This is a genomic window from Chitinophaga oryziterrae, assembly GCF_009758125.1.
GTDB classification, from domain to species: domain Bacteria; phylum Bacteroidota; class Bacteroidia; order Chitinophagales; family Chitinophagaceae; genus Chitinophaga; species Chitinophaga oryziterrae.
Window position 1 is genome coordinate 1 of the sequence record NZ_WRXO01000014.1, and the last position, 57671, is coordinate 57671.

At 45.0% G+C, this 57671-nt stretch carries 42 protein-coding genes, 1 tRNA gene and 1 pseudogene (1 of these 44 running past the window's edge); 23 read left to right on the top strand and 21 right to left on the bottom strand.

The features are described from left to right. Positions 1–13 precede the first annotated feature (13 nt). A pseudogene (locus tag GO495_RS32790) lies at positions 14–721 on the top strand (recombinase family protein); the annotation flags it as partial. A gap of 736 nt (positions 722–1457) precedes the next feature. Here the strand turns inward: GO495_RS32790 and GO495_RS30305 are convergent. Continuing rightward, positions 1458–1546 (bottom strand) — tRNA-Ser (locus GO495_RS30305). A 289-nt stretch (positions 1547–1835) separates the two neighbouring features. On the opposite strand from GO495_RS30305, the gene fabF reads away from it, so the two are divergent. From fabF to GO495_RS30325, 4 genes are all read left to right on the top strand, one after another. Next, positions 1836–3098 carry a beta-ketoacyl-ACP synthase II gene (fabF, locus tag GO495_RS30310; protein WP_157303707.1) on the top strand — a complete coding sequence of 421 codons (1263 nt, stop codon included), beginning with the start codon at positions 1836–1838 and terminating at the stop codon, positions 3096–3098. A gap of 139 nt (positions 3099–3237) precedes the next feature. After that, positions 3238–6114: an excinuclease ABC subunit UvrA gene (gene uvrA, locus GO495_RS30315; protein WP_157303708.1), complete on the top strand. Its 2877-nt coding sequence runs from the start codon at positions 3238–3240 to the stop codon at positions 6112–6114. Between the two features lie 102 nt (positions 6115–6216). Then, positions 6217–6684 (top strand): DUF6452 family protein, encoded by a 468-nt coding sequence (locus GO495_RS30320; protein WP_157303709.1) that lies wholly within the window; start codon positions 6217–6219, stop codon positions 6682–6684. After that, the gene (locus tag GO495_RS30325; RefSeq protein WP_157303710.1) at positions 6650–7459 is read left to right on the top strand and encodes a DUF6048 family protein; all 810 of its coding nucleotides are present in this window, start codon (positions 6650–6652) and stop codon (positions 7457–7459) included. Before GO495_RS30320 ends, GO495_RS30325 begins: the two co-directional genes overlap by 35 nt. Positions 7460–7465: 6 nt before the next feature. Here the strand turns inward: GO495_RS30325 and GO495_RS30330 are convergent, their stop codons facing one another. After that, positions 7466–7906 carry a GNAT family N-acetyltransferase gene (locus tag GO495_RS30330; protein ID WP_157303711.1) on the bottom strand — a complete coding sequence of 147 codons (441 nt, stop codon included), beginning with the start codon at positions 7904–7906 and terminating at the stop codon, positions 7466–7468. 79 nt (positions 7907–7985) lie between these two features. Here GO495_RS30330 and GO495_RS30335 point away from each other — a divergent pair, with 79 nt between their 5' ends. Genes GO495_RS30335 through pbpC form a run of 3 tightly spaced genes read left to right on the top strand, consistent with a single transcriptional unit; the run spans position 7986 to position 17470 of the window. Continuing rightward, positions 7986–9470, top strand: a complete 1485-nt coding sequence (locus tag GO495_RS30335) for an ATP-binding cassette domain-containing protein (protein WP_157303712.1) — start codon at positions 7986–7988, stop codon at positions 9468–9470. 58 nt (positions 9471–9528) lie between these two features. Next, entirely contained in the window at positions 9529–15081 is a 5553-nt protein-coding gene (locus GO495_RS30340) for an alpha-2-macroglobulin family protein (RefSeq protein ID WP_157303713.1), read from the top strand. Position 15082: 1 nt separating this feature from the next. Beyond that, positions 15083–17470, top strand: coding sequence for a penicillin-binding protein 1C (gene pbpC / locus GO495_RS30345; RefSeq protein WP_157303714.1), 2388 nt, complete (start codon positions 15083–15085; stop codon positions 17468–17470). Positions 17471–17502: 32 nt separating this feature from the next. Here pbpC and GO495_RS30350 read toward each other — a convergent pair whose 3' ends face one another. Both GO495_RS30350 and GO495_RS30355 read right to left on the bottom strand, forming a co-directional pair. After that, positions 17503–18762 carry a replication-associated recombination protein A gene (locus tag GO495_RS30350; RefSeq protein WP_157303715.1) on the bottom strand — a complete coding sequence of 420 codons (1260 nt, stop codon included), beginning with the start codon at positions 18760–18762 and terminating at the stop codon, positions 17503–17505. 9 nt (positions 18763–18771) lie between these two features. Next, positions 18772–19299, bottom strand: coding sequence for a hypothetical protein (locus GO495_RS30355; RefSeq protein ID WP_157303716.1), 528 nt, complete (start codon positions 19297–19299; stop codon positions 18772–18774). Between the two features lie 153 nt (positions 19300–19452). Here GO495_RS30355 and GO495_RS30360 point away from each other — a divergent pair, with 153 nt between their 5' ends. Beyond that, positions 19453–21495 carry a M13 family metallopeptidase gene (locus tag GO495_RS30360; protein WP_157303717.1) on the top strand — a complete coding sequence of 681 codons (2043 nt, stop codon included), beginning with the start codon at positions 19453–19455 and terminating at the stop codon, positions 21493–21495. Between the two features lie 102 nt (positions 21496–21597). On the opposite strand, the gene GO495_RS30365 is transcribed toward GO495_RS30360, so the two are convergent. Continuing rightward, a complete protein-coding gene (locus GO495_RS30365; RefSeq protein WP_157303718.1) occupies positions 21598–23052 on the bottom strand; it encodes a glycoside hydrolase family 32 protein in 1455 nt (484 codons plus the stop codon). A 140-nt stretch (positions 23053–23192) separates the two neighbouring features. On the opposite strand from GO495_RS30365, the gene GO495_RS30370 reads away from it, so the two are divergent. From GO495_RS30370 to GO495_RS30380, 3 genes are all read left to right on the top strand, one after another. After that, a complete protein-coding gene (locus tag GO495_RS30370) occupies positions 23193–23423 on the top strand; it encodes a hypothetical protein (protein WP_157303719.1) in 231 nt (76 codons plus the stop codon). 11 nt (positions 23424–23434) lie between these two features. Further along, complete coding sequence (locus GO495_RS30375; protein WP_157303720.1) at positions 23435–23728, top strand: YHS domain-containing protein; 294 nt, start codon at positions 23435–23437, stop codon at positions 23726–23728. A 182-nt stretch (positions 23729–23910) separates the two neighbouring features. Continuing rightward, positions 23911–24318: a hypothetical protein gene (locus GO495_RS30380; protein ID WP_157303721.1), complete on the top strand. Its 408-nt coding sequence runs from the start codon at positions 23911–23913 to the stop codon at positions 24316–24318. Between the two features lie 164 nt (positions 24319–24482). Here the strand turns inward: GO495_RS30380 and GO495_RS30385 are convergent, their stop codons facing one another. From GO495_RS30385 to GO495_RS30405, 5 genes are all read right to left on the bottom strand, one after another. Next, the gene (locus tag GO495_RS30385; RefSeq protein WP_338075488.1) at positions 24483–27725 is read right to left on the bottom strand and encodes a TonB-dependent receptor; all 3243 of its coding nucleotides are present in this window, start codon (positions 27723–27725) and stop codon (positions 24483–24485) included. A gap of 494 nt (positions 27726–28219) precedes the next feature. Beyond that, positions 28220–29644, bottom strand: coding sequence for a hypothetical protein (locus GO495_RS30390; protein WP_157303722.1), 1425 nt, complete (start codon positions 29642–29644; stop codon positions 28220–28222). Positions 29645–29733: 89 nt separating this feature from the next. Next, on the bottom strand, positions 29734–32565 hold the full coding sequence (locus GO495_RS30395; RefSeq protein WP_157303723.1) for a TonB-dependent receptor domain-containing protein: 2832 nt from the start codon (positions 32563–32565) through the stop codon (positions 29734–29736). 190 nt (positions 32566–32755) lie between these two features. Continuing rightward, positions 32756–33070 (bottom strand): hypothetical protein, encoded by a 315-nt coding sequence (locus tag GO495_RS30400; protein WP_157303724.1) that lies wholly within the window; start codon positions 33068–33070, stop codon positions 32756–32758. Between the two features lie 220 nt (positions 33071–33290). Further along, positions 33291–34121, bottom strand: coding sequence for a UDP-2,3-diacylglucosamine diphosphatase (locus GO495_RS30405; protein WP_157303725.1), 831 nt, complete (start codon positions 34119–34121; stop codon positions 33291–33293). Positions 34122–34364: 243 nt separating this feature from the next. Here GO495_RS30405 and GO495_RS30410 point away from each other — a divergent pair, with 243 nt between their 5' ends. The 8 genes from GO495_RS30410 (at position 34365) to GO495_RS30445 (ending at position 41503) form a co-directional block, all read left to right on the top strand. Then, entirely contained in the window at positions 34365–35018 is a 654-nt protein-coding gene (locus GO495_RS30410; RefSeq protein ID WP_089780752.1) for a DUF47 domain-containing protein, read from the top strand. Between the two features lie 55 nt (positions 35019–35073). After that, positions 35074–36078, top strand: a complete 1005-nt coding sequence (locus GO495_RS30415; RefSeq protein WP_157303726.1) for an inorganic phosphate transporter — start codon at positions 35074–35076, stop codon at positions 36076–36078. Positions 36079–36487: 409 nt separating this feature from the next. Continuing rightward, positions 36488–37357, top strand: coding sequence for a glucose-1-phosphate thymidylyltransferase RfbA (rfbA, locus tag GO495_RS30420; protein ID WP_157303727.1), 870 nt, complete (start codon positions 36488–36490; stop codon positions 37355–37357). 57 nt (positions 37358–37414) lie between these two features. Further along, entirely contained in the window at positions 37415–38443 is a 1029-nt protein-coding gene (gene galE, locus GO495_RS30425; protein WP_157303728.1) for a UDP-glucose 4-epimerase GalE, read from the top strand. A 46-nt stretch (positions 38444–38489) separates the two neighbouring features. Further along, positions 38490–39455 carry a transketolase family protein gene (locus tag GO495_RS30430; RefSeq protein WP_157303729.1) on the top strand — a complete coding sequence of 322 codons (966 nt, stop codon included), beginning with the start codon at positions 38490–38492 and terminating at the stop codon, positions 39453–39455. 76 nt (positions 39456–39531) lie between these two features. Continuing rightward, positions 39532–40083: an RNA polymerase sigma factor gene (locus GO495_RS30435; RefSeq protein ID WP_157303730.1), complete on the top strand. Its 552-nt coding sequence runs from the start codon at positions 39532–39534 to the stop codon at positions 40081–40083. Positions 40084–40188: 105 nt separating this feature from the next. Beyond that, a complete protein-coding gene (locus GO495_RS30440; protein WP_157303731.1) occupies positions 40189–41022 on the top strand; it encodes a hypothetical protein in 834 nt (277 codons plus the stop codon). A gap of 1 nt (position 41023) precedes the next feature. After that, entirely contained in the window at positions 41024–41503 is a 480-nt protein-coding gene (locus GO495_RS30445; protein ID WP_157303732.1) for a hypothetical protein, read from the top strand. Here GO495_RS30445 and GO495_RS30450 read toward each other — a convergent pair whose 3' ends face one another. The 8 genes from GO495_RS30450 to purD all read right to left on the bottom strand — a co-directional run bounded on the left by GO495_RS30450 (position 41504) and on the right by purD (position 49948). Then, positions 41504–41854, bottom strand: coding sequence for a nuclear transport factor 2 family protein (locus GO495_RS30450; protein ID WP_157303733.1), 351 nt, complete (start codon positions 41852–41854; stop codon positions 41504–41506). 4 nt (positions 41855–41858) lie between these two features. After that, positions 41859–42605: an MBL fold metallo-hydrolase gene (locus tag GO495_RS30455; RefSeq protein ID WP_240915384.1), complete on the bottom strand. Its 747-nt coding sequence runs from the start codon at positions 42603–42605 to the stop codon at positions 41859–41861. A 17-nt stretch (positions 42606–42622) separates the two neighbouring features. Further along, positions 42623–43912: a rod shape-determining protein RodA gene (gene rodA / locus GO495_RS30460; RefSeq protein WP_157303734.1), complete on the bottom strand. Its 1290-nt coding sequence runs from the start codon at positions 43910–43912 to the stop codon at positions 42623–42625. A 3-nt stretch (positions 43913–43915) separates the two neighbouring features. Further along, positions 43916–45871: a peptidoglycan D,D-transpeptidase FtsI family protein gene (locus tag GO495_RS30465; RefSeq protein ID WP_157303735.1), complete on the bottom strand. Its 1956-nt coding sequence runs from the start codon at positions 45869–45871 to the stop codon at positions 43916–43918. Positions 45872–45943: 72 nt separating this feature from the next. Further along, complete coding sequence (gene mreD, locus GO495_RS30470) at positions 45944–46453, bottom strand: rod shape-determining protein MreD (RefSeq protein WP_157303736.1); 510 nt, start codon at positions 46451–46453, stop codon at positions 45944–45946. After that, complete coding sequence (mreC, locus tag GO495_RS30475) at positions 46450–47337, bottom strand: rod shape-determining protein MreC (RefSeq protein WP_157303737.1); 888 nt, start codon at positions 47335–47337, stop codon at positions 46450–46452. The genes mreD and mreC overlap by 4 nt, the downstream gene beginning before the upstream one ends. Positions 47338–47403: 66 nt before the next feature. After that, entirely contained in the window at positions 47404–48426 is a 1023-nt protein-coding gene (locus tag GO495_RS30480) for a rod shape-determining protein (RefSeq protein WP_089780779.1), read from the bottom strand. A gap of 244 nt (positions 48427–48670) precedes the next feature. Beyond that, on the bottom strand, positions 48671–49948 hold the full coding sequence (purD, locus tag GO495_RS30485) for a phosphoribosylamine--glycine ligase (protein WP_157303738.1): 1278 nt from the start codon (positions 49946–49948) through the stop codon (positions 48671–48673). Between the two features lie 184 nt (positions 49949–50132). On the opposite strand from purD, the gene GO495_RS30490 reads away from it, so the two are divergent. From GO495_RS30490 to GO495_RS30500, 3 genes are all read left to right on the top strand, one after another. Further along, on the top strand, positions 50133–51836 hold the full coding sequence (locus GO495_RS30490) for a peptide MFS transporter (RefSeq protein ID WP_157303739.1): 1704 nt from the start codon (positions 50133–50135) through the stop codon (positions 51834–51836). Positions 51837–51960: 124 nt separating this feature from the next. After that, positions 51961–54048, top strand: coding sequence for an OPT family oligopeptide transporter (locus tag GO495_RS30495; protein WP_157303740.1), 2088 nt, complete (start codon positions 51961–51963; stop codon positions 54046–54048). Positions 54049–54190: 142 nt separating this feature from the next. Next, positions 54191–54688, top strand: a complete 498-nt coding sequence (locus GO495_RS30500) for a hypothetical protein (protein ID WP_157303741.1) — start codon at positions 54191–54193, stop codon at positions 54686–54688. On the opposite strand, the gene GO495_RS30505 is transcribed toward GO495_RS30500, so the two are convergent. The 3 genes from GO495_RS30505 to GO495_RS30515 form a co-directional block, all read right to left on the bottom strand. Then, complete coding sequence (locus GO495_RS30505) at positions 54685–55890, bottom strand: DUF1501 domain-containing protein (protein WP_157303742.1); 1206 nt, start codon at positions 55888–55890, stop codon at positions 54685–54687. The two genes, GO495_RS30500 and GO495_RS30505, sit on opposite strands and share 4 nt — an antisense overlap. A 12-nt stretch (positions 55891–55902) precedes the next feature. Further along, positions 55903–57351: a DUF1800 domain-containing protein gene (locus tag GO495_RS30510; RefSeq protein WP_240915386.1), complete on the bottom strand. Its 1449-nt coding sequence runs from the start codon at positions 57349–57351 to the stop codon at positions 55903–55905. Between the two features lie 81 nt (positions 57352–57432). Then, positions 57433–57671, bottom strand: the end of a protein-coding gene (locus tag GO495_RS30515) for a molybdopterin molybdotransferase MoeA (protein ID WP_157303743.1). The gene runs 1033 nt beyond the window's last position; the window shows 239 of its 1272 coding nt (coding positions 1034–1272); the start codon falls outside the window, past its right edge — the gene reads right to left on this strand; it ends in the stop codon at positions 57433–57435.

Consider the following 57671-nt stretch of genomic DNA (forward strand, 5'->3'; position numbering starts at 1 on the left):
TAATAATCTCAGCCTGGAAACCCAGCGGAAAACGATAGACCAGTATAGTGAACGGAATAAAGTGCCGATAGTCGCCTACTTTGGCGGTTCTCATGAAAGTGCTAAGACAGATGGCCGTAAAGAGTTCCAGCGAATGCTGGACTACATTAAAAAGAACCGGGGGAAGGTCAGGTATATTTATGTCTATGCACTGGACAGGTTTTCCCGTACCGGAGGAGCTGCTATCAAACTAAAAGATGATCTGCGGGAAGAATACGGCGTATTGGTAGACGCAGTGACGCAACCAGCGGATACCAGCTCCCCAAGTGGTGTATTGCAACAGGATGTGCAGCTCATTTTCAGCCACCATGATAACCAGATGCGCAGGCTAAGAGCTATCACTGGCATGAAGGCTAAATTTGAGAAAGGCATCTGGATTACCAGACCGCCACAGGGATATGATATTGTAAGAGTAAACAATGAGCGCAGGCTGGTGGTGAACGAAACTGGTAAAAAGCTCCGTAAGGCTTTTATGTGGAAAGCAGGAGGAATGAAAAACGAGGAGATCCTGGAAAAATTAAAGACAATGGGCATCCCTATGTATAAACAACAACTTACCAAAATCTTTAAAAGACCATTTTATTGTGGATTGATCAATCATGGATTGTTAGAGGGAGAGATCGTGGAAGGAACACATGAAAAGCTGGTCAGCCGGGAGGTCTTCTTAAAGGTCAATGACATTAACGAGCAAAATACCGGTTACGGCGTACCTCATAAAAAAGAACAGGACGAAGTGCCGCTAAAGGTATTTATCAAATGTGATGCCTGCAACCAGCCTTTTACAGGCTATGTGGTGAAGGGAAAGAATCTATGGTACTACAAATGCCGGACAACCGGCTGTAAATGCAATAAAAGCGCTAAGACTATGCATAACCTGTTTGCTGACTTGTTAAGTCAATTTGAGGTAAGGGAAGAATTTGCAGAATCCCTGCAATTAGCAATGGTTGACTCCTACCATGAAATGACGAAGGAGAACGCAACACAGCATAAAATCCTAAAAGTCCAGCTGGCAGAAATAGAGAAAAAGATAGACAATATAAAAGAGAAGTACTATGGGCTCAATAAAATGAATGAGGACGACTTTGATAAATTCTCTGCAAAATACAATGAGGAGCTGGAAGCAATTAAGAAGGAACTTGAAAAAACGGAATGTAGCATTTCGAACCTGGAAGAAAAGATAGCTGCTGCCATTAATTTATCTACCAAACTAAGCACAGTATGGCATTCCAGCGACACGACCATGAAAGAGAAACTACAAAAGTTACTCTTCCCTGAAGGAATTGTCTATGATCGTAAAAATGACGCATTTCGAACCGGGAAAGTAAATGTTGTTTTCGCCCAGATGGCGCACCTGCAAAGGGAACTATCGGGCAAAGAAAAAGGGACAAATCATACTTGTGATGATTTGTCCCTCTTAGCGGAGAGAGAGGGATTCGAACCCTCGGTAAAGTTTTCACCCTACGACGGTTTAGCAAACCGTTCCTTTCGGCCACTCAGGCATCTCTCCCCGTCCCATTCGGGGTTGCAAAAATAGTAATTATTTAGAATTAACCAAAAGCAATTTCATGTATTTAAAAATCTTCCGAAACAATCTCCATCTATACAACATTATAAATAGCTGTAATGAAAGCCTTTAACTCCTCACAAAACATCTAAACCCGCTTTAACAGCAATAAAGACACGAAAAAACTATATCCCAGAAATTTATATAACACATAATTCTTATGAATATGCGTAATCATAAGAATAAGTGACTAAATTTGCGCTCTAACTTTCGATTTTAAAGTCAAAGCAATATGCGCACTGTTACATTAAAAAGGGTTGTGGTTACCGGGCTTGGGGCCTTAACGCCTATCGGAAATGATGTAAACACTTTCTGGAATAATCTGAAAACAGGCACCAGTGGTGCCGGCCCAATTACACGTTTCGATATCACTGAGTTTAAAACCAAGTTCGCATGCGAACTCAAGGGTTTTAATATAGAAGACTTCATGGAGAAGAAGGAAGCCCGTAAAATGGACATGTTCACCCAATATGCAATGGTGGCTGCTCAGGAGGCTGTAGAAAATGCAGGACTTCACCTGGATGGTGTAGATAAAACCATGGTGGGTGTTATCTGGGCTTCCGGTAACGGCGGTATGCAAACCTTCGAAGACCAGATCATCGAATTTGCAAATGCCAACTTCGTTCCTAAGTTCAATCCTTTCTTCATTCCCAAACTGATCTCCGATATCGCCGCAGGGCAAATATCCATGAAATATGGTTTCATGGGCGTAAATTATTGCACCGTATCTGCCTGCGCTTCTTCAAGCAGCGCACTGGTGGATGCTTTCAACTTCATCCGCCTGGGTAAAGCCAATGCCATCGTAGCCGGTGGTTCAGAAGCGCCTATCACCCGCGCAGGTATTGCCGGTTTCAATGCCCTCAAGGCACTGTCTACCCGCAATGAAGACCCTACTCATGCTTCCCGTCCTTTCGATATCACCCGCGATGGTTTCGTAATGGGCGAAGGTGCTGGTGCTATCATCCTGGAAGAATATGAACATGCTGTGAAAAGAGGTGCTACCATCTACGCAGAAATGGTAGGCGGCGCTATGACCGCAGATGCTTATCACCTTACCGCTACTCATCCGGAAGGCCTCGGCGCCCGCCTGGGTATGCAGAGAGCGCTGGAAGATGCTGAACTGAAGCCGGAAGATGTAGATTATATCAACGCACACGCTACCTCCACCCCTCTGGGCGACGTCAGTGAACTGAAAGGTATCACCGGCGTATTCGGCGACTACGTAACTAAACTAAACATCAGCGCCACCAAATCCATGACAGGCCATCTGTTAGGAGCTGCCGGCGCCATCGAGGCCATTACCTGTATCAAGTCAACACTGCACGATATCATCCCTCCTACCATCAACACCGGTGAACTGGGAGAAGGTATTCCTACTAACCTCAACCTTACCCTCGGTAAGGCGCAGGAACGTAACGTCAACGTAGCGATGAGCAATACTTTTGGCTTCGGCGGACACAACGCTATCGTAATATTCAAGAAATTCCAGGCATAACCCACTGGTTATATTATAGAAGCGGATCACAACTGTGATCCGCTTTTTTATTTCACTAAAAATTTTAGTACTCGCTAATTATGGCGTAGTTTAGTAGTCTAAATTAGTTCGTGGCCAACCACGCCTTTTTACTACTAATATGGCAAAGAAGAAAGAGAATGTAACTACGCCGGAACCCGTACTCATACCAGCAGATGATCATATAGAAGTGTTTGGTGCCCGGGTTCATAACCTGAAAAACCTGGATATTCAGTTACCTAAAAATAAATTGGTTGTCATCACCGGCATCAGCGGAAGCGGTAAATCATCGCTCGCTTTTGACACCATTTATGCAGAGGGACAAAGACGCTACATGGAAAGTTTTTCCGCTTATGCCCGCCAGTTTATCGGCGACATGGAAAGACCCGATGTTGATAAGATTACCGGCCTATCGCCCGTTATCTCCATCGAACAGAAAACGACCAACAAAAATCCCCGCTCTACTGTAGGTACCATCACGGAAATATATGACTTCCTCCGCCTCCTCTACGCCCGCGTAGGTCAGGCTTATTCATATAATACCAACAAACGCATGACCCGCTTCTCCGAAGAAGAGATCCTGGACCATGTGTTCAAAAATTTCCCTAAAAAGAAACTGGTCATCCTGGCTCCATTGATCCGTGGACGTAAAGGTCATTACCGCGAACTGTTCGAACAACTACGCAAACAAGGCTACCTGAAAGTAAGAGTGAACGGGGAGATACTCGACCTGAAAGAACGCATGCAGGTCGACCGCTACAAGATTCATGATATAGAATTGGTGGTAGACAGAGTACAGGTATTGGAGGATGCCCGTACAAGAATCAGTCAGAGTGTGCAGAAAGCCCTGCAGATGGGTAAAGGGCTGCTCTTTATCATGGATAACGACAGCAACAAAATCAATCAGTACAGTAAACAACTGATGTGTGAGGATACCGGTATCTCCTACGAGGAACCATCTCCCAACACATTCTCCTTTAACTCTCCATACGGCGCCTGCCCACGCTGTAAAGGGCTTGGTACTATCTACCAGATAGATATGGATGAGGTGATACCGGATTATTCCCGCTCTATCAATGAAGGCGGCCTGGCCCCTTTAGGGGAAGCCCGCGATACCTTTACCTTTAAACAGGTACAGCAGCTGGCAAAGAAATTCAAATTCTCCCTCACCGCTCCTCTCTCCGATATCCCGCAGAAATCTTTAAACCTGCTGCTGTTCGGCGATGAGAACGGGAAGCTGGAAATGGATATGGGCTTCGAAGAAGACGGGGAACCTACCTACTCCACAGAATATGAAGGGGTCATCAATACCGTGCGCCGCTTCTTCAATGATACTTCTTCGGAAGCTGTCCGCAACTGGGCGGAAGGTTTCATGAAACTCAATACCTGCCCGGAATGTAATGGCACCCGTCTTAAAAAAGAAAGCCTCTATTTTAAGGTAGATGAAAAGAACATCGCCGAACTGGGTGAGATGGACCTGGATAAACTCCTGGCCTGGTTCAATGACATCGAAAAACGACTGGATAAGAAACAGAACACCATCGCCAAAGATATCCTCAAAGAAATCCGCGAACGACTGGGATTCTTACTGGGCGTAGGTTTAAACTACCTCACACTCTACCGCGCTACCCGCTCTTTAAGCGGCGGGGAAAGTCAGCGTATCCGCCTGGCCACTCAGATAGGTTCCCAGCTAATGGGGATCACCTATATCCTGGATGAGCCAAGTATAGGACTCCATCAGCGCGATAATATGCAGCTGATACAGGCACTCCGTAACTTAAAAGAAATGGGCAATACCGTGATCGTAGTGGAACATGATAAAGATATCATGCTGCATGCAGATCATCTGATAGACGTTGGCCCGGGTGCGGGCGTTCACGGTGGACAGATCATTGCACAAGGCACTCCTGCCCAGATATTAAAGTTAAAAACACCTACCGCGGGATATCTGAACGGTTCTCTGGTAACACCGGTCCCTGAAGAAAGACGCAAGGGCAACGGTAAATTCCTGGAACTGAAAGGCGCTACCGGCAACAACCTGAAAAATGTAAGCGTGAAATTCCCCCTGGGAACCTTCATCTGCGTGACAGGCGTTTCTGGAAGTGGTAAATCTACCCTGATCAACGAAACGCTGTACCCGATCCTCAGCAAACATGCCTACGATTCCAAAATGGTCCCTATGCCTTACAAAAGCATCAAGGGCCTGGAAAATTTAGATAAAGTAATTGAGATTGATCAGTCGCCCATCGGGCGTACGCCCCGTAGCAACCCGGCTACCTACTGCGGATTCTTTACCGATATACGTACCCTCTTCTCCCAGGTACCGGAAGCCAAGATCCGCGGATATGCTGCCGGACGATTCTCCTTCAATGTGAAAAGCGGCCGCTGTGAAGTGTGTGAAGGTGGTGGCATGAGAGTAATAGAAATGAACTTCCTGCCGGATGTATACGTAAAGTGTGAAAAATGTAACGGCAGACGTTATAACAGGGAAACCCTGGAAATCCGCTATAAAGGCAAATCCATCTCCGACGTACTCGATATGACCGTAGATGAAGCCGTGGAATTCTTCCAGCCGGTAAACTTCATTTACCGTAAGGTAAAGACCTTACAGGATGTTGGACTGGGATACATTACCCTGGGACAATCAGCCGTTACCCTCTCCGGTGGTGAGGCACAACGTGTGAAACTGGCAACGGAACTGTCTAAAAAAGATACCGGCAAAACGATCTATATTTTAGACGAACCCACTACCGGCCTTCACTTCCAGGATATACAGCTGCTGCTAAATGTGCTGAATAAACTGGTAGACCGTGGCAATACCGTCCTGGTGATAGAACATAACCTGGATGTTATCAAGATGGCAGATTACATCGTTGACCTTGGCCCCGAAGGTGGCGGAGGTGGTGGTACCATCCTTTGCACCGGTACTCCCGAAGTAGTGAGCGAATGTAAAGACAGTCATACAGCCCGCTTCCTTAAAAAAGAACTTGAATCATAAAATCTTCTAAAGGCTCCGTAGATTTGCGGAGCCTTTTACATTATGATTACCTTTGCCCGGAAAACGGACCATCCGATGCCCGTAAATGATTAATATTCAAGCATGAGATATATTGTTCTAATACTATTACTAACAGCGTTTGCAGCCTGCGAAGATGAAACAAAGACCTGCGACCAGACCCTCCTCGCAGATCTGGGCATCAACTTTAAAAAGGATTCACTGAATGGCTATATCAATAAAGACACCATCTGGCCCAAAGTAACCCTGATGGCCCTGGGTAAAGATACCATCCTCAGTAGTGTTCCACGCTCCAGTGTATTCATATCATTATCACCACTATCAGATACTTCCCGTTTTTATCTGAAACTGGATTCTACCAAAACACCGGATACTCTTACATTCCGCTATACCAGGAAACCGAACTTTGTATCGGCCGGCTGCGGCTTCGCTACATTCTTCACCCTGGATACCGTCATTTCCACTTATCATACTATCGACTCCATACATATTAACAACAAGGAAGTAAACAGTTCGAATGATACGCACCTTTCTCTATTTTTTATCTATTAGCCTGCTGCTGGCCATCACCACACAGGCCCAGGTAAAAGACAGCATCCGGATTAAACCCCTTGCTGACAGCATTGCTCATAAAAGGGACACGACTGCCCATAAACTGGCAACAAAACCATTGCCGGCAAAATCAAAAGACAGTCTTCTCTATACGACCAGCGGTGGCCTGCGTATCGGACTGGATATCAGCCGGTTTGTACTGAAGGCCTTCCAGCCCTACAGGACAGACATTACCGTACAGGCAGATGCCCAGATAAACAAACGATTGTATGGCGCTATCGAATTAGGTTATAACAAAACTTCCCACAGCGATACCAACTACACCTATAAAGGCAACGGTCAATATGTAACGGTAGGAGTGGATTATGACTTCCTTAAAAAGAGGGATCCGGAGGAAAAAAATATGGTATACGGTGGTATCCGCTACGGCTTTGCTCATAACACCTACGAAGCGCCTGTCTATAAGTTGCATAGCGATTACTGGAGCAGCACAATTCCAGGGTCCTATCCCCAAACAAGCATGACGGCCCACTGGATAGAACTGGTGTTTGGATTAAGGGTAGAAGTACTGAAGAATTTCTTCCTGGGATGGGGAGTGAGAGAAAAGATCATGGTCAGCAACAGCGCCAGTGATGCATTCCAGCCAATAGTCATACCCGGCTTCGGCAGCGGCGGCAAAAGATCTCAGTTCGACGTAACATACTCTGTTTCATATTATATCCCGCTGTACAAAGTGAAAATTCACGTACCACGGGAAAAACCTAAAAAGGAATGATCCGGACTAATCCCGGATCATTTCAATATGTGGGATACCATCTTCCAGATACATCTCACTACTCTGCACAAAACCCAGCGAAGTATAAAATTTCTGCAAATACTGCTGGGCGCCAATCTTAATAGGGGCTTTCCCAAAACGCTCTTCCACAGTAGCTATAGAATATTCCATCAGCAACCTTCCTGCCCCACTGCCACGCACCTTCGGGGAAGTTACCACCCTGCCGATAGACGCATACACATACTTAATCCCCGGTCCGAATAACCGCGTATACGCTGCCAGTTCATCATCAATATATCCCATCACATGCACCGCCAGCTGGTCCGTATCGTCCATGTCCTGAAAAGCACATGCCTGCTCCACCACAAATACCTCGCTCCGCAAACGCAGTAAAGCATACAATTCTGTAGTGGTCAATTCTTCGAATGTCTTAACGATCCATTGCATAATTTATAGTATGAATACCCGCAATTAATAATAATTTAGCGACAATATTTCGGGATTTAGCAAAAATAGAGAGAAACTGATGATGAACCATGCCGCACCTTTCCTTTCACTGGAACATATAACCGTTCGTTACCTGGATAAAACATTATTCACCGGGTTAAACTGGGCCATCAATACAGGGGAACAATGGGCCATCACCGGCCCTGGAGGCTCCGGCAAATCCGCCTTATTAAACACCATCACCGGTAAATTCAATGTCATCAACGGCAGCATTCATTATCATTTCTCCGATACTTACCGTCAGCAACATACCATCACAGACCCTTATTTCAGCTATCGCAACCTGATAGCGCATATAGGACATCACCATGCTTTCAGGAACAAGTCTAATATAACCACCGATTTCTATTATCAGCAGCGTTTCAACAGCATGGATGCGGAAGACGCTCCTACTGTAAGGGAATACCTGGAAGGAGACGGAGATACCCCTTTATTACAGCCATTGCGCATAGCTCCCCTGCTGAATAAAGAACTGATTAAACTCTCCAACGGCGAAACCCGCCGTGTAATGATCGCGAAAGCACTCCTGCAAAACCCCGTATTACTGATGCTGGATAATCCTTACTCCGGACTCGATATACAGGCCAGGAAAGATTTTAGTGAGATGGTAAATAAGATCATAGACAATGGGACAACCGTCATACTGGTCACCTCTCCTACCGAAATCCCCGAAAATATTACCCATGTACTGACCCTCGACGAGGGACAAATAACAGGAAAGTACATACGGGAAGAATATCTTACGCTCCCCATTCCGGAAACGAAAATCCATACAAACATTGATGAAGAAAAGCTGAGGGCGCTCGTTAAACCCGTTATCCCGCAGTTCGATACCATCATCCGCATGAAACAGGTAAAAGTACAGTATGGCGAACATTTGATATTGGACGATGTTAACTGGATAGTGAAACCCAATGAAAAATGGGCTTTACTGGGGCATAACGGTGCGGGGAAATCTACCCTGCTCAGTCTTATTACCGGCGATAACCCACAGGCATATTCCAATGAGCTCTACCTTTTCGACCGTAAAAGGGGCAGCGGGGAAAGCATCTGGGATATCAAACGGAAAATAGGGTTCGTATCTCCCGAACTGCACCAGTACTTCAAAGCAGGCAGCAACTGCCTGCAGGTAGTCGTGTCCGGCTTTTATGATATCATTGGCAGTACCCGCGCCGGCTCTCCGGAACAACTGGAACATGCTGCCAGCTGGATGGATATCCTGGGCATAGCAGACCATATGAAGTTACCCTTTAAAGGAGTTCCGGAAAGTGTACAACGCCTTACTTTACTGGCTCGTGCATTAGTAAAAGAACCTCCCCTGCTTATCTTTGATGAACCCTGCCAGGGCCTGGACGTGCAACAGAAAGAACATTTTAAACAAGTCATTGATACACTGTGCAATATAATGGACCTTACCCTCATCTTTGTAACACATTACCAGGAGGAAATTCCTTCTGCTGTTACAAAAGTCCTTAAACTGGAAAAGGGCAGATCTATACATTAGCATTTTGTATTATTTGAATTACCTTTATTCTTTTCCTAACCAGCATTCAAGAAGCCTCATGCATCCCAAAAGAATTGTCATTTTCATCAGTTGTCTGTTAGTACTGTCATGCCTGACAGCATGCAGACACACCAGGAAAGTAATGAACCCGGCCATGGCCAAATACATCGAAGCCTATACGGCCGGTGTCATTTCCAAACAGAGTACCATCCGCGTACAACTTACAGGAAATGCAAATGTCACCCATACGCAAAACGAACCTGTCTCCGAAGACATCTTCGACTTCAGCCCCAGCATTAAAGGTAAAGCGTACTGGATCGACGCTACTACCATAGAGTTTCGTCCGGATGCCAACCTGATACCGGAAAAAACCTATACTGCTACCTTCAATCTGGGTAAAGTCATGAAAGTAGAAGACGATCTGAAAGAGCTCGACTTCGAATTCAAAGTAATGAAACCTGATTATTCCATCGAGGACAACGGCCTGAAATCAGCTAATAACACCTCGTCGAATAAGATGGTCCTCTCCGGTATAATAACTACCGCCGATGTGGAAGATCCCTTACAGGTGGAAAAAGTATTAACCGCTACCTTTGAAGGGAAAACAGTCCCCGTCACCTGGCAGCATAACGCTACAGACAGAACGTCTAAGTTCACAATAGATAACCTGGTACGTGGTGAAGCGGCCCGCTCATTAGAACTGAGCTGGGACGGTAAACCACTGAAAGTAGATCAGGCCGGCAAAAAAACAGTGGAAGTACCTGCCATCTCCGACTTCAAGGTGATGAACATTCTGGCTGTTTCCGATCCTGAACAATATCTCCTCGTACAGTTCTCCGATCCTATCAGCGTAGCGCAAAACCTGGATGGCCTCATAGGTATCAGCGGCGTAAGCGATCTCCGTTATACCATCGAAGGCAGTGAAGTGAAAGTATTTGCGCCTAAACGCCTGGAAGGTAGTTTTAGCGTAGTAGTGAATGAAGGGGTGATAAATATCTACGATAAACGCCTGGATAAAAACTTCTCCGGTAATGTGGATTTCGAAAACATCCAGCCTTCCGTTACCATCCCTGGTAAAGGGGTGATCTTACCATCCAGCAATAAACTGGTAATGCCTTTCGAAGCGGTCAACCTGAGTGCCGTAGACGTTACCATCATTAAAATATACGAAAACAATATCCCTCAATACCTGCAAAGCAATAACCTGGACGGTAGCCAGGAACTGCGCCGTGTAGGTAGACCGGTTGTTGAAAAAACCATCCGCCTGGATACTGATAAATCCCTGAACCTGCATAAACGCAACCGCTTCTTCCTGGATATGGACCAGATGCTGCGTACAGAACCAGGGGCTATCTACCGCGTTACTATCGGCTTCCGTAAATCTTATTCCTTACAGACATGTGTGGCCAAAGACGATAAAGCTGCTGTTACAGATAATGAAGAGGGAGAAGAAAGAGAATATTATGGTGATAAGATAGATGAGGATGATGGATTCTGGCAACGCTACGACAGCTACTATCCTTATGGTTATTCATGGAATGAACGTGAGGATGCCTGCTCCAATTCATACTATAATAAAGATAAATGGGCTTCCCGTAACGTGATCGCTTCCAATATCGGCCTTACCGCTAAACGTGGTAATGATAACAGTATGCTGGTAGCCGTAACGGATATACGTGATACCAAACCTTTAATGGGCGTGGAACTGGAACTGCTCGACTATCAGAACCAGGTGATCTTCAAAACCAAAAGCGATGGAGATGGCTTGGCGACCTTCGATCTGAAACGTAAACCTTATATCCTCATCGCTAAAAAAGATGACGAAAGAGGTTACCTCAAACTGGACGATGGCAACTCTTTACCATTAGGCCGCTTTGATGTAAAAGGTGAAGAAGTACAAAACGGTATCAAAGGATTCCTCTACGGTGAACGCGGCGTATGGCGCCCGGGAGATACCCTTTTCCTCACCTTCATCCTGGAAGATAAACAACAGAAACTGCCTCCTAACCACCCGGTTACTTTAGAACTTTACAACCCTAAAGGACAGTTATACAAACGCGTCAATGCATTACAGTCATTAAATGGTTTCTACAGCTTTACAACCACTACTTCTCCTGATGACCTGACAGGTAACTGGACTGCCAAAGTGAAAGTGGGCGGGGCCGTATTTACCAAAAACCTGCGCATTGAAACCGTAAAGCCCAACAGGCTGAAAGTAAAGCTGGATTTCGGTACCCGTACTACTTTATCTAAAACGGATGAATCTACCGGTACCCTCAGCGCTCAATGGTTATTCGGCGCTACGGCCCAAAACCTGAAAGCTAAAGTAGATGTGTCATTGACGGCTCAGACTACCAGCTTCAAAACATTTAAAGATTACAACTTCGATGATCCTATCACCCACTTCGAAGCTGAGAATAAAACCATCTTTGAAGGTAGCCTTGGTGACAATGGCGCGGCTCCTGTTAAAGTAAGCCTGCCATTAGGTAAGCTCGCTCCAGGGCAATTAAAAGCAAACTTCGAGATCAAAGTATTTGAACCAGGTGGCGATTTCAGTATCGACCACTTCTCCATGCCGTACAATCCTTTTGCTACCTATGCGGGTCTGCGTATGCCGCAGGGCGACCGCATGACAGGTATGTTACTGACCGATCAGCCACATCCTGTAAGCATCGTAAACGTGGATGAAAACGGTAACCTGTTAAAAGGGAATAGCGAAGTACAGGTAGAACTCTATAAGATCCGCTGGCGCTGGTGGTGGGACGAAAACGGTGATGATAATGAGTTCAGCAACTTCACACAGGACAGCTACAATCAGCTGCTGAAGAAAGAAACCATCTCCCTCAACAATGGTAAGGGCAGCTGGGACCTCCAGGTGAACTCTCCGGACTGGGGCAGATACCTGGTACGTGTGAAAGACCTGAAAAGTGGTCATACCAGCGGTCAGGCCGTATATATAGATTACCCCGGATGGGCAGAAAGAGTGCAGAAAGAAAATCCTGCTGAAGCTGCCATGCTGGTATTTACATCAGATAAAACGAAATACAACGTTGGAGAAGATGTAAACCTTACCATCCCAAGCAGTGAAGGCGGTCGTGGACTGATCAGCATTGAATCAGGAAGCAAAGTGATCAAAACCTTCTGGGTAAATACCAAAAAAGGACAAACCATCTTCTCCTTCAAAGTGGAGAAGAACATGGCGCCTAATATATACGTGAACGTGAGCCTGCTGCAACCGCATGCACAAACACTGAACGACTTGCCCATACGTATGTACGGTGTAATACCAATTACTGTAGATGACGCCAACACTACCCTGCAACCGGTCATTACCATGCAGGATAAACTGGAGCCTGAACAGAATGCAAGTATCACCGTATCTGAAGCAAAAGGTAAACCAATGACCTACACCATCGCCCTGGTGGATGAAGGTCTGCTGGACCTTACCCGTTTCAAAACACCTGATCCGCACAGCGCATTCTATGCACGTGAAGCTCTGGGTGTTAAAACCTGGGACCTCTTCGACTTTGTGATCGGTGCATACGGTGCAGATATGGAACGTATATTAAGTATAGGGGGTGATGAAGGATTAAACAGAAATGCCAGCACTGCTAAAGCGAACCGCTTTAAGCCTGTCGTACTGTTCATGGGGCCATTCTCCTCAAAAGGTGGTAAACAAACACACCAGTTCAAACTGCCTCCTTACATTGGCTCCGTAAAAGCAATGGTAGTAGCAGGTGAAGATGGTGCATACGGTTCTGCTGAAAAAACAGTGGCCGTTAAAAAACCACTGATGCTGCTCACTACACTGCCACGTGTATTAGGCCCTTCTGAAACTGTACAGTTACCGGTTACCGTATTCGGACTGGAAAACAATATCAAAACCGCTAAAGTTACCCTCAGCACGAATGCATTGCTGGAAGTAGTGGGAGAAAGTACTAAAACCGTCACCTTCTCTCAACCCGGCGAACAGATCGTATACTTTGATGTACGGGTGAAACCACAGGTAGGTATCGCGAAAGTGAAGGTAACAGCTACCAGCGGCGCTGCTAAAGCAGAAGAGCAGACCGAACTGGAAGTGCGTAACCCTAACCCGGTAATCACTACCGTACAGGAAGCTACTTTACAGGCTGGTCAAAGCTGGAGCGCAGGCTACAAACCTGCAGGTATGGCGGGTACCAACAAGGGTGTGCTGGAAGTGTCCAGCATCCCGTCCCTGAACCTGGGCAAACGCCTCAGCTACCTGATAGATTATCCGCATGGTTGTGTGGAACAAACCACTTCCAGCGTATTCCCTCAGTTAGCGCTGAACCAGCTGATGGACCTGAAAGAAAGTGAACTGGCGAACATAGACCGTAATATCAAAGCGGGTATCAACCGCTTAAAAGGCTTCCAGACTTCAGACGGTGGATTAAGCTACTGGCCTGGTGAAGGTCAGTCGGATGAATGGGGTACCAACTACGCTGGTAACTTCCTGCTGGAAGCACAGGCGAAAGGATATGTACTGCCTCCAGGTATGCTGGACCAGTGGAAGAAATACCAGCGCAATAAGGCGACTACCTGGGCGCCTTCTACCACTAATTTCTACGGTGGCGATCTTACACAGGCGTATCGTCTGTACCTGCTGGCGCTGGCTAAAGTGCCTGAACTGGGTGCAATGAACCGCCTGAAAGAATTCAAATATCTGTCCGAAGCGGCTAAATGGCGACTCGCATGTGCCTATAAATTATCTGGTCAACCGGAAGTAGCAAACAGCTTAGTGAAAGGATTAACCGGGGATATCAAACCTTACAAACAACTGGGCGGTACATTCGGATCAGACCTGCGTGATAAGGCGATGATACTGGAAACAATGACCCTGCTGGGACAACGCGATCGTGCAAACGAACTGGTGAAACAGATTGCGGCAAACCTGTCACAGGAAAGCTGGTACAGCACACAAACCACTGCCTATGCACTGATAGCGGTAGCCAAATACTGCGGTAACAACAAGAACGGTAAACTGAACTTCAGTTATACACTCAATGGTAAAAGCAGTACTGCTACCAGCGCATCTTATGTAATGCAGATACCTGTCAGCGCAGAAGGGACTGTCAGCATTCAGAACAAAGGACAGAACGTACTGTATACCCGTCTCATATTACAGGGCCGCCCGGATGCCGGTCAGGAACCAAACATTCCTAACAATCCGGAAGTACTGGATATGCAGGTAAAATACAGCACCCGCGAAGGCAAACCACTGGACCCTGCTACACTTCGTCAGGGATCAGATTTCATGGCAACAGTGACCATTCATAACCCGGGTAAACGTGGCTATTATGAACAGATGGCATTAACGCAGATCTTCCCAAGTGGCTGGGAAATTATCAATACCCGTATGATGGGTAACGACAGTTCCTTCCAGACTTCTCCGTTAACGTATATTGATGTACGTGATGACAGGGTATATACTTACTTTAACATCGAAGAAACTAAAACACGTACCTATAATGTATTGCTGAATGCAGCATACCTGGGTCGTTATTATCTGCCGGCAGTTAGTTGCGAAGCAATGTATGATAATACCATACAGGCTTTCCTTCCGGGTAAATGGGTTGAAGTTGTGAAATAATATGTGGCTAAGATTAAAGAAATGGATATTACGTAAAAAGTGGTGGCTGTCAGCTGCCACTTTTTTACTATTACTATATGCCTGCTGCCTGCCTTCCCGCCTCTTTACGGCCCCTACTTCCTTTGTGATAGAAGACAGCAACGGCGAACTGTTAAGCGCTACCATTGCTACGGACGGACAATGGCGTTTTCCGGTAGATAAACCAGTGCCTGATAAATTCGCAAAATGTATTGTTGCCTACGAAGACAAACGTTTTTATTATCACTGGGGGGTAGATATACTGGCATTAAGCAGGGCATTCCGGCAAAACTTCAAACAACAGAAAGTAATCAGCGGAGGTAGTACGCTAACGATGCAGGTCATTCGCCTGTCGCGTAATAAACCACGTACGATATGGCAAAAACTGATAGAAGCAGTGCTGGCAACCCGACTGGAATTCTCCTGTTCCAAAAAAAAGATACTATCCCTGTATGCAGGCAATGCGCCTTTCGGTGGTAACGTCGTAGGACTGGAAGCTGCTTCCTGGCGGTATTACGGTCGCGGTGCAACGCAGTTGTCCTGGGGAGAAACAGCGGCGCTGGCAGTATTACCTAACAGTCCGGCGCTGGTGCATCCCGGCCGTAACAGGCAGATGCTGCTCACTAAACGTAATCAGCTCCTCAACAGGTTATATCATACAAATGTGATCGACAGCATCACCTGCCAGTTATCCAAACTGGAACCTCTGCCCGATCAGCCCAAAGCATTACCACAGGATGCACCGCATTTATTAGACCGCTTCAGACGCGATCATAAAGAAGGCAGCACGCGTATCAAAACTACTTTAGACGCTGCTTTACAAAGGAACGTCACCGGCATTGTAGAACGTTATCATAATATTTACAAATCCAATGGCATCAACAATGCTGCCGCCATCGTACTGGATGTGGAAACCGGTAACACTCTCGCCTACGTAGGCAATATCTATCATCCGGAAAACCCGGAGATGGAAAGCCATGTAGATGTGATCCAGGCTCCCCGTAGTCCGGGCAGTACATTAAAACCCGTGTTGTATGCCGCTATGCTCAATGATGGTATGCTGTTGCCGCACACACTGGTACCGGACATCCCCACTCAGATAGCAGGTTACAGTCCTCAGAATTTCGACCTCGGATATGATGGTGCGGTACCTGCCAGCAAAGCACTGTCACGCTCTTTAAATATTCCCGCAGTACGTATGTTGCAGCAATACCGTTACGAACGGTTCCATGCACTGCTGAAGAAAATGGGCATCACAACCCTCATACAACCTGCGGATCACTACGGCCTGTCATTAATATTAGGAGGAGGAGAAACCACTCTCTGGGAAATGACAGGCATGTATGCCAGTATGGCCCGTACACTGTTACACATGGACCAGTACAATGGTAAATACGACCTGGACGATATTCATCCGCCAAATTACCAGGATGGATTAAAACGTGTCTCTAAATATACGCCTGGTCCTTATGGCGTGCTGGATGCAGGCGCTATCTGGTATACCTTCCAGGCAATGGAAGAAGTGATGCGCCCCGGTGAGGAACTACTCTGGCAGCAGTTCTCCTCTACCCAGCGTATAGCCTGGAAAACAGGTACCAGCTTTGGTTTCCGCGATGGTTGGGCGATAGGTGTAACCCCTCAGTATATAGTAGGCATATGGGTAGGTAATGCAGATGGAGAAGGCCGTCCGGGACTGGTAGGCGTATCTACGGCGGCACCGGTGATGTTTGACGTATTCCGTTTATTACATACAGAGGGCTGGTTCAATACGCCCTACAGCAAACTGCGTAAAGTAGAAGTATGCAGGCAAACTGGTTTCCGCGCCAGTGATATCTGTCCGGAGAAAGATTCATTATGGGTACCTGTAAACGGCTTGCGTAGCGGCCTCTGTCCATATCACCAACTGGTACATCTGGACCATACCGGGCAATGGCGGGTAACAGCTAACTGTGAACAACCTTCTCAGATGCAACATGTTCCCTGGTTTGTATTGCCGCCTGCGATGGAATTTTATTATCGCTCCAAACATAACTACCAGCCGCTTCCTCCTTACAAACAGGAATGCCTGGCTACATTGAACCAGGATAAAGCGCCGATGGAGATCATCTATCCACGCCAGGGTGCAAGGATTTATGTACCGGTAGAAATAGACGGATCAATGGGAGAGGCGATATTTACGGCTACACACCGGAATACCAATGCAAAGATCTACTGGCATCTGGATAATACATACATCGGTACTACCTCAGAATTTCACCAGATGGCTTTACGGCCTGCTGCAGGTAAGCACACACTCACATTAGTAGATGAAGAAGGAGAAGAGGTGCAGGTAACATTTGAGATCCTACAGAAAAAAGATTCCGATAAATGATTTTTGGATGCAGGGCTTCGTCCTGCATCCATTCAATAATTATACTTCTCTTTCCACAATGCTTTTAAATACTTCCTCAAATCATCCTCTCTGGGATTTCTTCCGGGATCATACAACTTCGCTCCTCTGATCTCATCGGGTAAATACTCCTGTGCAGAGAAATTATTCTCATGATCATGTGAATACTCATATCCCTTATGATAACCCATATCTTTCATCATCTTCGTAGGTGCATTACGTATATGCATCGGTACAGATAGATCTCCTGTTTTAGCAACAACGGACATTGCGTTATTAATCGCCATATAAGATGCATTACTCTTGGGAGAAGACGCAAGATAAGTAGTACACTGAGATAAGATGATCCTTGCTTCAGGGTAACCGATCATCGTCACGGCCTGGAAACAACTGGTTGCCAGCAACAGTGCATTAGGATTGGCATTCCCGATATCTTCAGATGCCAGTATCACCAAACGGCGGGCAATGAATTTCACATCTTCCCCTCCTTCTATCATTCGCGCTAAATAATACACCGCTGCATTAGGATCACTGCCCCGTACTGATTTTATAAACGCCGAAATAATATCATAATGCTGTTCCCCGGACTTATCATAAATAGCCACTCTCTGCTGGGCAATATCCATTACCTTCTGATCAGTGACCACGATAGGATATTCCTTTTGCAGGGTATTAGCTACCAGTTCAAAGAGGTTTAGCAATTTACGGGCATCTCCCCCTGAGATATTAAATAATGCCGTTGTCTCTTTCAGTTCTATTTTCTTACTCCCCAGCCATTCGTCTTTTTCCATTGCCTGGTGCAGTAACAGCAACAGCTCTTTCTCACCCAATGGTTTGAGTACATACACCTGGCTACGCGACAATAACGCTGCATTCACCTCAAAAGAAGGGTTTTCCGTAGTAGCGCCTATGAGTGTGATGATCCCCTTTTCTACAGCCCCCAGCAAGGCATCCTGCTGCGACTTATTGAAGCGGTGTATCTCATCTATGAATAATACCGCATGCCCCTGCTTACGGGCTACCTCTATTACTTCACGCACTTCCTTTACACCTGCGGAAATAGCGCTCAGTGTATAGAAAGGCACTTCCAGTGTATGTGCGATAATATTAGCGATAGTGGTTTTCCCTACGCCTGGTGGTCCCCACAGGATCATAGAAGGTATCTTGCCCTGCTGAATGGCCGTGCGCAGAATACTATCCTTACCGGTCAGGTGTTCCTGTCCCACCAGCTCGTCCAATGTCTCCGGTCTTAACCGCTCTGCTAATGGTTCCATGATTAAAATTTAACTTTCCAGGTTAATATCAATGTCGGTTGTATTATCCCTGTTCTTCCACTTGTTTAAAAAGTTGAACGACAGGAAAGTATTGCCGATGATCATCAGTCCGAATATGCCAAAGAATCCTATGATCACATTCATGGTACTGTTCAGCACTGCCGGTGTAATCTGTTTCTTTTGTTCTTCTGTCAGTTGCCCCATCTGTTTCCACATTTCTGCCATCACGGTATCATGATAAGCAATTACGACGTAGCAGGTGACAAGAAGTATGCCTGCATAAATAAGGGCAAAAGCACCCATGATCCAGATACCCGTTGGCGTACTTTCCTTCAGGGAGATGGACTTGTCCATCAGGCTCTTTTGCAGGTACAGGGAAAGGATGGAGTGAATGAATACAGCGCCTATCAAAATTAAAAATGCCAGTACCTGTACAGCCCCTGATAATAATGTCATTAATAACATCATCAAAAAGAATCCCGAGAAAAATAAGTTGATACTGGTAAGCGCTCTGAATATTTTAAAGCTAAATGTCATGCAATTCCGTTTTAACACACTACAAACCTACTAAACAGTAGGCAAACCACCCACTGTCAGCCCCTGCAAAACACCGTTTGTCAAAAACCCGCTCCCTCAAACGCCGTAGATGCCCTGTTTTAGCTATCTTCATAAAATAAACCTGTTTAATTTATGAAGTTACAACTCCCGTTGCTGGCTGCCGTTACTCTGATGACGGCCTGCAACACCAACACCACCACGCAGGCAGGGGCGGATTCAACCAAAATACCAGCCTTTGAATTAAGTTCAATTGATTCCACAGTTAAACCCTGTGATGACTTTGACGGATTTGTAAATGGCAACTGGAAGAAGAACAATCCCATCCCTTCTACAGAAAGCCGCTGGGGCGCCTTTAATGTACTGGACAAACAAAACAAGGAAGTTCGCCTCAAAGGCATCATCCTTTCGCTGGCAGACAAGAAAGACCTGAAAAAAGGTACCGAAGAACAACAGATCTCCGACTTTTACCGCTCTTTCCTGGACACTGCTACCATTGAGAAACTGGGTATTACCCCATTGCAACCTTATCTCGATAAGATCAATGCCATCAAATCATTTGCCGATTACGCAAAGGTTTCAGGAGAATTACAGAACATCGGTATCTCCGGTGCTTTTGGCTTTGGCGTAGACGCCGATGCCCGCAACAGTAAAATGAATGCGGTGTATGAAGGCCAGGACGGACTTAGTCTGGGGGAAAAAAGTTATTACGAAAGACAGGATTCCAGTACCAAAGACGTACGTAACGAATTCGTTAAACACGTCGACAAACAATTTACCCAGGCCGGTTTCAAAGATGCGAACCCGGGTGCTACCATCCTGGAATTCGAAACCAAAATGGCTAAACTGCAACTGACAAACGTACAGTTGCGCGACCCCGTTAAAACTTACAACAAAGCTCCTTTCAGCGAGCTGAAAACACTGGCACCGGATTACGACTGGGATACTTATTCCGATATCCAGGGCATCAAACCGGATACCCTGATCATCCAGGACAAGCCCTACGTAAAAGGCGTTGCCGCCCTGTTAAAAAGCACTCCGCTGGAAACACTGAAAACATGGATGCGCTGGCAGACACTCTCTCATTTCGCCAGTTACCTGCCTAAACCAATAGACAGCGAAAACTTCCATTTCTTTGCCACCGTTATGCACGGTACCAAAGCACAGAAACCCCGCCTGGAACGCTCTATCCGCGCTACAGACGGCATCATGGGTATGCCGCTGGGAAAACTCTTTGTAAAGCAATATTTCCCGGAAAGCTCCAAACAGAAAGTATCTGAAATGATCGAAAACGTTCGTACGGTGTACGGCGAAAGAGTAGATGGTCTTACCTGGATGAGCGATTCTACCAAGAAGATGGCCCACAAAAAACTGGCTTCCTTCACCTACAAGATCGGTTATCCTGATAAATGGAAAGACTACTCTACCATCGATATCAAACCAGGTACGCTGATAGAAAACATTGTTTCTGCCAGTCACTTCACACATAAAGAAACATTGGATAAAATAGGCAAACCGGTAGACAAGACCGAATGGGGTATGACACCTCAGACCGTGAATGCCTATTACAATCCGCTGAACAATGAAGTGGTATTCCCTGCAGGGATCCTGCAACCTCCTTTCTTCAATGCCAATGCGGATGACGCGATCAACTACGGTGGTATCATTGCGGTAATAGGTCATGAGTTCACTCATGGTTTTGACGACCAGGGTTCACAGTTCGATGCTGATGGTAACCTCAAGAACTGGTGGACAGACGCAGACCGTAAAAACTTTATGGCCCTGTCTAATAAGTACATCCGTTACTTTGATGGTATCGAAGTATTACCTGGTTTCCATATCAATGGTGCGCTCACCATCGGTGAAAACACTGCCGACTTAGGCGGTATTACCCTTGCTTACTATGCACTGGTAAAATCACTGAAAGGTAAACCGGAACCAAAACCTATTGATGGATATAACTGGAAACAACGTTTCTTCCTGGGCTGGGGTCAGGTATGGCATGGTAACAGTACAGAAGCTGCCCTGCGTAACCAGGTTCAGACAGATCCTCACTCTCCTGCAAGAAACCGTATTAACGGCCCGCTGCCTCATCTGAAAGAATTTGCTGAAGCTTGGGGCTGTGGTCCTGACAGCAAAATGGTACTTCCGGATAGCGCGCGTGTTGTAATCTGGTAGTAAACAGGAACAAAACGGCTTTTGATAAGGACTATCTTACGTTTATCCTACGTCTTTCAACGTAGGATAAACGTAAGATAGTCCTTATCAAAAGCTCTTCAATCACTTACCAAGGTCCCATATTCTGAGAGAATCTACTTTCACATTCCCCCTGTCTGCATAAATACTAATCCCTGTATCATCTTTACCCGGGAACAATAAAGTAGTATATACCATCTCTCCCCCATTCACAAATACTTCCAGAGACGATTTATCAAACAGTACCTGTATTCTTATCTTCTCCCCTGATACTGCCCCTGTATCCTTTCTGTTTACTTTTGTACTACTTACACGCGTACTGATATATAGATTTTTGCTTGCTATATCATATCCGATTTTTTCACCTGCCACAACAAATCCAAAAGAAGATGCCGTACCCGGTGTAAAAGTGGCATCTATCCAGTAACTATTACTATTGATCCCCTTCAATGCAAGCTCACCACTAACCGTAACATTCTTCTTAAATACTTTCTTAGCCGCAGGTAATTTATCAAGAGATGCATTCAACACAGCAGCGGGTTGTTGATATAAACGAATGCCTGAAGACGTTGTCTTCAGCATTAAATCCCTTGGAATAGACATCTGTCCTCTCCAGGGATAAGTCCCGGTTTCAAATGGCATCAACCAGCCCAGCATGGTCTGTGTATGTCCCGGCAGATTATTATAAGGGATAGCCGCATAAAAAGTTGTCCCATAATCAACAAACAACTGCACATCCGCCGGATTATCATTCTTAAACGTCTTCCCGTCAAAATCTCCGGTAAAATATTGCATACCGGTCGCTGCATCGGGATTCCCGGAAGATACCATCAGCAACCATTTCTTCTTAGTACTATCCCCATCCACGAAAATCGGAGTCAAGGAAGGGCATTCCCATATCTTACGGTTATCCCCCTGTTTACTGAACTCACTCAACAATTCCCACTTCTTTAAATCAGCAGACCCATAAAACTGTACTTTTCTGTCATCGGGCACAGCCACCGTCATTACCCATTTATCTCCGACCCTTATCACACTGGGATCACGGAAATCCGGCCGTTGTATATCTATCACAGGATTACCTGCGTAGTTGGTATAAGTAAGCCCCCCATCATTGCTGTAGGCAATAAACTGGGACTCCTTTTTCTGTTTAGGCTGATCTGCTGTGTAAATAGCTACGATCGCATTTTTACCGAAACCACTCGTATTAGTAGCGTCCAGCACTGCAGAGCCTGAGAATATCCAGGTAGTGGTATCCTTACCTTCTTTTTCAGGAATAGCCACCGGCAGGTGCTGCCAGTGCAACAAATCGCGACTGGTCGCATGGCCCCAGCTCATATGTCCCCATTTGTTTTCAAAAGGATTATGCTGATAATACAGATGATAAATACCATTAATGTAAATCAACCCATTAGGGTCATTCGTCCAGTTTTTAACTGGGGTAAAATGATACACTGGCCGCCATTGCGGAGTAGACGTATCCTGGGCATATAACAATACTGGCAGTATCGCTAACCAAATGGCAAAGAGTTTTTTCATAACAAGTGGTTTTAGATTAAAAGGATGAAAAAGTTGGCCCTTCCCATCATAATAAGTTAAAAATAGCGTTTATATAGATATCAAAGGATTCCCCCTGTTTTTAAACTTTTGCCGTAAATTTGGGATCAAATCTTGCTAATATGACCGGCCTTATTAAACAATATCGTACTGAGATCCGTAATATCTTCATTATCGCCCTCGTTGGACTGGCTTTACCTTATTTACCCAAACTGGGTGCAATGATACTGACCGTTACAGGACTAATCATTTCCATGGCCCTGCTGGCAGGCGTTGTGATAGGAATGTCCCTGAAAGTATACTTCAGGACCCTGGTAATGCGTATTACTAAAGATAACGAGGCTACCGCCTGAAAACTGGTATTATGATAAGAACTTTCTATATCTGCCTGTTGACAGGATTATTAGCGGCTTGTAATGAAGCCCCTAAAAAAGGGATACCTGCGGAAACCGCAAAACCGGCTGAACAAGCTCCGGAACCAGCGCAAACAGCGGCAATAGCCGGTAAGTTCCCGGATGCAGTTTGTGGAATGCCTTATGATACAGCCTATCATGAATGGAGTGTCTATAAAAAAGATACCCTTCATTTCTGTTCATCGACCTGTAAGCGGGTATTTGATAAGAATCCTGAGAAGTACGCTTCAAAACTGGGCCTTTAAATAATTAATACCGGCTCCCCAACCAGAGCCGGTATATCATTCGTTTAGGCTTCGAAAAACAGCGCCATCATTTAGAGTTTCAGGCCACCCTGTTTTATCCTAATCGACCACCTGCCCCTTTTTGTCGCCGACCAGATGTAACATAGTCAACCGTTTCACGTCTAATATATAAACTCATATGCATGAGATCACTTTCTACCACACTGCTGCTACTCTTCCTGCTGTGCAGCTGTGAGAAAAATGATACAGAGGCTACCCCCTCTATAGATGTGACAGGCACGTGGCAGCTTTCCGCAAAGATGCCCTTTCCTGATACTACATGGAGCGCTATCGCTTCTACAGACTCTGCATCTTATGTATTCGGGAACAATGGTCAATTCTCATTTGACGCAAAAGCACATCACGTCACAGGTGTTTATAAAGTACTGGCAGATGGTAATGGGGTAAAACTGATTATCACAGGAACAGACTCCCTCTCTCAATATCTTCAGGTACAAAAGTCAGGTGATTCCGCCATCAGGGTGGATGACTGGCTAAAAGGCATTTCCCAAAAGGGTTATGCCAGTAAGATGTTCAAAAAGATCAATTAAATCATACTGTTATATAAAAAAGAAACGTCCCGGGAGTATTCCCGGGACGGTCAATTAAAACAGCTTATGAAAATCTACGCTTACGTTCAAATTTGATATGCTAAAGATAACCTCCCTATATTACTTCACTGTTATCCCAGCATTACCAGCGTATTAACAATTACTTAGAAGCTATATCTTAAACCTAACTGCATCTGGTGTCTGCTTGCAAAGAAATCCTTTGAATACGGAGTACCAGGGTTAGACCAGGTATACACCGGATATGCAGTAGGAGTACCAGCAGTAGCAGTACTTAAACCTACGCTTGCAGTTGAGTTAAATGTATTTGGTGAGAAGTACTGAACACCCCAGTTCTTGTTCAACAGGTTAGTCAGGTTCACGATATCATAAGTAAGACTAAGTGTGTGTGTAGCCTTACCAGCCTTAAAGTTGAAATCCTGTGTGAAACGGAAGTCAGCCTGTGTATTCCATGGAGTACGTCCACCATTACGTTCTGTGAACTGGCCTTTACGTTTGCTCAGGTATTTATCACCTTCTACATAAGCAAAGAACGCATCAGCCATGCTCTGGTTAGCAGCAGTAAAGAACTGACGGGCTTCCGCCTGGTCCTTTGGAATGTACGCTAAACTTACCTGCTGTGGTGTACCCTGTATAGTAGTATTTACGAAACCATAAGTGAATGGAACACCTGAAGAGGTATTAAAGAATGCAGCGAAGTTAGCAACGAAACGACCATTGTGCATCCAGTCAACTTTGTAGTTAGCAGTCACTACGATACGGTGACGGATATCAAAGTTGGAATAAGCCAGTTTAGGATTATTCGGGCTCAATGCCTGGTTTAACTGCCAGTTAGATTCCATTGAGTTACGGATACCATTGGTGATGTCTTTAGACTGACCATAAGTATACGCTGCAGATGCATTCAGACCCAGTTTGAAGGTTTTGCTAACCTGACCGGTAATACCATAACGGTATCCTTCTTTAGTATTAGATAACAGGTAAGCATTGGTAAACTTAGAGTTGATCTTTGCTCCACTGTAGATAGGCTGTTGTTTCTGCGTATCATAGATCATGTAGGTAGGATTATCTACCAGGTTCACCTGCTGGAATTTCAGATCATAAATCGTCTTGGTATAAATACCTTCCAGGGTAAAGCGCCATTGATCAGGAGTAGAATAATCCAATGCCAGGCTGCTTCTCCACATCTGCGGCATCTTGAAGTTGTTGTCTATTAAGTCTACCTGTGTAGCACCGGTAGCATCATGTACATTCACTCCCTGTCCTGCAACAAACTGTGCAGCACCCTGATTGTTTACATTAACCGGATTGGTACCTGCTGCAGGAGCATCTGTTGCACTGGTATAACCGAATTTCTTATCATAAGCACCGTAGCTGGTACCATTGTTATAATAAGCATAACCTAACCATGCGAAAGGAATACGGCCGGTGAATAAACCGGTACCACCACGTAATACCAGGCTCTGATCACCATTGATATCAAAGTTAAATCCTAAACGTGGAGAGATCTGCACATTGTTCAGGTATTTGTTCCTGATATCTTTAGGTTTGGTGTAAGTATAAGTAGTACCGTAGTTTGCGTCCTCAGTTGCATTTACAGTCTTGTCGCTCAACGCTTGCTTATTAGGCAGGTTGGTGTAGTCAAAACGGATACCCGGAGTGATCTTGAAACGATCAGATACCTGGATCTCATCCTGTGCGTAAACGCTGTACAAACCAATCTTGAACTTAGCTGATGGATTATCCATGATATAATCACGGGAGTTATCAGTGTAGTTAAAGTTACCACGTACGCGGCTGGGCTTGTCTGCCAGGAAGTCTGCAATAGTTTTATAATCCACACGGCCATTCCATGAGTTTACAAAACCATAAGTGATGTTGTAAAACTCGTTATGTGTACCGATAGTGATATTGTTCCTGCCTTTGAAGATGCTCACGTTATCAGTAAATTCAAACGTCTTCTGCTTCATGTTAAAGATAGCAGCTTCACGGTCTGTACCTAAGAAGATAGTACCCCCGTTAGAAGCGATCTGGATCTGAGGTAAAGAAGGATCAGAAGTCGGGTTACGGTAATCATGAATATTAGAATAACCAACAATCAAACTGTTTGATAAAGTATTTGAAAAATGGCTTTTCAATTCTGCTACTGTAGATGACTGGTTATTTACCTGTTTGTAATCTATACCGCTGAAACGGAAGTTCTGCTGGTCACGTTCCAGGTTAGTAGCCTGTGAAGTGATGGTATTGTTACGGATAGATAACTGGTGTTTATCATTGATATTCCAGTCCAAACGGTTGAAGAACTTATTAGAGTTGGAATAGATACTGGTATTACCATAAGTTCCCGGGTCATATTTACCGGTTTTAGTAACATCCAGGTCCAGCATATGCTGTCTGATCTGCTGTGCCTGATCTACGGTCAGCAGTTTCATATCTGAAGAACCTGCACCTAAGATAACAGGGTCATTCCTGCGGGTGATCTCTTCGTTAGTGAAGAAGAACAGTTTGTCTTTGATGATAGGGAAACCTAAACGAACACCTGTCTGATAATCATGAAAATCAGAAGGCAGTTTGGAACCGTCACCTGCATTGTTCTTACCGATCAGGGAAGCATTACGGCCAAAACCGTATACGGAACCATGAAACTCATTGGTACCGCTGCGTGTAACCGCATTGATACTACCACCTAAGAAGTTACCGATCTTTACATCATAAGGAGCCAGTAACACCTGTATGTCCTGTACTGCATCCAGAGATACAGGATTAGTACGGGTGCTGCTTCCTGGCTGACCAGAAGTGTTACCCTGTCCACCCAGAGAAGGACTGAATCCAATCGCATCATTATTAATAGCACCATCCAGGGTTACGTTGTTATAACGGTAGTTGGTACCCAGGAAGGAGTTGTTATTACTCTGAGGAGTAGCGCGGGTAAAATCCTGAAAACTGCGGTTCAGGGAAGGCAGTGTTTTCAGAGCGTTCTGTCCTACGCGGAAACCACCGGCTTTACCAGTGTTATTTCCTTTTACTACTACTTCACTTAAAGCAGTAGATTCGTCAGCCAACTGGAAATTAAAGGTAGTGCTACCTAATCCCAGGTTCACATTAATCCTTTCTTCTTTTTTATATCCGATAAAAGTTACTGTAATGGTGTAAGGACCACCTGGATTCAGGTTGTTGATCAGATAACGTCCTTCTGCATTTGTTTGTCCGCCATAACGGGTACCTGTACTGGTATTTACAGCTAATACGGTAACCCCGGGAAGCATTTCCCCTTTTGCACTCACTACTTTACCCGTCAGTTGGGAAGAAGTGATCTGCGCTTTTAAGTTGGTTGTTGAAAGTATAAGGATACTTACAAATAACACGAGTGAAGAGTAAATCTTATTCACGTCTTTATTAATTTTGACGCAAACCTATCCCTGCTACATTATGCCAATGTTAACACAATATTAAATTAATGTTAACACATACGCATACGTATCACTATCAACAAATTACAGATTGATTTGTTGAATATGTATGGTAAAATTTTGTTAAGATCTGAACCTTTTCAGTGCAGAAACGGCATAGGCATACTTACTCTCTAAAGGAAAGTGCTGCATGATATACAAACAAAACATTACCGGGAATCGATAAAGTGCGGGAGAAGATCCAGTTCGCATTATAGGTTTTCTTACTCTTTCGCAGGTATCAAAAATAACTATCGTGTGTTAAGAGAGTGTTACCCCAATATTAACTTTATCAATTATGAGTGTTAAATTTTATATCAATGTTGAATGCTATATATACAACAAACGTAATAGGTTCCGGACGGAGCTGTAACGAAAAAAGGCTCTCTGCATACGCAGAGAGCCTTTTTTATATGTACTAGCTATTCCCTTTATTAGTAAGCGTTCGTTTCTGCAGTTGCAGTAGCCCAACCGGAAGTCCAGTCAGTAGTACCATCAAATGCACCACGGTAATCTACAGTTGTGAAACCTGTAAGACCATCAAATTTAGCACCGGTTAATGCAACAGAACCAGTACCCAGCAGGAAGCTCGGAGTACCTACAGTAGTTGCTACAGTAGCAGAGAATTTGTAAGGATCTTTCAGTAATACATCTGCAACAGTAGCCTGGGTTGTTGTGCTGCTTGCAGCTAACCATGTATTATAAGCAGCAGTATTAGCAGTCATCCACTCACCTTTAAACGGAGTTGTACAACCTGCAATGATATTGTATTTAAATACCAGTTTACCATCAATAGCATTCTGTGAAGTAGCAGAAGGCACAGCAACTTTACTGTCATCGATGTAAAGACCAACCGGGAAACCAACCAGGATAGAGTTGTAAAGGCTCATTGCAGAGTTACGACGGATCTGTGCTGCGTGCTGGAAGTTAGCATCAACTGATCCACTGCTACCGCTCTGGAATGGTCCAACGATAGTCATGTTAGAGAAGATAGCAGAAGTCTGAGGAGCATTTACAGAACCATTTGCATCGTTGTCTGATTCAAAACCATTAGAACCGGATTGGTCCGCAATAGTTTTGTAACGCTGTGCAACACCAAATTGTACTTTACCGGAGAAACCGTTGTCAGTATCAAAGTCATCATCTTTAGAACAGGTAGCAATCAGGTGATCGCAGTTTACACTACCACCAAACCATTCGAAAGCATCATCACCTGAACGGTAAACCTGGATATAACTGATCTTGGTACCACTACCAACACCACCCATTGTTAAACCGTTGATTTCGTTATCCGGAGAATATGCAATACCTGCAAACTCGATACGGATATATTTCAGAGAACCTGAATTGTCAGCATCATCAGTACCACCGTACCAGATATAGGTTTTTTCATCACCACCGGCAGGAACAACCAGACCACCTTCGATCTTAGCTTCACCACCAGTTGGGTTAACCTTTGCTTTACCCAACAGGATCACACCACCCCAGTCTCCACTGCTACGCGCACCAGCTGCCTGAGAAGAAGTGAAGATGATTGGTTTTGCAGCAGTACCTTCTGCCATCAGTTTACCACCACGGGAAACTACCAGTGTGCCTTTAGTGGCCTTATCTCCCAGGATAGTTGTACCTGGTTCTATGGTTAAGGTTACACCGGATTTTACATACACAAAACCGTTCAGTATATATTTCTTGCTGGCTGATAATGTCTGGTTAGCAGAGATGTCACCTTTCAGTGTAACATATGCACTGCTGTCAGTACCGTTATTATTACCACCAGTGTTGTTGTTATCGTCCTTGCTGCAGGAAGACAGAATGCTTAAAGAACTAAGCGCGATTAAACCAAGTAAATACCTTTTCATGGAAATGTTTCAATTGTTTAAGAATTCAAAAATAAGTTCGCCGTATGATGTATTTGTTAACTAACTGTGATGTATATATTAAATATTTCTTATTTAGATAACCTGTAGGTATACGTAAGTGTAAATGTGCTGCCAGGGCGGAATTGCTGTAACAGATAATCTTCACCTGTACTGATGGATCCCTTCTTAAAAGTAGTGTTGTCCCATTTGTTATTACCGTTCTGATCATAGTAGAACTGGTACTTTGCATTCAGTATATCTTTTACATTTAAACGAAGACTGCTATGCCTGCTCATATTCAGACTAGCCTGGAAATCCAGCAGGTCACGGGGGCTTTCATAAATATTCCCCAGTTTACCGGAACCATCAGCACCACCGCCTTCTCCTACTAAATACAAACGCTGTCCGATACGATTGTACAACAGGTTAAAACTCACTTTATCATTAGGCAGTGCATAAGACAAACTGGTATTGATCACATAATTTGACTGTCCTGATAATGGTCTGTCCTTCGCATTCACAATTGTATTATCCTGCACGACAGATTTGATGTAAGCGAGGTTCGCATAGAAAGTAGTACTCTTCAGGAAACTGTTCTCAGCAAGGAATCCCAGCTTCTTACGGATCTCTATCTCAGCGCCTACATTGTAGGCACTTGGAAAGTTGTATGGAGTAATATCATACTGACTTAAACCTGCGGAAGTAACTTTATTTTCTATCGGATTAGTGAAGTGTTTGTAGAATACAGAAGCAGAAAATATTTCGCCTGCTTTAGGGAACAGTTCATAACGGATATCTGCATTATCGATCTGGCTGCGTACCAGTTTGGTATTACCATTGATCAGTGAGGACATTTCATAATCATAGTAAGACAATGGTGCAATCTCACGCAGTTCCGGTCTAGCAACTGTTCTGTAATAAGAAGCACGCAGGTTAGAACTTTCATTCAGCGAATAAGTGAAATTCGCAGAAGGCAGGAAATCTATCCAGGTATTATCCAGTTTAATAGCAGGATTGTTTACAGGGGATTTCAGTTGCAGATTAAAGGATTCCATACGCACGCCCCATACCAGGCGGATACGATCAGAAAAACGATTGTCAACCTGTGCATAACCCGCTCCTGTTAATGTGTTGGCTTTATATTGATCTGCATCAGCAGTAATATCATCCAGCAGATAATAACCATCATTGATAGCATCATTACCATACAAAGTGGCGATCGGACGTTGTGCGATTTCACTTCCACCTTCTTTCAGTTCGTCCAGTTTCATACCAATGTAACGTGCGTGAAATTCACGGCTACGGTATTGACCTAACGCACCGATCTTTAATGAACTTTTATTATTCATGAAACGGAAGGGATGCGTATAATTTACATCAGCGATATAAATATTTTCATTCAGATCAGAGAACAGCCGGTTATTGGCTTTACCAATGGTACTTACATCTGCCACCATTGCAGCAGTTGGATTATCAATCGCCCTGCCGTAAGATACTTTACGCTGATCCGGCTGATTGTTCGTTACCTTGTTATAAGATAATAACCAGTTGATCTTACTCTGTCCTTCACCTATCTGATGATCACCTTCTACTGCTGTTTTGAATAATGATTTCTGTATAAGGTCAAAAGCATAATAGTTAACGTACTTGGAACTGCTGAGGTTATCGCCTTCACGGAAAAGGAAGTTATCATCAAAGATCCTGTTGTACAGGTTCTTCCATACGATCTTATTCTTACCCGCAGAATAGCCGAAGTTTAATACCGCTCCCAGGTTGGAAGAGTATTTATATACATTGTCTGTATAATCGTAGTTGTCATAATGCCTGGTCACATCTTTCATCACTGTTTCGTTGTGAGAATAAGTGATAGCGGCAATCATACCTAAGCTGGCATCTTTTTTAGTCGTCCAGTGGTCTCCCATGGTAGCCTGTAGGTTCACGGCAGGTAATCCGTTCCTTTCTTTGATGTTGTAATCGTTGTTCAAAGACTTTTCAACATTCTGTTGCTGTGCAGGTGTCAACTGATTATTGATGATCTGGTTGGTAGTAGGGAAGCTGGAAGGCAGCTGACGTTTACCATTATCAAATCCCAGGAAGTCAGTACTGCTTTTATAGCCTGTTTTAAAAGGCTGGAAAGTAGCTACAGTATTAAATCCTGTACCTACGGAGATATCGAAGAAATGTTGTTCCGGAATTTCTTTTGTCTGGATATTGATCACACCACCTGCAAAGTCGCCCGGCAGGTCTGGTGTAGCCGACTTGGTGATAACGATGTTATCGATCATGTTGGCAGGAATGATATCGAAAGAGAATGCCTTACGGTTAGGTTCAGTACTTGGCAGGCTGGCATTGTCAATCATTGCCGCGTTATAACGGTCGCTCAGTCCGCGTACAATTACGAACTTGTTATCCTGGATAGTAGTACCGCTTACGCGTTTTAATACTTCACCGGTGCTGCGGTCGGGAGACTTTTTGATCACATCGGCAGAGATACCGTCAGATACGGAAGCGCTGTTCTTTTGTGTAGTGTATAATGCATTGATGGTTTCCTGTTTGAAAGACCCTCTGATCACTACTTCCTGCAATTCTTTTGATTGTGGTTCGTCCATGATCACCGGCAGGCTTACGGGAGTACCGGCTTTCACCACTACTTCGCTGATAGCTTTTGTCTGGTACCCCATGTACTTGAATTCGAGGGTATAGGTACCCGGAGCAACATTCAGTGTGTAATGACCTTCTACATCCGTTACAGCCCCATTAGAAGTACCTTGTACGATAACGGTAACGCCTATCAGCGCTTCACCCGATTTTTTGTCGGTTACCTTTCCGGTTATTTTCCCATTATCGGCTACGGAAGCATGCAGTGCAGTACATAGAAACAGGCATACACATAACAGTGTGGAGACAATAGATTGTTTCACTCTAAGTTGGATTCGTTCGTTGATATAGATTGATTACGGGCACAAAAGTATGGCCGCTGTGTTACCGCATTGTTACAACAAGGTTACCAGAATGTTAATTGTTAAGGAATAATTAAAAAATAGTTAACAACTCAGGGAAGGGAGATATGGTTCACAGGATATACATAATATAGGTTAAGGGTACGTTCATTTAACAGGAAGGCTGCGGGCCTTGTCTGTTATTTAATAATCGTTCAAGTGTAAGATCGAATTGTGCATTATACTCACTACCGTTTTTATAATGATCACTAACGGCAGCGATTAATTGAAAAAGATGCAGTCCTTTATTTGTGAATGGCTTATTATCCTTATTGCACAATTCCAGGGTAAAGTTGAATCTGTCTTCCAGTTCTTCTTCAAACTCTCTTAAACTCAATGTTTCATCAATCGGGAACTCTATCAGAATCTCTTCGGGGAATCCTGCTTCCTGCAGCGTATCAAAAGCATTGGCAATTGAGTTACGCATGTTATATACGGCTATATTACATGAAAGCAATCGTTGAAACTGCATCTGCAATAGGGATATAGTCATCAAGGGATGTAATTTCAATACTTTCATTGTAAATTAAATATTAGCATTGCCAGTCTAACTAACTGTGTAACAACTGTACAAACTTAACTGATGTCTATTACCGGAATATTAAGCCGTTGATAAATATATGTTAAATCAATGCGTTATGTAAAGACTACTGATTCGGGAAACTAATCACTTTGGAGATATCTCCCCATGGCTGATTAGGATCTTCTTCCTCTTCAGGTAATACTACGCGGCTTTTGCTAACCGGATACTGGTACAAGCTCCATTGTCCGGCGGTATATTCCAGTGAAGTAAGACTCTCTACCCAGTCGCCCGAGTTCAGATACAAGACTGGCTTGCCATTATGCTGCATTTCTTTAATAATAGGCTGGTGGATATGTCCGCAGCATACTACGTCAAATTGTTTGTCCACAGCTATTTCAGCCACTACCTGTTCGAAATCAGAAATAAATTTCACGGCCTGTTTTACGCCGTTCTTTACTTTTTTGGAGAAACTCATTTTCTCCTTACCCATGCTTTCCAGGATATTATTCACCAGGCGGTTGAGGATAATGAGCAGATCGTAGCCCTTACCACCCAGTTTTGCCAGCCATTTGGAGTTTTTCATGGTAACGTCGTACACATCTCCATGGAAGAACCAATGTTTTTTGCCATCTACTTCCAGGATCAGTTTATTGTCGATCGTGAGATTACCCAGTCCGAAACCTGCGTATTTACGCAAAGCTTCGTCATGGTTCCCTGTCAGGTAGTAAACATCCGTTTTGCTGGTCATTTTCAGAATGCGGCGGATCACCTTGGTATGGGACTTGGGGAAGTAACGTTTGCTGAATTGCCAGATATCGATGATATCTCCGTTCAGAATCAGCACTTTAGGATCAATGCTATCCAGGTATTGGATCAATTCCTTTGCGTGACAGCCATAAATTCCGAGATGTACATCGGAGATTACGACTATGTCTAATGGGCGTTTTTCGGACATTTTAGCTTGATTGAACCGGATGTACCGGTCCTTTGTTATTTATTTTATGAAAAAAAGTTCGCAGTTGACGTTGCATTGTTGTAGGTGATAAATCCTTTATGGGCAGTCAATTCTACTTTGCAAAGGAAAAAATGCTATATTACTTTTATATTAATACAGTGTTAAGGAATCATTAATTATAATTTTTTCTTGGAGGTATTGCCCCTGGAAAGCTATTTTTGCGCCAAATTCAAACTACACCGTATGGGAGGCTTCAATTCTTTTGTCAAACTTTTTGTGCCTAAAGACCGGGTTTTTTATTCATTATTCGAAGATGTAGCCGCTAACCTCGTAGAGATGGGAAAAGTGCTGATAGAGCTGGTAGGATCCACAGATCCTGCTGTACGCAAGGATAAAACCCACCTGATAGAAAGGCTGGAGCATAAGAATGATGATTTTACACACCGCATATTTGTGGAATTAGGGCAGAACTTCATTACTCCCTTTGACCGTGAAGATATTCACCACCTGGCAGCTACCCTTGATGACGTAGCTGACTATATCCATGGTTCTGCTAAAAGACTAGATCTTTACAGAGTAGTGGATATCAATGACAGTGTACGTAAACTGGCAGATCTCATCCACCAGGGTACACTCGAATTACATAAGGCTATTCCTGAACTGCGTACCATGTCCAACATGCGTATCATTACAGATGCCTGCGTAAGGATCAACAGCCTGGAAAACCATGCTGACGACATCTATGACATGGCTATCGCCGATTTGTTTGAGAAAGAAGCCAATAATGCAGGAGAGCTGCTTAAAATGCGCGAAATATACCAGGCACTGGAAATTGCCACGGACAAATGTGAAGATTGCGCCAATGTGATAGAGTCAATTATCATAAAGTACGCATAATCAGTAGATTGTGTAATTATATGGCCAGCCTGTTTTCAACGCAAACAACTTTCTAATGACCTTACTAGTTATCATTATCATACTGGCATTCATCTTTGACTATATTAACGGGTTCCATGATGCGGCTAACTCAATAGCGACGATAGTTTCCACCAAAGTACTGACCCCTTTCCAGGCAGTATTGTGGGCAGCCGTGTTCAACTTTGCAGCATTCTTTATTTCCAAATACGTATATGGTGAGTTCAAAGTAGGTAATACCATTGCTAAATCCATTTTTGAACAGTTTATCACGCTCAGGGTGATCCTCTGTGGACTGATAGCTGCCATTTTATGGAACCTCCTTACCTGGTGGTATGGTATCCCTTCCAGCTCTTCACATACACTGATTGGTGGTTTCATCGGGTCTGCAGTAGCTGCGGCACACGGTTCCTTTGATGTGATCAACTATGCCAAAGTATTGCCTATCCTGTACTTCATCGTACTGGCCCCCTTCATAGGGATGGCCGTCGCCTTTCTCATAACGATACTCATTCTCAATATCTGCCGCAAGGCCAATCCCTACCGGGCAGAAAACTGGTTCAAACGCCTGCAGCTGGTTTCATCCGGTGCTCTGAGCCTTGCCCATGGCGGTAACGATGCTCAGAAAGTAATGGGTATCATCGCAGCAGCGCTGGTAGCACATGGTACGATCGATAATATTGCCGACGTGCCCAACTGGGTACCTTTCTCCTGCTTCGCAGCAATCGGTTTGGGTACCATGAGCGGTGGCTGGAAAATCGTAAAGACAATGGGCTCCCGTATTACCAAGGTAACCCCACTGGAAGGTGTAGCGGCAGAAACTGCCGGTGCTATCACCCTTTACCTGACAGAATCCCTGGGTATTCCGGTAAGTACCACACATACCATCACCGGTTCAATCATCGGTGTGGGTGCCACCAAACGTCTGTCAGCAGTACGTTGGGGGGTAACGGTAAGCCTGCTCTGGGCATGGATACTCACTATCCCTATCAGTGCATTGGTAGCCGCCCTGGTATACTTCATCTCCAATTTATTCTTCTAGGCAAAACACAACGCATTTTGTAACAAGACATAATAGGCTCCGTTAGGAGCCCCGTGTTTGTAGATAATGTAATAAAGAACAAATTTGACTCCGTCAGGAGTCTCCTAAAGGCGAAGAAAGGAGACTCCTGACGGAGTCCGGCTTTTATCCTTTAATGTGTTTTCTACAAATACAGGGCTCCTTACGGAGCCTTTAGTCTCTCCTAATAGCATACTCCCTCTTTTTAAAACCGGCCTGCCACCCGGCTTTATACATTATTTCTTCCCTCAGCAACATGTTGTTAAATAACTATATACACCTGTTTTTCCCATCTTCTGATATTTTTTTCCTTTTTTAACCGGCAGGCACCTATTTTTGTACGGTTTTTTGGAAAACCCTTAACTTTTTTCAATCATATCAATTATCGACCATGAAAGGTATTATACTGGCCGGCGGTTCCGGAACACGCTTGCACCCGATCACATACGCTATCAGCAAGCAGATAATGCCAGTGTATGATAAGCCGATGATCTATTATCCACTGTCCACGTTAATGCTGGCAGGCATAAAAGACATCCTGATCATTTCTACGCCCCACGACCTTCCGGCTTTTAAAAGGCTGTTTGGAGATGGTAAACAATATGGACTTAACCTCGTATACGCAGAACAGGCTGTCCCTAACGGACTGGCGCAGGCATTCGTGATTGGACGTGATTTTATCGGGGATGACAGCGTTGCTCTTGTATTAGGTGATAATATATTCTATGGCGCAGGACTGGGTACCCAGCTGGCCAACAATATCAACCCCGATGGTGGTATCGTATATGCTTACCAGGTGTCTGATCCGGAACGTTATGGTGTAGTTGAATTTGATGCGCAAATGCAGGCCGTTTCCATAGAAGAGAAACCGGAACACCCTAAAAGCAGTTATGCTGTTCCCGGACTTTATTTCTACGATAACGAAGTCATTAAAATAGCGGCTGATCTACAGCCCAGCCCACGTGGGGAATACGAGATCACTGACGTGAACAGGGAATACCTGAAACGCGGTAAACTGAAAGTATCCATCCTTCCCCGCGGTACTGCATGGCTGGACACAGGTACCTTCGACTCCCTCATGCAGGCTTCACAGTTTGTGCAGGTGATAGAACAAAGACAGGGAATCAAAATTGCCTGTATAGAAGAAATCGCATACCGCCAGGGCTTCATCACCCGCGATCAATTAAAAGAACTGGCTAAACCTTTACTGAAAAGCGGCTACGGTCAGTATCTGGAAACAATACTTGATCAAAAGCTGTAAAAGACATTGGTTATCCGTAATTTGTAATCCTAAAACTTTTCAAAAAATATAAAACATATGAAGGTTCTCGTTACAGGCGGTTGTGGTTTTATCGGCTCCCATACGATTGTTGACCTCATCAATAATGGCTTTGATGTAGTGTCTGTAGACAGTAATATTCGTAGCAGCACATTATTACTGGAGGGAGTTGAAAAAATAACTGGCAAAAAGATCCGCAACTACAAGGTAGATCTGTGCAACCTGGAAGATACACATGCTGTGTTTCACGAAAACCGTGATATCGTTGGTGTAATCCACTTTGCAGCACTGAAAACCGTACCGGAATCAGTAGCAGATCCCTTATTCTATTTCCAGAATAATCTCACTTCCCTGGTAAACGTTTTGAAATGCGTGAAGGAGTTTAATATCCCTAACATGGTATTCTCTTCTTCCTGCTCTGTATATGGCAACACTACAGAACTGCCGGTAGTGGAAGAAACGCCGTTAGGAGAAGCACAGTCTCCCTATGCACGTACCAAACAAATGGGCGAGCAGATCATAGAAGACTATAGCCGTGTAAATGATACGCAATCCATCTTGCTCCGTTATTTCAACCCGGTTGGCGCACACCCTTCCGCATTGATCGGTGAACTGCCCCTGGGCCGCCCGGATAACCTGGTACCCGTAATCACGCAAACCGCTATAGGAAAAATCCCTAAACTCACCGTGTACGGACACGATTACGATACCCGCGATGGTTCCTGCATCCGCGACTATATCTATGTAATGGATATCGCCAATGCACATACCAAAGCCATGCAATACCTCATAGACCAGCGTAACACAGACAACTGCGAAATCTTTAACCTGGGTACCGGTAACGGGGTAACCGTACTGGAATGTATCAAGGCTTTTGAAAAGATCTCCGGCGTAAAACTGAACTACGACCTGGGTCCCCGCCGTCCGGGAGATGTCATCGCTATCTATGCCAATAACTCCCGCGCTAAGAAATTATTGGGCTGGGAACCTAAAACAGGCATAGAAGATATGATGCGTACAGCCTGGCAATGGGAAGTTGCATTGCGTGACAGAGTATTAAACAATTAACTTTCTCACATTAATTATTACTTTTACGATTCAATATTAAAAGGCTATGGTAAAAGATATTCAACCTTTAAATGAGAAGGAAACCCGCGCAGGATTCGGAGAAGGTATCCTGGAGATAGGACGTAAGAATCCAAACGTGGTGGCATTAACGGCTGACCTGCTCGGCTCTATGAAGCTGAACGCCTTTATCAAGGAATTTCCTGATCGCTTTGTACAGTGCGGCATCGGAGAAGCTAATATGATAGGCATCGCTGCAGGTTTAACCATTGGCGGTAAAATTCCATACACAACTACGTTCGCAAACTTTTCTACCGGTCGTGTATACGATCAGATACGCCAGTCCGTGGCCTATTCCGGTAAAAATGTGAAGATCTGTGCTTCCCATGCCGGTTTAACACTGGGAGAAGATGGTGCTACCCACCAGATCCTCGAAGATATTGGTATGATGAAAATGCTGCCAGGTATGACTGTTATCGTTCCATGCGATTTCAATCAGACCAAAGCCGCTACTATGGCTATAGCAGACTACGAAGGTCCCGTTTATCTCCGTTTTGGCCGTCCAAAATGGCCTAACTTCACAGCTGTAGACCAGAAATTCGAAATAGGTAAAGCACAGGTCCTCCACGAAGGAACTGATATCAGCCTCTTCGCTTGCGGTCACCTGGTTTGGATAGCCGTTGAAGCCGGTAAAATACTGGAAGAAAGAGGTTACAGCGTTGAAATCATCAACATCCACACCATCAAACCACTGGATGAAGAAGCAGTACTGAAGTCTATCAACAAAACCGGCTGTGCCGTAACTGCTGAAGAACATAACGTACTCGGCGGACTGGGAGACAGCATTGCACAGGTGGCTGCGCGTAACAATCCTATTCCAATCGAATACATCGGTACCAACGATACTTTCGGTGAAAGCGGTAATCCATTCGAACTGTTAAAGAAATATGGCCTGGATGCAGACCATATCGTAAATGCAGCAGAGAAGGCAATCGCCAGAAAGAAAGCAAAATAATGCAGACTCACATTAAACTTTTTAATAAAAAAGCCATCTCATAGATGGTTTTTTTATTAAAACCATTTAACCTTATATGGGCATTATTCAGGATGACAAAACATTATTGGCATTATACCGTGAACCTGAAACCAGGGAAAGAGGATTTACATACATCATCCAGAAATACCAGGAAAGGTTATACTGGCATGTACGCCGCCTGGTATTAGATCATGATGATGCTAATGACGTACTCCAGAATGTGTTCGTAAAAGTATGGAAGAACCTGGAAGGATTCCGGGAAGATGCACAGCTCTACACCTGGCTGTATAAAATAGCGACCAATGAGAGCCTCACCTTCCTGGAAAAACAAAAAAAGAACACATCCGTATCCCTTTCAGATGTGGAAACAGGCCTGAGCAACACCTTAAAAGCAGATAGCCAGTTTGATGCAAATAAACTGGAGTGGAAATTACAACGGGCCATCTTAGGACTGCCCGAAAAGCAAAGGATCGTATTCAACCTGCGGTATTATGACGAGATGCCCTATGAAGAAATGAGCCGCGTATTATCAACCTCAGAGGGCGCGCTCAAAGCATCCTACCACCATGCCGTAAAAAAGATCGAAGAATTTATCAAAAATGGCTAAAAATGCGACATCTTAGTACTTTTATAGGATGAAGACGAAAATTTTGAAGACGAAAGCCTGATCCCATTTAAACTATTGCCTGCTTTCAATGTCTAAAACAGCAAGATGATATCCAGAGACAACGATATTGCGAACGAACTGCAGGAAATTATTCCTGGGGCTGCATGGCCCGGACTGGCTCCCACCTTTGGTGAAGTGCCCGCCGGATATTTCGAGCAGTTACCAGCTAAGATCATGCAAAAGATAGAACTGGAAGAAATATCTCCCCTGCTGTCAGAGATTCCAAAAATATGCCCATTATCAGCTCCTGAAGGTTATTTCGAACACTTATCAGGGCAGATCATGCAGAAAATAGAACTCGAAGAGCTCTCTCCCCTGCTGGCAGAGCTATCTAAAACATACCCGCTATCAGCTCCGGAAGGCTATTTCGGGCAGTTATCAGCACAAATCCTTCATAAAGTACAGGTACAGGATGAACTGGAATCCATTTCTCCCCTGCTGTCCGGAATACCTAAACAGTTTCCGCTATCTGCACCTGAAGGGTACTTTGATCAGCTGACTGCCAACATCTTAGCTGATATACAGACACCTGCGAAAGTAGTGCCTATGCGCCCCCGCCGTACATATCTGAAATGGGCTGCGGCGGCCTGCCTCATCGCGATGATCAGCGCGGGTACATTATTCTTTATGCAGAATAAACAAAAGATCGTTAACCCTGTTGAAGAAAATGCCCTGGCAGATGTAAGCGATCAGGCAATAGTAGAATACCTGCAAACACATATGGATGCCTTTGACAAAGAAGAATTGTTGAGCCTCGCATCCCTCAATACTGCAACAAGCACAGTTGCGCTGCCAGAAACCAGCGAACTGTCCTCAGAAGCTATCCAAAGTTACCTGGACAACACAGGTTTGTTAAAAGAAAGTTCAATTGACAATTGAAATGAAAAAAATTTACACAATAAGCTTACTCTTCATATTCGCATTGACAGGCATCACCAGCTCTCCTGGTTATGCCCAGCAAGGCAGCGATGCAGAACTGAGAGACAGGATCCGCGCCGCTCAGGTAGCCTACCTGTCCCAGAAACTGGATCTCACTCCTGATGAAGCTCAGAAATTCTGGCCTTTATATAACCAGTACACTAAAGAAGTGGAACTGCTGATAGCAGAACGCCGTAACACAAAAGCTACGGACCACCCCACTAAAGACCTGCCAAACGATAATAATGAACTGGGCTACGAACAACGTATGCTCGATATCAAAACTCACTATAATAAAGAGTTCCAGAAAGTATTGCCCTCTACAAAAGCCGGCAATGTATTCAGAAGCGAAAGAGAGTTCCGCAACACGTTGGTACGTTCCCTGAAAGAACGTCAGAGCAGGAATATGGGTGGACCAGGAGCCAGACGCTTCCGGCAATAATTATCCCTGTAAACTCTTATAATGCGCTCTAACCTCTTTCACCTTTCCTTCCTCATTCAGTAACATCATTTCAGCCGCTAAACGGTCCCCGACACTCTTATAATAAAGTACCACAGAGTTTACTCCTTCCAGCACATGATAAGGTTCAAACTGTAAATCCGGATACGCTGTCAGCGCCTTCTGAAAATAGGCCCTTAAATCAGCTACTCCCCGGATACATCCGTTAGGATCATTGTTCAGCTTCTGTATAAAAGGAGAATAGAATACCACATCCTCACTGTAATGATGCATGATAGCATCCAGGTCATGGGTATTCCAGGCATTCAGCCATGCTTGTGCAAGCTCACTCATAAAGTTAGAATTTTCCGAAAGGCAATTTAGTATCGTGATAATATAAGAAAGTCCAGCCCTCACTCTTCCCCCTTTGCATGTATTGCTGACGCAATTCCATACTACGCTTACCATCAAAATCATACTTGGCGACAAAACGCCTGATCATATATGATACCTGCGGGGCCTCATCTCCTCCATAAAATACCTTATCTCCTTCATCATCCACCACGAATACCTGGTGATAAGGACAATGCCCCCCACTCATTTCATAACTGATATAATCATCGATAGTGCCATCCCCTTCAGTAAATATCACATTATCCATCTGTTGTAAAATAGCAAGATCCTCCGCATGATAGGATTTACCATCCTGCGCTATTGCATATTCCATCTCATGACGGTTCACATAATAAGTAGCCTGTGGGAAAGTGAGAGAACGCTGACCACTGATCGGGTCTACAGCAGATACCCCTCCGCTGTGATCTTTATGCAGATGACTCATCAGCACTTTGGTGATGTCCATAGGGTTCACACCATTGTCTATTAAATGCTGATGGATCTGTAATACACCGTTAGGGTTGCGTAAACCCAGTCCGGTATCAAACAGGATATAATCGTGTGCCGTGATAACCAAAAATGGTTGGATCTCTACCAGCAGCGAGCCTCCGGAGCGTTGCTGCATTGTGTCTGTTGCAGTGTTGTATGGAACAAACTGCTTGGTTGCGTCTACTGTGAAACTCCCTTCTGATAACGGAATAATACGTGCCATACCACAAAGATAGCCAACTATCTTAAAACCATTTGCCTGTCGGCATCCAGTCTAAGCATTATAAAAATAAGCATCGTGAAGGTCATCAGGGAAGATCCCCCATAACTGACCAATGGCAGCGGAATCCCGATCACAGGCGCCAGACCTATGGTCATGGAAATATTAATTGCCATATGGAAGAAGATAATACTGGCTACCCCATAGGCATACACGCGACTAAAAGTCGATCGCTGTCGTTCCGCCACAAAGATGATCCGCAGCAGGAGCCCGACATATAATCCCACAAATATCAACGTCCCGAGGAAACCAAAATCTTCTCCAACCGTACAGAATATGAAGTCCGTACTTTGCTCTGGCACAAAATCATAACGGGTTTGCGTTCCTTTCAGATAGCCCTTCCCGAATATACCGCCCGAGCCGATGGCAATCATACTTTGCCGGGTGTTATAAGTGGCTTTAGGGTCATTCTCTTTCCCCAGCATTACCTCAATACGCCTCACCTGGTAATCTTTCAGCACTTTGGTAAATGCCATGGGCACAATAAACATCACGAATACCGAACAGAATGCCCAGATACCCAGTATCAATGCCAGCCTTGAACGGTGACGTCTGATCTCTCTCCGGCTGAAATAAATAACCAGCGCCGTGATAACAGAAAATATAATGAAGAGGACGTTCTTGTCCACCAGCAATGCCGATAGTACCAGTACGATCCCGGAAAAAGCAATGATCAGTAAGAGCCCCGGCAAACCTTCGCGGTACATCACCAGGAAGAAAGAGAAGTATACCAGTGCCAGCCCTGTTTCATCCTGTAAAATGATGATCCCGCAGGGAACAAGCGCCAGTGCAGCGGCAATCAACCGCGGCCTTAACTTGGTAAAGTCCGTTTCCAGCGACGACAGGTACTTGGCCAGTGCCAGATTGGTACACAGCTTCGTCAGCTCTGCCGGTTGAAACTGGAAACCGCCTATCACTAACCACGAGTGAGAACCCTTTACATCCTTCCCTATCCCGAGGACCAGTAACAACAGCAATATCCCCCCCGCATACAGCAGGTTAGCCGTAGCCGTAAAGAATTTACTGTCAGTCAGCCAGATGATGGTTGCCAGCACACCGGAAATCCCTAACCACATCAGTTGCCTGGCATAGTTCTTATTCAGGTGGATGATATCATTCCAGATATTATCCCCTTCCCTGTATTCAGCAGCAAAGATCGATAACAGGCCTACGAACACCAGTGCGAAGTACAGGCCCATAATCGGCCAGTCAATACCTTCTGTGAGTTTTATTTGCCGACGGTTTATCATGGATTAGTCGCGAAAGTAAAGTTTAAGTATCTGATCTGATGTCATTTTAGCCGTAGCACCGTTCAGTGAATCGAGCTTTGATTTTTCCCGTACTATAGGATCCAGTGTATTGTATTCCAGTAATGTCTTCATCATTGGTTTACGTTTCACTGAGATCGTATCGTGCAGGTATTTTTCCATGATAAGACTGGCGATAGGCGCTGCATAGGTAGCTCCAAAACCAGCATTCTCCACAATCACGGCAATAGCGATCTTCGGATTATCTCTCGGGGCAAAGGCTACGAAAACAGAGTGGTTCTTCAGTTTTACCAGTTTACCATCTACTACGGCATTGTTTTCTGCCGTACCTGTCTTACCGCACACGATCACCCCTTCTATCTGTGCTATCCTGCCCGTACCGGATTCCACCACGTCCTGCATACCATATATTACTGATCTGTAGGAAGTATCCGCCACATGGGCTACTGTATGTTTCTCTTTATATTTCTTCAGGATATCCGATTCATCCCCATCTATACTGCTTACAAAGTGTGGCAGGAAATAAGAACCACGGTTGGCAATGATACACATGGCATTGGCCATCTGCAGCGGTGTTGCCACTACCTGTCCCTGTCCCATCCCTACGTACAGTTCTGAACAGGAATTCCACTGTCCATTATAGAGTTTGTTCATCCCGATGGTATCAATTGCCTTACCGCCTGATTCACCCGGAATATCCACTCCCAGTCTGTGACCTAAACCAAAAGAAGAGATATAATCATGCCATTTCTGATGTCCTTTCTTCACCCCGCCCCATTTAGGTGCATCTACTTCTAAGCGGTAAAGGTGTACGAAGTAAGCGTTACAGGAGTTGGCAATTGCCAGGCGGAGATTGGCAGCATGCCCGGGAGTATTATGTGTACAGGCAATCGGACGGCCGCAGTTCACATAAGCCCCGCGGCAGGGGAAACCAAAAGCGGGCGTAATCACCCCTTCATCCAGTGCAATCAGCGCTGTCAGTGGCTTCATGGAAGATCCCGGAGGATAACCCGCCTGTATGGCACGATTGAACAGTGGTTTGGTCGTATCTACAAATAACCTGCTGAAATTACGGGCCCTGTAGGAGCCGGTCAGCAGGTTAGGATCATAAGTAGGTGCGCTCACCATGGCCAGCAATCCACCTGTTTGCGGATCGATCGCCACGATACTGCCTATCTTATTACGCATCAGGTGTTCGCCTAATACCTGCAGGTCTACGTCCAGTGATAAACGAAGGTTTTTGCCGGCAATAGCGGCCGTATCAAACTCCCCTTTTTCATAGGACCCCTGCGGGCGGTTCAGGTTATCTTTTACCAGGTATTGTATACCCCTTTGTCCCATCAGCACACTCTCGTACGCTCTCTCCAGCCCGGTCATACCCAGGTAATCCCCCTGGTTATAAGCGCTGTAAGCGGGTTTCACCAGCATCTGCGGGGAAACCTCTCCTATGTAACCAAGAATATTTGCGGCGGCGGAGAAAGGATAAGAGCGGATCTGCCGTTGTACCAGGTCGAACCCCGGCTGGAACATATACATGCTTTCCTGCAGGCGGCCGAACATCTCGGGAGGTAACAGGGAAGCAAATACAGATACACGGCGGCTACCGTTTTTAATGATCGCGGTAGCGATACGTCTTTTGAATTCTTCCTTATCTATCTGTAAGATCTGACAGAGGTAGCCGGTGTCAATATTTTTTGCGGCGATAGGTGTCACTACCAGGTCGTACATCGCGTCATTACTGAGGATACTGCGGTTCTTCCTGTCGAAGATGATCCCCCTGCTCGGATATACCACTTTGCGAAGTACCGCATTGGCATCCGCCAGCTTGGAATATTTCTTTTCTATGACCTGCAGAAAGAACAATCTGACAACGATCAACATTACCATACCGAGTATGATAAACTGTATCACTCTTTTCCTGGGCTGATTGTAAACAGACATCTATTGAATAATGCGGCCTTGCGGCCTGTTGCTTTTTAATATAATCTCCATCTCACTAATAAAAATACACACTTACTTCTTTGAAAAGAACAACAGTTCATACAGCACGATCAGGAATATGCTGGCGGCGGTAGAACACAAGATCTTTAATAACAGGTAGAAGAAATTACCAAACCCGAATACTTCCAGTGAGAAGAATACCAGGTTATGCAGGAATACCAGTATGGCAGCAAATGTCAGGAACTGTGAAACACCCATGCTGGTCATGGATGGTGTCTTCTGCGTAGTTTCGAATCCTCCCTGCGGGGATAATATATTGATGATGAAAGGACGTAGATAAGCGATGAACACACAGGCCGCAGCATGTACGCCCATTGTATTCGTGAACATATCCATGCTGAGTCCCATCAAAAGTGCCAGCAGCATTAAAGCGGGGCGGGGCAGGTTAAAAGGTAACAGGAGGACGAACAGCATGTAGAGGTTAAGGCTCACAAGCTGGTGCAGCAATACCTGGTTCAGCACGAACACCTGCAGCAACAGCAGCAACACAAAGCGAATGATATTTCTTAACAGTATACTCATTTGATCAGCCTGTAGGTTGAATCCTCCAATGATTTTTGCTCATCCTGCAGCATGTTATCTACAACATACACATACTGAAGGTTATAAAAGTTGGTAGCCAGTTTTATCCTGACGGTATAAGCCGTACTTCCTTTATCTGTAAGGGAGTAAGATTCAACATATCCGATAGGGATATTTTCCGGGAACAGTGCGGAGTAACCACTGGTTACTACGGTATCTCCTTTTATCAGTCTTACACTTTTTGGTACATCTTCCATCACGGCGTAGCCTGCATCTCCACCATACCAGCGAACGGTCCCCATTTCCTTGCTATGACTCAGGCGGGCGCTGAAACCGAAGTTGCGGCCTTTAGAGAGCAGGGAGAGAACAACTGCGTAGTTCGGGCTTACGCTACGTACAATACCTACAATACCACTGGGTCCGATAACGCCCATATTAGGCTTCAGACCATTTGCGCTGCCGCGATGGATAGTGAGATAGTTGACAGGAGCGTTAACGGTGTTGTTGACCACTTTAGCGGCATGATACAGGTAACGGCGTAATTCAATGCCAACTACTTTGCGGGTGGTATCTGTGCTGTAAGTGCGGATGGTATCTGTTTTAACCAGGTTGTCCAGCGTAATGCTGTCGTAACTCGTACGCAGGATATTATGCAGCCGGGCATTTTCGTTTACAAGACTGTCATTGGTAGCCTTGAGGTGAAAATAGTACTGCACGTTGTTGTAACGGTTGTATAACCTGGCGCTGATGCTATTGGCGGAATTGAGGTAGGCTGTTTTCTGAAAGTCGTTGTTCCGGAATACCAGCACAATACAAATCACTTCCAGCAGCAGAAACAGAAAAAAGTTAAAATAGCGCCTTAAGAAAATGATGAGATTACGCACAGGATATATTTTCAAATAGAAGCATGCAAGGCAAATGTTTAAATCTCCCTTGCATGTTTCCTGATATTATTGCATTAGGAATGGATACTTACCAACGTGTTTCAGTGCGATACCAGTACCTCTTACTACTGCGCGCAACGGATCGTCCGCTACATGCACAGGTAATTTGATCTTCTGGGTGAGTCGTTTATCCAGGCCACGCAACAGGGCACCACCACCGGTGAGGTACAATCCTCTGCGGTAGATATCTGCAGCCAGTTCCGGAGGCGTAGTTTCCAGTGCTTTCAGAATTGCTTCTTCTATTTTAAAGATGGATTTATCCAGCGCCTCAGCAACTTCCTGGTAAGATACCATGATCTGCTTAGGAATACCGGTTACCAGGTCACGACCATTTACAGGTACATCATCCGGTGGATTATCCAGTTCTTTCAATGCGGAACCGATCTGTATTTTGATCTGTTCTGCCGTTCTTTCGCCTATCAGCAAACTGTGATAACGGCGTAATGCTTCCATGATATCAGCGGTGAACTCGTCACCTGCAATACGGATACTCTGATCACATACAATACCGGCAAGGGCTATTACGGAGATACCGGTGGTACCACCTCCGATGTCGATAATCATGTTTCCCACGGGTTCTTCCACATCAATGCCAATACCAAGGGCAGCAGCCATTGGTTCATGTATAAGGAACACTTCCTTAGCGCCCGCCTGTTCGGCAGAGTCGCGTACGGCGCGTTTTTCTACTTCAGTAATACTGGAGGGTATGCATATAACCATGCGCCAGCTGGGGGAGAAAAGGGGCTTTTTGGGGTATACCAGTTTGATCATCTCGCGAAGCATGCCTTCCGCTGCGTTGAAATCAGCTATCACACCATCTTTCAATGGGCGGATAGTGCGCAGGTACTCATGTGTCTTCTCGTGCATCATCATGGCCTTCTTACCAACCGCCACAATTTTACCACTTGCCCGCTCTATAGCTACAATAGAAGGTTCATCAACCACCACCTGATCGTTATGTATAATCAGCGTGTTAGCTGTACCTAAGTCAATCGCTATTTCCTGTGTTAAAAAATTAAAGAACCCCATTGCTTAATATGGTCAAAATATTATGAGTGCAAAAATGAATAATTCCAACGAATATACGATGATAAAATTGTTAGTTTTATCAATAATACAACTAAATATTAAAAAATCTTAATTATTGTATCTGTTGAGCCGGTTAGTAAGTTGTAACAGTTAATGACAATGTATCAGCCGGCACAGAATGACTCTCGAAAACGCTTAAACGAAAATAACTTCTTAAAATTGTGTTCCGCTCTGAATCAAAGCTTTACACGAACTCGAACCCTATATCTCTCCTGTAATATTTACCCTCAAATCCAATCTTTTCCGCCGTTAATTTACTATGTGTCAGGGCAATCCCTAAATCAGACGCCAGGGAAGTGATCGTGAGTACCCGTCCGCCATTCGTGAGTATTTCGTCCCCCGCAGCCCTCGTTCCGGCATGAAACACGATCTGGTCGTGCGCCGGTGCAGGGATGTTGGTGATGACCTTCCCCTTCTCATATGCTTCCGGATATCCTGCAGCTACCAGCATTACCGTAGTGGCTACGCGCTCATCTTCGTAAATGGTCTGCTCACCCAGCTTACCTTCTGCTACCGCTGTAAACAGCTCCAGCAGATCGTTCTGCAAACGTGGCATCACCACTTCTGTTTCCGGGTCTCCCATGCGACAGTTGTACTCTATCACAAAAGGTTCTCCGTCCACTTTAATCAATCCAAAGAAGATAAACCCGTTATAGGCAATTCCTTCCTTTTCCAGACCGGCCACCGTTGGGCGGATAATACGTTCATCCACCATTTTCATGTATGCCTCGTCTGCAAACGGGACAGGAGAAACAGCGCCCATACCACCTGTATTGAGACCGGTATCCCCTTCACCGATCCTCTTGTAGTCCTTCGCTGTAGGCAGCAACTTGTAAGTATGTCCGTCCGTCAATACAAATACAGAACACTCTATACCCGCCAGGAACTGCTCTATGACTACCTTTTTGCTGGCATCTCCGAATTTGGCGTCCTTGATCATCTGCGTAAACTCATCCACTGCATCCTCATGGTTATCCAGTATCACTACCCCCTTTCCTGCCGCAAGCCCGTCTGCCTTCAAAACAATAGGCAAAGCGTGTTGGCGCAGGTAAGTTACACCTTCTTCGTAGTTTTCCCCGCTGAATTCCTTATAAGCGGCAGTAGGAATATTGTGACGCAACATGAACTGCTTGGCAAAAGCCTTACTTCCTTCCAGCTGTGCACCCAATGCAGATGGGCCCATCACAGGAATATGCCGTAAAGCTGCATCCTGCTGAAAGTAATCGTAAATACCTTTTACAAGTGGTTCTTCAGACCCCGGTATTACCAGGTCAATGGCATTAGCTGTACAAAAGGCTTTAATTTTCTCAAAGTCGCTGACCGCTACGTCCAGGTTCTGTCCATACTGCGCAGTTCCGGCATTACCAGGTGCTATGAACAATTGCTCACATAACGGGCTTTGTGCCATTTTCCACGCCAGGGCATGCTCCCGGCCTCCACTTCCTAATAGTAATATCTTCATATGAATTTCCCTGTAAGAGCCAAATTCTGCACGTTATCTTCCCCGCTCTTCCATTTTTTTTGCAAAGAAAGGCCAAAAAATAACCAAAAACACCATTTTACTTCATAAAAAGCTGAATTTATTTATCTTGCCACATTCGCAGGGACTAACTAACATCTGTAATCAAACATCAAAACTAACCTTTATGAGCTTAACAGCTGCTCAACAGCCTGTAATTACACCCAACAACATTCCACCTAAGACAGGGCACCATCCTGGTCTCTATGTGCTGTTCTTCACCGAAATGTGGGAACGCTTCGGATACTATCTGATGATCGGTATCTTCTTCCTGTACCTGATAGACCCCACTGCCAACGGAGGTAAAGGCTTTGATACCGCTCATGCCAGCGATCTCGTAGGCTCTTACATCGCGCTCGTATACCTCTCCCCTTTCATCGGCGGACTAATGGCCGACCGCTACCTCGGCTACCGGCGGGCGGTGATCATGGGCGGTACTTTGCTGGCTGCGGGCTACTTCGGCCTCGCATTCCCGGGCGATACTGCCATGTACATCTCCCTGGGCCTTATCATCGTAGGGAACGGGTTCTTTAAACCCAATATCGGTACCATCCTCGGTAACCTCTATAACCGGGCTGATCTTCGTCCTAAAAAAGATGTTGCTTACAGTATTTTCTACATGGGCGTAAACATCGGTGCTTTCATCTGCAACTTCGTGGCGGCCTATCTCCGTAACCACTATGGCTGGGGATACGCGTTTGCTGCTGCCGGTATAGGAATGATCGTAGGACTGATCATCTTCTCTTCCCGCCTGAAAGTGATCGCTGATGGCGATATTAAAAAAGCAGTGCAGAAAGAAGATATGCCAATGAGCAGGATCATGTCCCTCGTATTCCTACCTGCTGCTATCGCTGCTGCTATTGGTTACTTCATGACCAACTTCATAGGGCACTCCATCTTCGGGACCCGCTCTATCGACGCTTTCATGTTTGCCTGCGTACCTATCATCATATTCTACATCCGTATCTATACCACTGCGGCCAAAGAAGATAAACGCGGCCTCGGCGCCCTGCTGGCCTTCTTTGCTGTGGCGATCATATTCTGGGTGATCTATAACCAGAACAGTACCGGACTCACCATCTGGGCCGACCAATACACCGACCGCGCAATGTCTCCGGCGGTGGAAAGTGCAGCTAAACCACTGGGTATGCTGCAAACCGTTACCACAGACCCACACCCTGTTACACAGATCGATGCACATTTCCGGGCTATCACCGACGCCAGCGGAAAAACCATCACCGTACAGGGCCCCGATCCTTACTTCCAGAACTTACCAAAAGACCAATGGCCTGCCAGCGGTAAAATGAACCTGATCTCCACAGAAATATTCCAGTCCATCAATCCATTCTTTATCGTGGCCTTCTCCCTCCTGGTGATAGGCTTGTTTGCATGGATGGCCAAAAGAGGAAAAGAACCTACCACTCCCGTGAAAATCGCTATGGGGATCTTCCTGGCTGCTTTCTCAGCCCTTTTAATGGTAATAGCTGCGTCCATGACAAACGTCTATGTAGATAAAAGCTCCATGGCCTGGCTGTTTGGTACCTATGCCATATTCACTGTGGGCGAGATCCTGGTAAGTCCTATCGGCTTATCCATGGTATCCAAACTCTCTCCTCCCCGCGTAACAGCGCTCATGATGGGTGGCTGGTACCTGGTAAATGCTATTGCCGGAAAAGTAGCCGGTATGATGGCTACCTTCTGGGACAGCTTCACCGATAAGAAATTCTACTTCCTGATCCTCGTGATTTCTGCTGGTATAGCAGGTATCGTCATGCTGATGATCAGCAAGTGGATAGCGAAAGTGGTGAAGGAGAAAACAGGGTCCTATTAAAATAATTGTCCTATATAGTGAAAACGGAGAAAAGCAATTTTCTCCGTTTTAGCTTAGTGTACTAAACGCATTTTTTCACTTATATTGCCTTTTAATCAACAGAATCTACCCATCAATCGTACTTATGGCAGAGAATTTCAAGCCTTTCGTTTCGCCGGAGACGAAAATGAAAGAATTTACACTCAAGTCCATCCTATTGGGCTGCGTATTCGGCATTATCTTCGGCGCCGCTACCGTATACCTGGCCCTCAAAGCGGGTCTTACCGTTTCCGCTTCCATCCCTATCGCTGTAATTGCCATTACACTCGGAAGAAAATTCTTCAAAACAACTATTCTCGAAAATAATATTATACAGACTACCGGTTCTGCCGGAGAGTCTATCGCTGCCGGCGTGGTATTCACTTTACCCGGGTTTCTCTTTTTGACAGATCATGGCGGCGACAAGTACTTCAATTACATCACGATCCTCATCCTCGCCATCTTCGGTGGTATCCTGGGTACCCTCATGATGATCCCGCTGCGTAAGGCACTAATCGTAAAAGAACATGAAACCCTGCCTTACCCGGAAGGTACAGCCTGCGGGGACGTACTGATTGCTGGTGAGAAAGGCGGAGACTTTGCTAAAACAGCCTTCTACGGACTGGGCTTTGCCTTTTCATATGCCATCCTTCAAAAAGTACTGCACGTGATCTCAGAAGTGCCGGTATACATGACCAAACAAACCAACCGCTTCTTTCCTTCTGCTAAAGTAAGTGGTGAGATCACCCCTGAATATATGGGCGTAGGATATATCATCGGTCCCCGTATCGCGGGTGTACTGGTCGCCGGTGGCGTAATGTCATGGCTGGTACTCATTCCTTTACTGGCTACACTGGTGCCACCCGATGCAATGGCTAACCAGCTCGTAAAACTCGGCTACCTGGCCAGTTTGGCCACCCCGGGCGGTAAAGGCAACTGGAACCCGCTCACACATACTTTCACCGATTTCTCTTCCGCTGTTTACTTTGCCTACGTAAGACAAATAGGCGCTGGTGCGGTGGCTGCGGGTGGATTTATCACCCTGATCAAAACTATCCCTACCATTATTTCATCCTTTAAAGGTAGCCTCGGCTCCATGAAAAAAGGAGAAACAGCAGCAGGTGCTGCGAAAGTGGAAGTTCCCCGCACTGAAAAAGACCTCAATATAAAAATAGTATTGTTCGGTAGTATTGCACTGATCCTGCTGATGGCATTCCTGCCTCAGTTACCGGGTGATTCCATCGGCAAAAAACTGCTGGTAGGTTTACTCGTAGTGATCTTCGGTGCGTTCTTCGTAACAGTGTCCAGCCGCATTGTAGGATTAATCGGTTCTTCCAACAACCCTATCTCCGGTATGACCATCGCTACCCTGATGGGCACCTGCCTGGTATTCATCTCTGTAGGCTGGAGCGGTAAACTGTACGAACCTATGGCTCTGGTGGTAGGTGGTATGATCTGTATTGCGGCAGCGAATGCCGGTGGTACCTCTCAGGATTTAAAGTCTGGTTATATCGTAGGGGCAACCCCCATGTATCAGCAGTTATCCCTGTTCATCGGTGCGATCGTTTCTTCTATCGTAATAGGATTAACCATAAAATTCCTTGATAAACCAACAGCTGCTATGATTGCCAATGGTGTTACGGACCATGCGATCGGTAGTACTTATTTCCCTGCTCCACAGGGTACACTGATGGCGACACTGGCAAAAGGGATACTGTCTTATAACCTCGACTGGCAGTTCGTTCTGGTAGGTGTATTCATTGCTATTACCATGGAACTGTGCGGTATCAAATCATTGTCTTTTGCAGTAGGTGCTTACCTGCCGTTGTCTACAACCCTGCCTATCTTTATCGGTGGTGCTATTCGGGGTATTGCAGACAGGAAACGCCAAAAAGGGAATGTAAACATCGCTGCTGAGGAGGAAGAATTAGGTAAAGGGAACCTGTTCGCTACCGGGCTGGTAGCAGGAGGTGCCGTAGCCGGTGTGGTCATCGCGATCATGGCCGGGGTGGATGCCTTCTCCATTTTCGGATTGACAATCGACCTCCCGGGCTGGCTCAATGCCGTTAACCTGGAAAACGCTCTCAGCCATTCTATGGGAGAAGGGACCTACTATATATTAGGTGCTGCCTTCTTTGCATTGATGGGTTGGGTATTATATAAAATAGCTATTAAGCCTCAAACGGCTGAATAAAAACATACTATGTAAAAAGCCCGGTAGTCAGAAACTACCGGGCTTTTTTATGTTTATTATTTACTATATGATTGAAGATCAGCTATTTTTTAACAGTTAATTACAATTAACACCTTATAATTGCGTTTAAAATAAAAAACCCATGCGCCAGTGTTTTGTCCTCGCCTCTTTATTATGTCTGATCAGCGCCTGCAGTAAAGACAACAAGGAACCAAAAAGAAAATTCATCTCCCTTCAACTGGATGGACTTGTGATCCTGGCGGAAAACCCTTCCGCAGCAATAACGGCGGGTAACCTCACGGATGCCGATCCTAACAACGACTTTCCTGTACTGAAGATCACAGGTGCCGGTAACAGCGACGAAACCATTAATTTCAGCCTGATATCAGAAAGTGAACCATTTAAAAAAGGAAGTTATCTCTCCACACAACAGGGCAATGGCATGTCCATTACATTCAGTGACAGCGCATACACCGTACTGGCAGATAATAGCAACGGCTATATGTCATTAAACATCACTGAAGTGCAGGATAGTTTAATAGAAGGAGACTTCTCCGGTTTACTGGCAGATACAAGTGGCACAATTGCACTCAAAACCGTTACGCACGGTTCATTCAGAGCTATTATAACAAAGAACTAAACAAATGAGAGCAGCGGATAATCATGTTTAAGGATGGCCTTATCATCTGCTCCCAGCCACTTATTCAGCATAGTGGCATACACACTCTTAAAATCAACTTTATATTGCAGATCTCCATCCTGTAATTGTGCAAGATCGGGACCGTCATTCAGTAATCCTTTTTCTTTCAGGCCACCGCCAATGATAAACATATTATTGGCAGTGCCATGATCTGTACCATTGCTGGCATTCTGTTCTACCCTGCGTCCGAACTCCGAAAAAGTCATCACCACCACATCCTGGAAACGGTTGTTAGCCTGTAAGTCCTTCGTGAAAGAAGTCACGGCATCGTCCAGTTGTTTAAACAACACATTCTGAGAATTCAGTTGATTCACATGCGTATCAAAAGTACCATGAGAAACATAATACACTTTTGTACTGATATCAGACATGATCAAACGGGCAATAGTACGCATACTGGTACCCAGATTAGTATTAGGATAATCTTCTTTTGTCTTGTACATCTTAAACTGATCTTTCAGATAAGCCGCAGAAGAAAGCGTAGACCCCATCGTCTTATACAGGTAATCCACATTATGATGCGTGTCTCCTCCACCGGAAGGATGCTGATGTAAGAGGTCGTTCATGAAACGATCATTCCCGCTGCTCAGACGGTTAGGGTCTTTGAATGCCAGGCCCTTTTCCAGTTCCCCTTTCAGGGCAAGACTCAGCGTATCATCAATCTCCAGAGCCTGTACCGGTTTGTCACAGCCTTTACATTGTGCATCCAGGTAACGGCCTATCCAGCCATTGCTCCAGGCTTCTGAAGAAGTGCTGCCCGTCTGCCATATATCCATAGAGCGGAAATGTGACCTGTCGGGATTAGGATATCCTACATTCTGTAAGATGCCTACAGAGCCGTTATCATACAAAGATTTCATGCCCACCAGTGCGGGATGTAATCCTGTTTCATCTGTCAGCGACAATGCATTCTCCCGTTTAATACCTATCGTTGGCCTCGATTTGAAATAGATATCATTGCGGTAAGGGATCACGGTATTTAAGCCATCATTCCCACCTGAAAGCTGTATCACTACCAGTACCTTATTACCGGGAGGGACCATTTTGTCTTTCTCCAGCGCTTTCAGAAATCTGGGCATGAACATAGAAGCCGAAGCCAGTGAACCTACCTGTAAAAAACGTCTTCTGTTGATGATTAACATGATCTGCAATTTTTAGCACAACTGGTATTCAGGTGTACTCATTACGGCAATGGTGACTGATTTAATATAACTCTCGCGGGATGTGGCATCAGCATAACTATCCAATAATGCTTTGTTCACACTTTTATTCGTCAGCAACAAAGTATCTGTGATAGTAGCAGCCAGGTTTTCACGGGATACCTTTTCATATTCTTTGAAATAAGGCTGCCAGTTAACATCTGTTTTGATCTTCTTATTGAACTGCTTTTTAAACGCTGCATTTACCTGTGCAGTGGCCTGCTCTTTATACTGCATCATACCCATTTCAGGCGTGATCTCTTTGGGTTTGATATCAGACTCTTTATCATACAGGATCATCTGCGGTAACTGCAGACGATACATCAGACTGGAACTATCTATCCAGTTACGTCCGCCGGGCCACCCGGCAACGTTTGGCGGGTAAAAAAGTGTTTGCCCAAGTATCTGTTGAAAAGACAACATCACTTCTTCTTTCTCAAACGTAACGGGTATTGTTCTGCGCAATCCAACAATTAATTCAATGGGTGATTTTATATGTCCGCCAATGTAACGGGGATCATAAAACCAGTCGGCCATAAAAATATTCCGCATCAGTTCTTTGATGTCATAATTGGATGCATAGAACTTATCTGCCAATGCATTTATTTTTGCATCATCAGGCATATCATCTACAAAGAATTTATAGATTTTAGCTGTGATGAATTTTGCTGTCTGTTTATTTTCGAGTAATATTTTCAGGATATCATCTCCGTTAAAATCCCCTGTTTTCCCTAAGAAAGTTTTGTCTCCGGCATCATGTGCTTTTTCCTGGAATACGAAATTCCCATCTGCGTCATAACTCCATCCGGTAAAGGCCCGGGCAGATTCTTTGATATCTGTTTCCGTATAATTCCCCCTGCCTAATGTGAATAATTCCATCACTTCGCGGGCAAAGTTTTCATTAGGATGAGCTTTGCGGTTTTGTTTATTGTTGAGGTATTCCAGCATGGCCGAAGATTTGGAAACACCGGTCAGCAGATCTCCAAAATTCCCTAATGCATTTGTGCGGATCACTTCCAGTAACTGCTCACTAAAAACTGCTCTGCTGCTACGTGAAGCAAAATGTCCATGCCAGAAAAGCGCCATCTTTTCACGCAGCGGATGTTCACTGTTCACCATTGTATTGATCCAGGCTATATTCAGATCTTTGATCCCCTGCATTTCCATCTGCCTCTTCTCCTTCTTCTCATCCTTTGTCATCTGCCCCTTGGGTACATCCGGTGTTTCCGGCGGATTGGCTAATGTCAACGTCGCACTTTTATCCTTCTCTCTGCCGATCAGTACTTTATCAACTATTTGTTTGCGTTTTTTATGCGACCACTCTTCTATCACTGGAAGACTTTCACCAAAGCCGGCCCTCCAGGCCAGGTGCTGCATCTGTAACTTTTCGGAGATTGGAGCCATATGCAAAAGGGTTTTGTTTTTGACGGATGTTAAACGTGAAGGTTTAACTCCGGATAGTATTCCGCAAATCCTTAACATTCATTACCTGAACTTCCAGACAGGGTAACTGCTGCCTTTTTCAAAGAAATCTTTATCAGGTGCTAACTCTAAGAAACCATCGGCCTGTAACAGCGCGGTAAGGTCGCCGGAGCCGTGGTATGGCGGTGGTAAAGCGATGAGTTGTCCACCGGAAACAGGGTGCAGGCGTACTGGCAAAAAATAAGTAAGTGGTGCTTTAAAAGTGACATCTGTGCCAAGCACGGCATGAGGAACGGGTGGTG

Coding starts and splice junctions, on each gene's coding strand:
- GO495_RS30480 (WP_089780779.1), bottom strand. CDS start 48,426: ATGGGGTTCTTTAATTTTTTAACACAGGAAATAGCGATTGACTTAGGT.
- GO495_RS30500 (WP_157303741.1), top strand. CDS start 54,191: ATGCGCCAGTGTTTTGTCCTCGCCTCTTTATTATGTCTGATCAGCGCC.
- purD (WP_157303738.1), bottom strand. CDS start 49,948: ATGAAGATATTACTATTAGGAAGTGGAGGCCGGGAGCATGCCCTGGCG.
- GO495_RS30330 (WP_157303711.1), bottom strand. CDS start 7,906: ATGCAATGGATCGTTAAGACATTCGAAGAATTGACCACTACAGAATTG.
- rfbA (WP_157303727.1), top strand. CDS start 36,488: ATGAAAGGTATTATACTGGCCGGCGGTTCCGGAACACGCTTGCACCCG.
- fabF (WP_157303707.1), top strand. CDS start 1,836: ATGCGCACTGTTACATTAAAAAGGGTTGTGGTTACCGGGCTTGGGGCC.
- pbpC (WP_157303714.1), top strand. CDS start 15,083: ATGTGGCTAAGATTAAAGAAATGGATATTACGTAAAAAGTGGTGGCTG.
- GO495_RS30510 (WP_240915386.1), bottom strand. CDS start 57,351: ATGGCTCCAATCTCCGAAAAGTTACAGATGCAGCACCTGGCCTGGAGG.
- GO495_RS30360 (WP_157303717.1), top strand. CDS start 19,453: ATGAAGTTACAACTCCCGTTGCTGGCTGCCGTTACTCTGATGACGGCC.
- GO495_RS30375 (WP_157303720.1), top strand. CDS start 23,435: ATGATAAGAACTTTCTATATCTGCCTGTTGACAGGATTATTAGCGGCT.
- GO495_RS30440 (WP_157303731.1), top strand. CDS start 40,189: ATGATATCCAGAGACAACGATATTGCGAACGAACTGCAGGAAATTATT.
- rodA (WP_157303734.1), bottom strand. CDS start 43,912: ATGATAAACCGTCGGCAAATAAAACTCACAGAAGGTATTGACTGGCCG.
- GO495_RS30320 (WP_157303709.1), top strand. CDS start 6,217: ATGAGATATATTGTTCTAATACTATTACTAACAGCGTTTGCAGCCTGC.
- GO495_RS30390 (WP_157303722.1), bottom strand. CDS start 29,644: ATGAAAAGGTATTTACTTGGTTTAATCGCGCTTAGTTCTTTAAGCATT.
- galE (WP_157303728.1), top strand. CDS start 37,415: ATGAAGGTTCTCGTTACAGGCGGTTGTGGTTTTATCGGCTCCCATACG.
- GO495_RS30415 (WP_157303726.1), top strand. CDS start 35,074: ATGACCTTACTAGTTATCATTATCATACTGGCATTCATCTTTGACTAT.
- GO495_RS30430 (WP_157303729.1), top strand. CDS start 38,490: ATGGTAAAAGATATTCAACCTTTAAATGAGAAGGAAACCCGCGCAGGA.
- GO495_RS30490 (WP_157303739.1), top strand. CDS start 50,133: ATGAGCTTAACAGCTGCTCAACAGCCTGTAATTACACCCAACAACATT.
- mreD (WP_157303736.1), bottom strand. CDS start 46,453: ATGAGTATACTGTTAAGAAATATCATTCGCTTTGTGTTGCTGCTGTTG.
- GO495_RS30495 (WP_157303740.1), top strand. CDS start 51,961: ATGGCAGAGAATTTCAAGCCTTTCGTTTCGCCGGAGACGAAAATGAAA.
- GO495_RS30505 (WP_157303742.1), bottom strand. CDS start 55,890: ATGTTAATCATCAACAGAAGACGTTTTTTACAGGTAGGTTCACTGGCT.
- GO495_RS30380 (WP_157303721.1), top strand. CDS start 23,911: ATGAGATCACTTTCTACCACACTGCTGCTACTCTTCCTGCTGTGCAGC.
- GO495_RS30400 (WP_157303724.1), bottom strand. CDS start 33,070: ATGCGTAACTCAATTGCCAATGCTTTTGATACGCTGCAGGAAGCAGGA.
- GO495_RS30465 (WP_157303735.1), bottom strand. CDS start 45,871: ATGTCTGTTTACAATCAGCCCAGGAAAAGAGTGATACAGTTTATCATA.
- GO495_RS30450 (WP_157303733.1), bottom strand. CDS start 41,854: ATGAGTGAGCTTGCACAAGCATGGCTGAATGCCTGGAATACCCATGAC.
- GO495_RS30455 (WP_240915384.1), bottom strand. CDS start 42,605: ATGGCACGTATTATTCCGTTATCAGAAGGGAGTTTCACAGTAGACGCA.
- GO495_RS30335 (WP_157303712.1), top strand. CDS start 7,986: ATGATGAACCATGCCGCACCTTTCCTTTCACTGGAACATATAACCGTT.
- GO495_RS30365 (WP_157303718.1), bottom strand. CDS start 23,052: ATGAAAAAACTCTTTGCCATTTGGTTAGCGATACTGCCAGTATTGTTA.
- GO495_RS30370 (WP_157303719.1), top strand. CDS start 23,193: ATGACCGGCCTTATTAAACAATATCGTACTGAGATCCGTAATATCTTC.
- GO495_RS30435 (WP_157303730.1), top strand. CDS start 39,532: ATGGGCATTATTCAGGATGACAAAACATTATTGGCATTATACCGTGAA.
- GO495_RS30350 (WP_157303715.1), bottom strand. CDS start 18,762: ATGGAACCATTAGCAGAGCGGTTAAGACCGGAGACATTGGACGAGCTG.
- GO495_RS30410 (WP_089780752.1), top strand. CDS start 34,365: ATGGGAGGCTTCAATTCTTTTGTCAAACTTTTTGTGCCTAAAGACCGG.
- GO495_RS30445 (WP_157303732.1), top strand. CDS start 41,024: ATGAAAAAAATTTACACAATAAGCTTACTCTTCATATTCGCATTGACA.
- GO495_RS30325 (WP_157303710.1), top strand. CDS start 6,650: ATGATACGCACCTTTCTCTATTTTTTATCTATTAGCCTGCTGCTGGCC.
- uvrA (WP_157303708.1), top strand. CDS start 3,238: ATGGCAAAGAAGAAAGAGAATGTAACTACGCCGGAACCCGTACTCATA.
- GO495_RS30355 (WP_157303716.1), bottom strand. CDS start 19,299: ATGACATTTAGCTTTAAAATATTCAGAGCGCTTACCAGTATCAACTTA.
- GO495_RS30405 (WP_157303725.1), bottom strand. CDS start 34,121: ATGTCCGAAAAACGCCCATTAGACATAGTCGTAATCTCCGATGTACAT.
- GO495_RS30340 (WP_157303713.1), top strand. CDS start 9,529: ATGCATCCCAAAAGAATTGTCATTTTCATCAGTTGTCTGTTAGTACTG.